We start from the raw sequence: 45,170 nt of genomic DNA, 5'->3' as shown, positions 1-45,170 counted from the left end.
AGAGGCAAAGAGAGAGGAGCAACTCCGAAGCCGAAACTCCGTCCTGTTTCTCCAATGAAAGGCGAGATAATAGGTGACCGATGCCAAACTTGCCAAAAAGATGAAATAAATCATCACTCATTCGGGTTTTAACACTCAAAAGTTTGGATAACTCACTTATTTTCTCTATTTTTGCTTCCATAACAGTTTTGTTGTCTTGTCTTTAAAATCAGTTCTTTAGCGATTACTAATTTACAAAGAAAATTCGACAAACTGTTATTTTTCTATCTATTTATTTGGGTGGGAAACTTTAGTTAGTTATTATTATTGAGTTGTTCTTTTTCTGATTGTTGAAAGCTATAGGTTGAACAGCTTTTCCTTATTTAGAAGTAAGTCGATTGTTAGATCTTTGTTGGTTTTTGAGATAAGAATTAATAAATAACAATGGTGTTATTCTTTGTTCTGTATCTTATTTTACCAGTGCTTTTCAATACGTCGAGCACTTCGTTGATGTGCTGATTTTTAAGCGATAAGCTACCTCCAAAACGCAATTTACGCATCGAATCGTTACTAATAACAATGTTTACATGATAGCGTTGCGATAAGATATAAGTGATATCTGTAAGTGGTTTCCCGTTTAAAGCAAGTTCTTCAGACGTCCATAACAATTCTTTTGTGTTGTGGATATCTTCGATCTGCATTTCACCTGTATGTTTATCGAGCGTGATTTGTTGATTAGGACGAAGCTCATAGCTATTTGTTTCGTCTTTAATGTTGCTTGCTGTCACTTTACCTTCGAGCAAAGCTACACACGAACGACTGCTGTTGGGATAATCTCTAACGTTGAACTTGGTGCCCAATACTTGTACTTTCATGGCATCTGAAAACACAATAAAAGGCTGTTTCTCGTTCTTTTTTACCTCAAAATAACATTCTCCGCTCATCTTTATCTCTCTGTTTTTTATGCCAAAGAGATGCGAATAGGTTAAATGAGAATTCTCATTGAGGTGCGCAATACTACCATCTGGAAGCACAATGCGACTTGTTGAACCCATAGGAACTTCCATCCAAACACCTTTTGGGGCAGTGTTTGCCAGGCGAGGAGAAATAAATAGGCAGGTGATGAGTGCCACACTTAGAACAACTCCAAGTGCAACTGTGCTACAAACAATGCTCCATTTAAGCTTTTTGTTCTGCTTTTCTTTCTCTTCTTGAGTAGCTATACGCTCTTTAAACAGCTGAAATGCTTGCTCAGGTGTAAAGCGAAAACCATCTTCTTTCGGTTGAGTATTCTTGTCAAAAGACATGTCTTTTTAGGTAATTATTAAATGATTGTCAATTATTGTTTAAGTCGTAGTGGCTCAAATCTGATAGAATATTGAGGCCTTTAGCTATATCTTTGACGGAAAAGCATAGCAAGTAGGGTAGTGAGGTTTGTTATTTTCTTTAATAAATTATTTTTATTGAAAGTGAAGTAGCGTGAAAACAATCTCATTCAAGTTGATATAGAATTGTCGGAAAAATGAAAACTAAAAGCAGTTGATAAGTCTTAAAAGGATAATTATTGGTTTACACCTATTCTAATATATAGAGAGTGGGAAATAAAAAGGACCTTAAAACATAAATTATTAACGTTTTTTAGTCTAAAAATAAAATGAACGATAAATAAAATAGCATAACTTTGTAAAGTCGAGAAAAAATAAAGAGACATGTGGTTTGTAGCGAACTAAAATCTAAATATTTTAGAACTCAAATCATATTCGCCTTTGATACAATTTAATTTCTAACCATAAACATTTAGAAAATGACACTAAAGAAATCTAACCTTATCCTGGGATTACTTCTATTTTTTGCCTTAAGTGGTTTTGCCCAGCGAAAAACAACACTCAGTGCAGAGGTAAATGGCTACAAACGTGAGATGGTTTATTTCGATTGTTTGCAGTCGCCTTTCTTTAATGCAGAGTTCCATAACAACCCAGGTGAAGAGCATTTATATTCGTTCAACACCAAGAGTTTAGTTTGCATGCTTTTAAATGGGCAAGTAAATGCATTGCTATTGCCTGGTGATAGCATTCATATTACAGTGCAATATGATAACAATTTGCCTCCAAAAGCAATGTTTTCAGGAGACAAGAAAGCAGTGGCCGCAAATAACATGTTACAGAGCATTTCTGATTTAAAGCGTCAGATGCGATACAAGTCTCAATTATTGGCTTGTGTTGTGGTAGATATTAAACCCCAAAAACGTATTGAAGATTCTCGAATCTTGCTTACAAAGGTTCAAGAGATGGTGAAGAAAGCAGGAAAACAACTTGCTCCTCTTGCTGCAGAATATATATTGTCGACAACCGAAGCGGCTGCATATACATCTTTTATGGAATACCCTCAGATGTATGCAGAAACCAGAAAGCTTGCTATTAGCGACCAAGGTATTGGCGATTATTGGAAAATTATGGACGGAGTAAAGCTTCGTTCTACCGAAGGCGCATTGGCTTCGCCTGATTATGTGAGCTTCTTAATGCGTTATTGTTTCTACGAAAACGAGAAAAAAGCTACTCAAGCTCAACGAGCATACACTGCCCCACGTCAGTTAGAAGATATGTTTAAAGCTCTATCTACATTCTATTCAGGCACACAGAGAGATGCTGTGCTTTATCAACTTCTTGTGAACTACACTCGCAATGGAAAAGAGTTAGAACGTGTACGCCCTCTTTATCTCGAATACAAAAACAACTACAACATCAATAAAGATTATCTACAGATTCTTGACAAGCTGTTAGAATAAGTTGATCTCTTATTCCTTTAACAACTTCAACCTAAACAAATCAATCTGAATTTATAATCTACAACCAAATGTTTTAGCAGTAGTCTTGATTATTTATAGTATAAATATAATACCGCTTACCGATGAAAAAAACAGTAAATAACCATCCAACAGCTTTTGTATGGCTGCTAATGCTATGCATTATGCAATTGTTTGTCGTCAAAGTGCAGGCACAAAATGCAGCCATTGACGATTGGAAAAATACCAAGGTGACGCTACGTGTAAGTAATGAGCCTTTGGGAAAGGTTCTTGAAAAAGTGGCAAAACAAGCCGAAGCCACTATTGAATTTCAAGAAGTTGCCCTTGTTGGTATTGCAAGCCCTACTACACTCAATGTGAAGGACATGCCTCTTGACAAGGTATTAGGACGTCTTATTGGTGACCAAAACGTCTTAATACGTTATGAAGTCGGTCGACATATTATTGTTTCATCGTATACAAGAGATGAAGATGCCAAGAAAATGTTGCATATCGAAGGCGTTGTGATCGATGCAAAGACCAAAGAAACGTTGGTAGGAGCAACTGTTATGGTGACAGACGGCACACAAAAAGATGGTGTTCGAGGCAGTATTACAGACGTAAACGGTAAGTTCTCACTACAAGTTCCACGCAAAGCTTCAATCAAAGTGTCGTACATGGGATACGAAGCAGTGTCGCTACAAGTGACCAAAGAAAGCACAACTATGAAGATTGCGCTTAAACCTGACGGTCAAATGGTAGACGAAGTAGTGGTAACAGGTATTAGTCGTAGAAGTAAATCAAGCTTTACTGGTAACTATGTATCAGTGAAAGGAGATGAGTTGCGCAAGCTTAATCCAACCAATATCTTAAAGAGTTTGCAATTCTATGACCCCAGTTTTAAAGTGTTAGAGAGCAATACTAGAGGCTCAGACCCTAACGCTCAGCCCGAATTCCTTATTCGTGGAGACCAAAACCTCGGTACAACAGCATCTCTAAATAGTATGGATTTGCTTCTAGACAACGTCTCTAGTCGCCCCAATACACCTCTATTCGTGCTCGATGGACTTATCGTTTCTATGAGTCGCATCTTGCAATTAGACCCCGAACGTATCGAAAATGTAACCATATTAAAAGACGCTGCAGCTACAGCAATCTATGGTTCACGTGCTTCTAATGGTGTTGTTGTAATCGAAACAAAGGTTGCTCCTGATGGAGTTCTATCGGTTAGCTATAATGGTGGACTAACAATTCAAAGCCCAGACCTAACCGATTATAAGTTGATGAACGCAAAAGAGAAACTTCAAATGGAGTGGGATGCAGGCGTTTACGATCCAACTAACGATAAAAGTATGAATCGTTACAATTCTTTGTTGCGCAATGTTCTTGCTGGAGTAGATACCTATTGGCTCAGTAAACCATTGAGAACAGCTTTCCAACATCGTCATTCTCTATCTGCTTCGGGTGGTACTGATGTCTTTAGATATAGCTTAGACCTTAATACTACATTCACTCCTGGTGTAATGAAGGGTTCAAGTCAAAATATAAAGAGTATCAACTTCAACATGACTTATCGTAAAGAGAATATCACTATTGGTGCTGCTTTGAACCTTTCAGAAAGTGGTGGCCATAATTCTCCATACGGTTCGTTCGCCGAATACACTCGAGTAAATCCTTATTATCGTCCAACTAATGAGTTTGGAGAATATCTAAGACAACTCGATAACCATACAGGTGCGGGCAGTGTGCCTATCGCTAACCCTCTATTTAATGCCAATGTAGGTATTAAAGACCTTACCAGTAGCACCAATATTGCTGCTACTTTGAACCTCGAATGTCGTTTATTGAAAAATCTTCGACTAACAGAAAACCTCTCTTATCAACGTGGTATGGCTCGTTCTGAGCGTTTCTTACCTGCTGAACACACCTCTTTCTTAACTGAATTGGATAAGACTTTGAGAGGAAGCTACACCAAAAACACTGGTGAAATGACTTCATGGTCGAGCAACTTAGGTTTGAACTGGAACATGTCTTTACGCAAACACCTATTCAGTGTCTTTGGAAACTGGACCTTAAGTGAAGACAGAAGCAATTATGTTAACCTATCTGCGGTGGGCTATCCAGACCCTCATATGGACGATTTTATATTCGGAAACAAGATGACAACCAATCCAAGTGGATCTGAAGCGATATCTAGAACGATGGGATTCATCACACAGTTGTCTTACAGTTACGATAATCGTTATTCGTTAGACTGGAACATTAGCAGTGAAGTAACATCACGTTATGCCGACCATAGCTTAACTCCTTTCTGGAGTATTGGTGCAAGATGGAACGCATATAGAGAGAAATGGCTCAGCGGTTACGTTTCAAACTTAGTGTTTAGAGCAACTTATGGTGTGACAGGTTCACAGAATTCAAGTCCTGCCGACGCTATAGAATACTACACATTCAGCCGTACTATGCGCCCATATACATCGTTCTCAACTCTTGGTTCGGTGCTTTCTCGATTGAATAATACCGACATTAAGTGGACCAAAACCGATAATATGAGCCTTGGAGTAGATGTCGGTGTGTGGAAAAACAGAATCAACTTGTCGTTCAACTACTATAATAATATTAGCCGACAACTGCTAACTAACTACGATTTAGCGCCTTCTACAGGTTTCGAATCGCAAATGATTAATGCAGGAGAGCTACAAAATGCAGGTTTCGATGCAACGCTTAATATCATTGCTTTGCAAAATCTTCGCAAGCAATTCTATTGGACTGTGGCTGTAGGTATGAACCATAACAGAAACAAAATACGCAAGATTTCAGATTATTTGCGTAAGATGAACGAGGAACAACTTAAGTCTAAGTCTGCACCTTTACCTGTTTATCAAGAAGGAAAGTCAACAACTACTTACTACACCGTGCGTTCTTTGGGTATAGATCCAATGACAGGACAAGAGGTTTTCTTAACTCGTGATGGAGAAAGAACCTTCAAGTGGGACGCAGTTGATAAAGTTCCAGTAGGTGACACCACACCAAAAGTAAGTGGAACAATAAGTTCTTCAGTCAATTGGAAAGACTTTTCATGTACTTTAGGCTTCACTTATAAGTGGGGAGGAATTGTATATAACCAAACATTAGTAGACAAAATAGAAAACAGTAACATTGCTTACAACCTTGATAAGCGTGCTGCTCAAGACCGTTGGCGTAAACCTGGCGATGTAGCTAAATACAAAATGATCGACCTTAACGGTTCTCAAACACCAGCATCAGACCGTTTTATCATGAAAGATAATGAGTTACGTATGGCAAGTATCAACTTAGGTTATCGCTTCAAACAAAGCGAGTACAAGCTATTGAAACGCCTAAACGTTGATGTTTTGTCGCTAAACTTCACCACAAACGACCTCTTCCGATTATCAACAGTTAAGATGGAGCGAGGCTTGGGTTATCCTTTCTCACGCACTTACACACTTTCATTCTCTGTAATCTTTAAGTAAATCAATATTATGAAGCATTCAAGTATATCATTATCTATATATAAGAGTTGTACGATAGCACTCTCTTGTTTTGCTCTATTCATAACAACTGCTTGCTCAGATTGGTTCGATGTCAGTCCAAAAACAGACGTGAAAGCAGAAGAACTCTTTTCAACAGAAGCTGGATTCGAGAGCTCTTTAACAGGTATCTATTTGCTTATGACCGACAGAGGCGCCTATGGTGGCGACATGTCGTTTGGCTTACTCGACCAATTGGCACAGCAATACGATTACATTCCCGATGGAGCTAACGACCGAACAGCGATTTATAACTATGAAACAGCAACTTCTGATGGTTTCAGAACCAAGCAAAGACTTGCAGAATCATGGATAAAACTCTATAATGTTATTGCCAATTGTAATAACTTTATCAAGTGGCTCGACCGCAAAGGAGATGAAGTTGTGCGCAATGTTAACACACGAAATATTTACAGAGCCGAAGCTCTTGCCATTCGTGCCTATTGCCATTTCGACCTACTTAGAGCGTGGGGACCATGGAAATACAGCTTAGAATCATCTTCAACAAGCAAGTTAGCCATTCCTTATCGCACCGTTGCAGACAACACAAAGCAACCACTTCTACCCGCAAAAGACGTTATTGCACTGATAGTGAAAGACCTTTCAGAGGCAAAAACATTATTGGCTCATGAGCAAAACGAAAGCTTAAAGACCAGTGATAGACGTTATCGATTCAACTATCACGCAGTGAATGCCCTACTTGCACGTGTTTATAGCTATGCAGGTGATAGTACAAATGCTATTGCTTCGGCAGAAGAAGTGATCAATAAGAGCGGTTTAGAGTTGAGTTCTAACAATCAAGACGATCCTATTTTATTCTCAGAATGTATCTGTGCGTTGTATAAACACCATCTAACAGAAGCCCTTTCACAATTCTGGGCAGATGGAGATAAGTACACAACACAATACTTTATTCGTTCAGAACGCTTCAATAAGTATTTTGAAGTATCAGGAAATTTGAAAGAAGACATGCGTACAAAGACTGCAGCTTTCTATGAACATTCATCAGCAAAGACAGCTCTTTCACGCAAATATAGCATCAACTCACAAGAAGCGATACCATTAATACGTCTTCCAGAGATGTATTACATTCTTGCAGAGAACACTTCTGACTTAACAAAGGCAGCTAAATATCTCAATGCAGTACGCAACAAACGAGGCTACTCACGTTCAGTTAATGTGCAATTTACTAACGCTACAACACAACAAGCAGCCTTAGATAAAGAGTTCCGCAAAGAGTTTTATGCAGAAGGACAATATTGGTACTTCTTGAAACGCCATGGAATCACCGCTTTATCTTATGATAATACCGTTACTTTAACGCAAGAACGCTTTGAATTCCCATTGCCAGATGCCGAAAAAGAATATGGTTGGACAGCGTCACACGATGCTACTCGCTAATCACTTTGTATAATCCTTTAAATAAATAGCAAAGATGAAAATCAAGTTTCAATATATATTTTTAGCACTATTCGCAGGCTTCCTCGCTACATCTTGTAAAGAAGAAACCGTTGAACTCTATAATTCTTCCGACGGCGTATATTTCAATTACGGAACAAAAGAAGGCCTTCGAGCAACTGTGAACTTTGCCGATTCTATATTAACAGCCCCTACAGAGATTTCAGTTCCTTTGAAGTTGAAACTCATGGGACGTGCTTCAGATAAGCAACGCACCGTTGTTTTAAAATCAAGAGCAGTGCAAGGAGTGGCAGAAGCAGTGGTAACATGTCCCGAAATAGTGTTCGAACCCAACGAATTCCTAAAAGATGTGATGGTGAAAGTGGCACGTCCTTCTATGTTAGACTCAACTTTCCAAGCGGAAGTATATATCAGTGATGTAGAAGGTAATAACCAAATAGGACCAGGACTCAAGAATTTTACCAGCTTTACTATCTATGCAAAAGAAGCATATTCAAAGCCTAGACAGTGGGACGGCATGGCAAGTTCATACTTAGGAGAGTGGAGTATGGCAAAACAAATATTGCTTGTGCGCATCACAAAGCAAAATAATTTCTATACAACAAACGATTATAGCAAATTTGTTCAATGGAACTTACAAGCGATAGACAGCTTGCGTACTCAACAAAAGAAGAACCCACAAACTCCAATAACAATTGATATTCCATTTACAAACGATAACTCTTACAGCAAACCATGGTATTGGGGCAACTTGCAAGAAACCTATCTTGGAACTTATAACAGTGGGTCTTTCGTTGGACTTTGCAACGGCTTAGACGTTACAACTGCCAATGAGTACACCACTTTGAATGGCAATGAAGCAGCAATGCAAAACCTCAACAAACAAGCTGTGGGTCAAATGCTTTTAAAGTATAACACTTATTATCAAGATGGATGGCGTCAAGGAAGTTCATATAAAGACTTCTTCTATGTTCCAATGCTTCAAAATGTAACCTATGAGTTGATTGAACCACAAGCATGGAAAGACGAACAAGGTGGTAAAGAGCTTATCGAAAAGTATTATGGAACCTACTCTTTAGAGAAATATCGATTCATGGTGAAAGTGTGGTTACAACATAAAGGCAGCGATTTCGTTCTCAATCAACTCTTCCCTGTTATGAACGAGTGGGGCAATGTGCATTGGGACGACTCACTAGGAGGCGAAGATGCTATCAAAGCTTGTAACAAATTGTTCCGTGAAAAAGTAGCTCAAGGAACCTATCCATTCACCTTCCCAGAGGTGCAATGAAACCTATTGAAAAATAACAACTTACAAATTCTTCCATAAAAGCATAGCTATTGTAACGCAAAAACATTGTTTTTAATATGTAAAAACAGTGAGATTAAGAGCAAAAAGCAATACTTTTGTAGAACATAGAAAATGTGGTTGTTAGCCTAAAGCAAATATAAGTTTAGACAAACAGAAAAAACAACAGTTGTATGAACATAAAAAATATAATTCTAGTGATGAGCATTGCTGCCTTATCTTCGTGCTATGGAGATAAAGGAAACTATGTGTATAACTTCGATGAGATGAACTCTATCGATTCATTAGAGTTCACTCCAGCTACGGTTGAAACCCTAAATGGTAAAACAATCGAATTCACTCAGCCTTTAACAGCCGACGACACACAAAAAAGAGTAGAAGTAAAAGTGCGTCAGTCACACCATAAAAATACCGATCTACTCGATTTTAAATGGATATTGTCTTATCAAAAAGATAAGAAAACTGTGAAAGATACCATTAAAACAAAGGGCTATCTTGATGTAACTCTACCCGTGAAGCAAGATACACGCATTTCTGTTCGCTTAGAAGTGAAAGACCAAAGCACAGGACTTGCATCTTATCGTAACTTCACTATCGCAACTCGTCCTATCTATAAAAACAGTTTGTTCTTCCTACATGGGAAGCCAGGCAATATGCGTTTGGGTAATATCGAAACCATTGGAGCAACAACTCAAGTACGAAGCGATGCCTATAAACTTATTTATAAAGATGCAACCAATGTATTTGCAGATGCTTATAAGTTGATGTATCATTATGGATTGGTGGCTGAAGGACGAGAGTTCTTGAAGAAATATAACCTCGTAGTCTTCTCAACCAATGGAGAAACAAAGGTTTATAATCCTTTCGGAATGGTACCAAGATTTACTGAATACAAAGATTTTGTTATTCCTCAGACACCTCAAGGTGCCTTCCTTCCAAGCAATATCATTATGACTGGCGACCCATCTAACCAATCAGACTTCTATTGTATGTTAGGAAAAGATGGTCGTTTCCTCACTGCTCGCACCATTCCTTCATTCAAAACCCCTGCAACCGATGGCTCAGTTTCAGACTATAATGTAACTGCTGCTGCTATTACAGCAAATGAATTCGTGTTCTGGGACGCACGTCACAAACGTTTCTTGCGTGTAAATAAAGACGATGGTTATGGCATTTGGGCAGAACAACAAGCTTATCAAACACAGCTTAACAACCCTGTTCTCGATGCAAATGTAGATTTTAAAGCGTTAGGCACAGCACTTTCTCCTAAGGATAAGACTGCAGTTTTAGGCTTTATTCAATATCGTGAGAACTACGAAAAAGCCAATCCTCATTTCATTTTCAAAGATAATAACTCATCTAACTATTATCTTTATCAGCTAACATCAACCCGTGCAGAAGGCGATGGCGATAATAATGAAGATGCAACAGCACCTGCATATACCATCAAGGGACAACAATTAGAGAACTTTACACCTTCTTCTCCTTCTACAGTTCTATACAACACATGGTTTAGTACAGCCTTTGTGTTCTATGCAGAGGGTGCTGATGTGGTGCGACACAATTTGAATAATGGTGATAAAACAGTGCTTTACACTGCTCCCGACGGCTATTCTATCTCTTGTATGAAGTTCCGTTCGGATGATACCTTTATCTATTCAGGCGACCTCGGACGCTATCTTACAATTGGAATGAATAAAGGTGACGAAGGAGCAATTACCGAAGTTCGTTTGAATACCGCATCAGACGTAGACGAAACCTACCCAATTGTGGTTTATAACACCGACAATGAAGGAAATAAATTGGGCAATATCAAAGATTTTCAGTTTGTTCGTGAATACTCATACACACTCCCAACGAGATAAGATAGAGAGCAAAAACAGCTGAAAAGCTATTGTCGACAAATGATTTAACATAACAACTCATCAATAGAAACAATCAACATGCAAACGTTTGTATCAACTTATGTGAAGGAAAAAGGAAAGAGCTTGTTTTTAACTGCTGCACTTTTGTGCTTTCCTTTCCTCTCTTTTGCGCAGAAAACAAGTAGTGTAACTGGTGAAATAAAGGGTTTGACAGAAGGTAAACTGCAAATTCTTGTACGAACATCAGAAACAAAATGGGATACTATTAGTACCACTCCGTTTTCTAATGGCATGTTTTCTTTCTCGCAAATAAAGGTTGCTCGCCCCATGTTTGCACGCATATCGGTAGTTGGTTATCAAGGAGGTTTCAACTTTTTCTTAGAACCTAATGCTACCTATAAAGCCTTATTGCGTGATGGAGACGGCTGGTTTATCACTGGAGGAGAGTTGCAAAACGCACAAACGGAATATCAAAAAGGCTGTGGCGTGTTGCAAAATCAACTCGTAGCGTTGCAAGCAAAGAGCGATAGTTTGCGCAAAGCATTAAAATATGGTAGTGCAAGTAAAGTCAATGATTCTATTACTATGGTTAAAAAAGAATTAGACATGCTTCGTACTTCTTATTTAGGTGCAAATAATAACATTCTTTCTGCTGCTTTAGTACTTCAAGAATTAGAGCAGATGGACGCTACTTTAAATGCTTGTAAGGAGCTTTATGCACAGTTAGGAGAAGGCGCAAAAGCAAGTAGCTGTGGTGAGATTGTGAATCAACGCATACAACGTTTAGAGAAAGTTAGCCGAGGAAGTAAGGCTCCCGACTTTACTCTTCCTACCTTAGATGGAAAGAGTTTTACCCTAAGTGCAATGCAAGGAAAGGTGAAGATTGTAGACTTTTGGGCTTCGTGGTGCGGTCCTTGCCGACTCAATAACCCTGTTTTACGTCAGTTATATGCTGATTTCCATAGCAAAGGACTCGAGATTGTGAACGTTTCTCTTGACGAAAAGCGTGATCGTTGGGTAGAGGCTGTGAAACAAGATAAATTGGTTTGGACTCAGGTTTCATCTCTAAAAGGTTGGAAAGATCCTGTAACTCAGCTTTATAGTATCACTGCTATTCCTGCAATATTTGTGCTCGATGCCGACAATAACATTATTGCAAGCGGTTTACATGGCGAAGAATTGAAGAATTTTGTAAGTGGTTTATTTGCCGAAAAAGGCGCAAAATAATGATCGATCAATAAAACAGAGTTCTATAAAAGTGCATCTCTACAGGGCAAAACGCCTTGTAGAGGACTTAGAACTCTATGCGAAGATGATAGTAAAGTAAAAATTAAGAATCTATATCAATATGAAAAAAGAACTTTTATGTCTTTTTATGTTCTGCGGTAGTTATGCCGTTGCTCAGCAGAACAATCATTATGTCATCTCAGGCTCAATGCGTATCGACTCTTTACGCTACACACCTGAACGTATTAAAAAAGTGTATTTGGCTCGTGAAGTAGACGGACAAAACGTTGTTGTCGACTCTGCTGTGGTAGAGAAGGGTAGCTTTAGATTTGAAGGAGTTGCGCCTGCGGCAGTAGAACCCTATCACATTACAGGCTTTGACAATGGAAGTGTGCAGTTCTTTTTAGAGCCTGGCACTATCGAAATCGTTCCTTTTGATGCCCGTTTCCCTGTTGGTGCGCATGTAAAAGGTACACCAGCCAATGAAGTTCTTTATGCATATAAAAAGCAAGAGGGTGAGAATGGAGATTTAGCAAAGAAGCGTATGGACAAGGCTTTGGCTGCTTTGCCAGAGGCACAACGCAATGACGATAAGGCATTTTACCCTTATCAACGAGCTGTTTACTATGTAAATAGTCTTTCTCACCGCACTTCTGCAATGCGTTTCGTTACCCAACATCTCGATTCACCTGTTGCACTTTACATCATTAAATACGACCTTTTGCGCTTCTTTACACCTCAAGTGCTCGAAGAGGTCTATCTAAAATCGGTGCCATCAGAATTGAGAAAGCACCCAATGTATCGTGAACTCACCAACTTAGTGCGTGCTGCCAACTTGGAAGTTGGCAAACCTGCGCCCGATATTTCAGGTAAAACACCTGACGATAAAAGTCTTAGTTTGTCTGATTTAAAAGGAAAGTATGTGCTAATTGATTTCTGGGCATCATGGTGTGGACCATGTAGAAGAGAGTTTCCAGTGATCAAACAAGCCTTAGAAGAATTCAATGGAAAGATTCCTTTCACTGTGTTGAGCTATTCAATCGATAGTAAAAAGAAAGATTGGGTAGACTGCATACAACGCAATAGTTTAACTCATGCCAACTGGTATCACATCTCTACACTTCAAGGTTGGGGTTCTTCAGATGCTAAACTCTATAATGTAGAAGCCGTTCCACGCACAGTTCTTATCAGTCCTGAAGGCGATATTATGGCTTTCGACCTACGTGGTGAACAGCTAATTGCTGCTTTAAGAAAGATAAGTAGCGGTGAATGGAAACCTATTTCAAAGCCAACTATTGTGGCAGACAATGGCTTATTGACCGAAGATGTGAAACCAGATGCAGCTGATCAACAAACTTATCAAGATTATTTAGCCTTTGATAAGGTGAAAGAACAACAGATTGCGCAAGGTATTGAGAAGCTACGCAATACAAAGGGAGAGGCTTATCTCAATACAAAAGATGGTGAAATAGATCGCACAAGTGTTGAAAAGATAGCTGAAATCAACTATATGGCTAATCGTTTGCACTTCCTTTTAGAGCACAACGATACTCCTTTGATGCCTCTTTTGATGCAACGTGATATCTTAAAGCTATTTAATAAGGAATATGGAAGACAGTTTGTAGCTGCTGTTGCGCCTTCTGTTTTGCAACATCCAAATACTCGTTCTTTAGAAAATAGCGTGCGTTCGCTCAACTTAATGCAAGGAAATGATGCTCCAGATATCAACCTTCAATTAGCAGATGGAACCGAAAAGCGTTTGAGTAGCTGCTTAGGTAAGTATGTATTGCTTTCTTTCTGGGAGTCAGGTAATGCTTCTTGCAAAGAAGAAATGGCACGACTAAAGAAGCTATATGGTGAAACTAAGGCTCAAAAAGATAAATTCACAATGGTAAGTTGCTCTTTAGATAGCGACTTAACCAAGTGGAAGAACGCAATGAAGTCACTCGGTATCAATCGTGAAGGTTGGTTACAAGCATGCGATGGAAAGGGTGTTCAATCTATATCTGCTCGTCTATTCCATGTAAAAGATGTCCCACAACACGTGTTGATTGACCCAGAAGGAAAAGTAATTTCTTTAACATTGCGTGGCGATGAACTATTAATGCGAGTTAAACAAATACTTTCTGGCGACCTATATTATCAAAATGAAGGTGGAAAGAAATAAAATATAAAAGGAGAAATCTCTCTTAAACAGGTTAAACGATATGTGATATATGGACTTTGTTTGAGGGAGATTTCTTTTTTTATGATGAAAATAAGAGGGACATACTTATCCTGTTGATAGGTTAAAACGATTTAGAAATAAGGTCTACTATTACTAACTTTTATTGAATGACTATCCTTTTAGTGAAAAGAATGGTTGTAATGGTGTTTTCTTAGCGTAGAAAATAGAGCACGTTTGTGCTATGAATAGGATAGTAAATCATTATAAAATGAAGTGAGAACCTTTATTTAAAAGGGTATTTATAATATTATTTTACCGCCTTATGGCCTTATATTCTTCTATATAAAGATGCTCATTTGGTTTGAAAACGTTTTGTAAACGATTGAGATAAGATGCTTAACTACATATAAATCATAATAGGTAGGTATCATATTTTTTAGAAATTGTGCGAAAATACCTAAAAGTAGGTATTGCAAGACAAGGCAAATGACTCTAACTTTGCCGAAAATTTTTAAAACCTTCACATTTCTTTTAAAAATGACTTTACTGCTCATGGTATGCAAACTCTTTCATACCATGATTGAGAAGCTTTGCTCTCAATTTATAAAAGCACGATAAGTCGTGATAAATTTGTTATGCATTATACAAAAAAGACGCTGCCTTTGCTTCTCGCACTAACGCCATTTACAATGTATAGCCAGGCACAATCAGGCGCACAAACGGAGCAAAAGAACGCAATGACCGACTCGGTTTATAAGATAAAAGAGGTGGTTGTGCGCTCCAATCAAATGTTAGGAAGTAAGTTTGAGGCACGTAATCGCACTGGTTCTGCTTATTATATTTCTCCCGAAGAACTTGGAAAATTTGGTTACACCGATATCAACCGTATGCTAAAAAGCGTGCCAGGTGTGAACGTTTACGAAGAAGATGGATTCGGATTGCGCCCTAACATCAGTTTAAGAGGTACCAAAGCAGAGCGAAGTGAGCGTATTTCGCTAATGGAAGATGGCGTTTTAGCAGCCCCAGCACCATACTCTGCGCCTGCAGCTTACTACTTTCCAAATGCTGGACGCATGTATGCTATCGAGGTTTTGAAAGGAAGTAGTCAGGTACAATATGGTCCTTTCACAACTGGTGGTGCAATAAATATGGTGTCAACTCCTATTCCTACGAAGTTTAGTGCAAAGCTAAACACTTCTTATGGTAGCTATAACACACTTAAAACCTATGCAAGTGTGGGCAAAAGCTTTAAATATACGGGCTTTTTAGTGGAGTATTTACGCTACCAATCAGATGGATTTAAGAAAGATGAGCCTAACGAACGTACAGGATTTCATCGCAATGACTTGATAATTAAGTTCTCGGCACAAACCAATAAGGAGCAAGGGCTTAACCATTTGTTAGAGTTAAAGTTTGGTTTTGCTAATGAAACATCAGACGAAACCTATTTAGGCCTAAGCGAAAGTGATTTTGCTTCACGTCCTTATTACCGCTATGCGGGTGCCCAAAAGGATAATCTTAAGACCCGACATACACAATGGGTGGCTACTTATCTTATTAAATTAGATAACAAATTAAAGATAACCACCAATTTATATTATAACTATTTCTTCCGCAATTGGTATAAGTTGAATGAGGTGAGAGCAGGTATTACTAAGGCAGAGCGTCGCTCTATTGATGCAGTACTTGCCGATCCCGAAACCAATGAGGATTATTTTAACATTGTAACAGGTAAGACTAACTATATAGGAGAGGCTTTAATGTTACGTGCCAATCATCGTATTTACCACTCAAGAGGTATTCAATCGAAGGGAGAATACCGCACAATGCTAGGCGGAGGCTATCTTACTGCAGAACTAGGACTACGCTATCATGCCGATAGTGAAGACCGATTTCAACAAGACGACGGCTATTCTATGCAAGATGGACGTATGAGTTTGTTCTTAACAGGATTGCCTGGAAGTAATGCTAACCGCATAACTACAGCCCATGCGTGGTCGGGTTATTGGCTAGGAAAATGGTCAAAGGGTATTATTACCCTTACAGCTGGTATGCGTTATGAAGATGTTGAGTTGCTTAATCGCAACTATACCAAGGCAGATCCACGTCGAACCGGAAAGATACGTATTGAAACTCCAAACCATGCTCGTGCTTTATTGCCTGGATTGGGATTCAATGTGAAGGCTCTACCCATTCTATCTGTATTCGGAGGAGTGCACAAAGGCTTTGCACCTCCTAGTGCTTCGCTTTATCAAAAGGCAGAAAGTAGCGTGAATGTAGAAGTGGGTATGCGTCTAACAACCAATAAAATGAAGTTAGAAGCAATCGCATTTAACAACAATTATTCCAATATGCTTGGCAGTGACTTAGCTGCTCAGGGCGGACAAGGTACACTTGAGCAGTTTAATGTGGGTAAAGCAATGGTCAATGGTTTAGAGTTGATGTTCCAATATCTGCCTCTTCCAAAGCATTTTGCATTCCAACTCCCCATTCAACTCTCTTATACTTACACCAATACGCAGATGAAGAACGACTTTGAAAGCTCGGCTTGGGGACACGTTCACTATGGAGATGAGATCCCATACATCTATAAACACGCCTTTAATGCACAGATAAGTCTTGAACATAAGCGTGTAGAAGCCAACTTCGGAGCACGCTTTAATGGCGATATGCGTACGACTCCAGGACAAGGAAAGATTGCAGAACGTGAGAAAATTCCTGCTCATGTTATCTTAGATGCATCGCTAAAGGTACACATAAACAAAAACATCACCATCAGCTTAAATGGCATTAACTTAGCAAATAAAAAGTATTTGGTGTCTCGTCACCCATCAGGTTTGCGTGCAGGACACCCCTTAGGCGTTTATGGTGGATTGCGTTTACAATTATAAAAGAGAAAAATTAGAAGAATAATCATTATCAAAAAGTAATGTATAGATTTACAAAAGCAAATAGATTATTTGCCATTGCCATACTCTTGTTTTGCGTTCTTTCGGTATCAGCACAGATACAAGGAACCATTTCGGGTACAGTTAAGAACGAACAGGGTGAAACTCTGATGGGAGCATTGGTGCAAGTGTTAGAAACTAAAGAGAAAGTTGTTACCAATATCGATGGACATTTCACCATAAAGGCTACTACTGGTCAGACATTGCAAGCGAGTTATCTTGGAATGTTAACCCAAAAGGTGAAGATTGCTAATCATTCTTTGACCATTGTTTTAAAGAATGACAGTCGACAAATAGACGAAGTAGTTGTAACAGGCTATCAGAATATCCGCAATAGAGTGTACACTGGTGCCGCAACATCAGTGAAGATGGATGATATCAAGCTTGAAGGTATTGCCGATGTGTCACGCATGTTAGAAGGACGTGTACCAGGATTGTCTATCCAAAACATATCAGGTACCTTCGGATCAGCCCCTCGTATCAACATTAGAGGTGGCGCTTCGATCATAGGTAACGTGCAACCGCTATGGGTTATCGATGGAGCTATATACGAAGACCTCGTTCATTTGAGTCTCGATCAATTGGCTTCGGGCGATGCAGTGACACTTATTAGCTCTGCAATATCAGGACTTAACCCCACAGATATACAGGACATACAGGTTTTGAAAGATGCTTCTGCCACCTCAGTGTATGGTGCAAGAGCATTGAATGGTGTGATTGTTATTACAACCAAGAGTGGAATGAGAGACACACCACTTCGTGTTAGCTATTCAACAGAGAATACCATACGTTTGAAACCACGTTATAATGATTTCGATTTGCTCAACTCACAAGAGACAATGTCGCTTTATCAAGAGATGAATGATAAGGGCTATTTTGGTATAACCAATTCATTATATGGCAGACGAAGCGGTATTTACTATCAATTATATAAAGATTTGAGTACCATCAATCCTGCAACTGGCGAATATTATCTACCCAATACGCCAGAAGCACGAATGAATTTCTTGCGCCAACGTGAGTATGCCAACACCAATTGGTTTGATCATCTATTCACATTGAAGCCCATTACCAATCATGCTATAACCATTTCGGGTGGCGGAAAGAACTCTGCTACCTACGCATCAATAGGCTTTTACAATGATGCAGGTTGGACTATTGCCGACAAGGTGAGCCGCTTTACAGCCAATGTAAAGAACACTTTTTATATAAGTGATAAGTTCACAGCAACGCTTACCACACAAGCTAACGTGCGTTCGCAGAAAGCTCCAGGTACAATGCCACAGCGAAAGAACAACACCTTGGGAGTTTTCGAGCGTGACTTCGATATCAACCCCTTCTCTTATGCATTGGGAACAAGTCGCACTTTGCGTCCTTATAATGAAGATGGAAGCCTTGAATACTATCGAAATAACTGGGCTCCGTTCAATATTCTCAATGAATACGACAACAATAAGATGAATATCTCTGTGCTCGACTTTAAAGTTCAGGGAGAAGGTACATATAGATTGAATCAAGACATGGCCATTAAAGCATTGCTTTCTATGCGCCAAGCCTACACAAGTACTACACATGAGGTACACGAAGGTTCCAATATTGTACAAGCATTTAGAGCCAATGAAAATCCATTTGTAGCTCAACAAAATATCTATTTGGTGCGAGATAACGACAATCCACAGCTCCAACCAAAGATAGGATTAACGCATGGAGGAATCTTAAACAAAACAGAAGCATCGCTAAAGAGCTTCTTAGCTCGTATAGCTTTCGACTTTGATAAGCGCATTAACAATCATGATTTGAAAGCATTTGTATTTACAGAGTTGCGTTCTGCAGAGCGTACGGTGAACCCTTTCCAAGGTTATGGCATCCAATATGACAGAGGAAATCAGATTTACACCAATCCTTTGATATTCAATAAGCTGATAAACGAAGGCAATAGCTATTTTAATTTGCAGAATAGATATGATAGAGGAATCACCTTTTCGTTTAATGGTACCTATGGATATGCAGGTAAGTACATTTTTAATATGGTGCTCAACTGCGAAGGTTCTAACACTTCTGGAAAAGGAGCACGTGCTTTATGGTTGCCAACTTGGAATGTTGGAGCCAAATGGAACATTGACCAAGAAGAGTTTATGAAAGACTATAAAACGATTTCTCGTTTGGCTTTGCGTGCAAGTTATGGCTTAACTGCAAAGATGAACGAAGAGGCAATCAGTGCAAACTCTATTTATAAGAGTGGCATTGTTAATCGTTATAATTTCGATAATCGAGAAAACAAGCTCAATATTATTCACTTAGAGAACCGAGATCTCACATGGGAAAAGATGTATGAGTTAAACATTGGTTTGGAACTTGGATTGTTCGACAATCGCATTAGCACAACATTAGATGTTTATCAACGTAACACCTTTGATTTGATAGACCTCGTTCGCACCTCTGGAGTGGGTGGACAATATTATAAATATGCCAACTTTGGCGACATGCGTACACAAGGTGTTGAACTTGGCTTGCACACTAAAAACATTGTAACAGATAACTTTAGCTGGAGCACAAGTTTAACATTAAGTGCCATGAATCAAAAGATTACCCGCTTATTAAACACTCCTAACGCCTTTGATATGGTGGTTGGAAGAGGCAGAGGCAACATTGTTGGTTATCCAAAGGGCTCGCTCTTCTCGTTTAACTATCAGGGATTGAATAACAATGGCTTACCTACTTTCGACTTTGGACTTTATCCTTCTAACAAAGGAGAATACTCAAACATAGCAGGTGCCGACTTCCTCGACACCCAATACACCAAAACCTATTTGTTATATCATGGTCCAATAGAGCCACAGGTGATAGGAGGTTTGTCGAATACCTTTAAATATAAGGATTGGACACTATCGTTCTTCCTCACCATGCAGGCAGGAAACAAAATTCGATTGAATCCTACCTTTGACCCAGAGTTTGGTGATTTGAATGTCTTTTCTAAGTCATATTACAATCGTTGGCTCAACCCTGGCGATGAATTCCATACCGATGTGCCAGTGTTACCATCACAAGAATTGATTGCAAAGGTGGGAAAAGAGAATATAGAACGAACCTATAACACCTATAACTATTCACAAAATATGGTGGCAGATGGTAGCTTTGTGCGAATGAAAAATATTTCATTAGAATATAATGTGCCTAACACATTCTTAGAGAAGTTGAAACTTCGCTCAGTAAGCTTGCGTTTAAATGTAACCAATCCTTTCCTTATTTATTCTGATAAGAAACTAAAAGGACAAGACCCAGAATACTATAAGTCTGGTGGTGTATCACTTCCAACACCAAAGCAATATACATTAACGTTGAACATTGGTTTCTAATTACGACGAAATATGAAAAAATATATATCATTGTTGCTATTTTTTGCACTCTGCTTCTTTTCGAGTTGCAACGATTTTTTAGACAAAAGTCCCGATTCGGATTTAGATGTTGACATCAATTCAGAAGAGAAAATAGCCGATTTACTTACAGGAGCTTATCCCGAAGCCAGTTATATTCCCTTCTTAGAGCCCCGCACCGACAATGTAGAAGAGCGTGTAAATGGAGTTCATTCGCAGTTAAACGAATCGATGTTTTATTGGGAAGACTACGATCAAGAAGACCTTGACACCCCTCTAAACTATTGGAATAGCTGCTATAAAGGTATTGCACAGGTGAATAAGGCGTTGGAACTATTAAGCACCCGTCAAAAAACTGAACGTGTAAAGGCTTTGTATGGCGAAGCATTTCTATTGAGAGCCTACCTGCATTTCATGTTGGTTAATATTTGGGCAGAACCTTATGGGGGGAGTTCTACAAACCCTGGAATACCTTATATCACCAAACCTGAGAAGAATGCGTTGGTAGATTACGACCGAGGAACAGTGAACGAGGTGTATGACAAGATAGAAAAAGATTTGAAACTAGGTATCACCTTGGTTTCAGATAACCACTATAAGCAACCCAAATTCCATTTCAATAAAAAGGCAGCTTATGCCTTTGCGTCTCGTTTCTACTTGATGAAAGGCCAGTGGAAAGAGGTGATTGAGTATGCAGATTATGTGCTTGGAGGTGATCCTAAGACACAACTTCGCTCGTGGAGACAATATGCTGATGAGTTAGAATTTAACCATAAGAGTCTTTATCGCAAGTATATTTCAGTTGACGAGCCTGCCAACTTGTTGCTCACCACAACAGAATCACGTCTTGCACGCAACACTCCTAACGAAAAGTTTGGCTCTACTTTCAACACTGTAGATAAGATCTTTGCGCAAAAAGGAATTGAAGGCGGAGGTGATTATTCAAAGATGAACTTCATAGGAACCTATATTTTCACCTCATCTTTGGCACCTGTAACCACAGGCCGCTATTTAGCTAAGTTCGACGAACTATCTACTACAGAAAGTACAGGAACTAAACCACGTGGACTTTATGTAACAAACGTGCTCTTTAGTGTCGACGAAGTGCTTCTAAATCGTATGGAAGCCTATGCAATGCTAAAGAATTATAGTCGTGCTATCGATGATTTCCTACAATATACTCAAGGAAAGTTCGGCTTTATGCCATCGGTTGATCGTGCTGTTTACCTATCAACCAATAGCGATAATTATAATGTTTACACACCATTCTATGGTTTAACGCTCAAACAATTGGCAATGGTTAAACTCATTCTCGACTTCCGTCAGAAAGAATTTTACCAAGAAGGCTTGCGATGGTTTGACATAAGACGTTTTCATTTAGCTGTAAAACGTACCTCAAAGAGTTCTTATTATTTCCCATTAGAGAAAGAAGACCCTCGAAAAGTTTTGCAAATTCCAGTAGAAGCAATTCAACGAGGTCTCGCTCCTAACCCCCGTGAGCGTCAAGAACTTATCCGTTAACTTTTAAAAGCATTCATATTGATAGCAAATAACAATGAAAATGAAGATAAATAAGATAGCTTTTCTCCTCCTTTTTGTGCTTAATTGCATTGCATGTAGTGAGGATAAATTAAACGAGGTGAGTGTAATCGATGAAGGAAAGGCACAAATCGAGTCTACAGAGCTAGATAATTGGATTTTAAATAACATCACCAAACCCTATGGAATCGAGGTGGTTTATCGCTGGGAGAAGAACAATAATTCTGCAGGAGTATTCATCTATCCTCCTAAAATCGAAAAGGTTCGTGCCGTGTTAGAGGCAGTTAAAGAGCTAGGATTAGAGACTTATCGATTGAATGAGGTAGGAGGTAAAGACTTTTTGTTGGGTCGTGTGCCCATCAAACTATATCTTTATGGTGGTGGAAACCCTGATGAAAATGGGGTAGAGCGACTCTATAATCCACAACTTACAGCGGCAGAGATGTGCTTATACAATGTAAACGACTTCGAAGCAGGTAATGCCGACAAGGTGTTTGTATTGATGCGAAGTGTTCATCATCAGTTAGCTAAACGTCTTATGCAGCTTATGAACTACGATTATGATAAGTTCTTTGCCATTAGCGGACATCGTTATACAGGCACAACAGAGCCAATTGCAGCTCCACTTGGTTATGCTCAAACAGGCAAAGAGAAGTTTGGACTCGACAGTTATGCCAACAAACGTGGCTTTTACACCATGCTTTCGTTCCTTTCTGCCGAAGATGATTTCGCCGAAATCATTAGCTCTACACTCACAAGTACACCGAAAGAAGTGTTCGATGCTGGCGTTGCTGCCCAAACACCTGATACAGATATCGATCCAGAAGTAAACGCTCGCTATGCTAAAGAGGCAGAACAAGCCTATAAAGAGTTTATCGAAAAGCAAGCTTTTGTAAATGAATATGTACAGAAAAACTGGCATATCAACCTCAAACAGATGCAAGTAATTAGCGTTCGTAGAATAAATGCTTATTTAAAACAGCACTAAAACGATGAAGAAAATAAATATAACATACTGCCTTTTGTTGGTAGTTTTATTGGCAATTGGTTGTTCTTCAGACGACAATGTCTTCGACAAATCGCCCTCACAACGCAACAAAGAGAGTATAACTGCCTTGCAAGACGAATTGGTGAATGCGCCTTATGGTTGGCGAGTTCTTTACTTTCCCAAAACCGATTCATTGCTTTTCTCTAATCCTTCTGAACTAATTTCACAGCATGGGTTTAGAGGTCGCTACGGATATGGTGGCGATTGCTTCGTAATGAAGTTCTCAAAAGATAACAAAGTGAGTATGAGAGCCGACTTTACTGAGCAAACTGTGAATGAAGTTGCAAAGAGTGAGTATCTCATCAATCGCAATAGTTTCACACAATTAACCTTCTCAACCTATAATTATATACATCAATTGGTGAACGACCGCTTTGCAGGTAGCTCCGATTTTCTTTATATGGGTAAGAATGAAGATGGTGATTTGGTGTTCCGCACCGCTACTTATCTACAGCCAGCACGTGAATATATTGTGTTCACTAAATTGAAAAATGCAGATGATACACTAGCAGTTGTACAGAAATCTTACGAAAACCGCACTCTATTCGAGAAGATGGTGAACCCTCAACTCCTTATACATAGAGGTGGAAGAACCTATTTTAGAAGTGATATCTATGTGAAACGTGATGTTGAAACCAATCAAGCTCTATTGAAAGAGATTAAAGAAAAGAAATATTATCTCTTCCTTTTCACTCAGAAAAAGAACCCTATTCCAGGCTATCCAGCAAAAGAAATGACTGGTTTAGGATCGGGATATTCGGGCACAGAATATGGTATTACCTTTAGAGCAGGGCTCCGTTACGATAGTAAAACAATGTTCTTTGATTTCCAACGTGAAGGAAATCGCTTCGTTGCAGAGCTTGTTTCGGTATATGATCCATTGCTTCGTACAACAAGATTGGTAAGTAAACACTTGCATCCAGAAGGCGAATTCACAGGATTAAAAGCCGAAATTTGGGACGAACCCGTAGATAATAAGTAAAAGTAAACACGTCATAGAATTAAATATAATGAATATGAACTTGATAAAATATGCTTTATTTGGTCTAACTCTGCTCACTCTTGGTTGCTCAAAGGGTGGGGAAGATTATCCAGAAGAAGACTATGAGGCACTCTTTCCCTTTAAAGGTATAGACAAACCAAAGATATCTTACGAAGATCAAACAATACAATTGGGTGATCCCGATGCATCTGTTGCCGACTATGTGTACCCTGGTGTGGAGATAAAAGAGAATGTACGAGAGTATAAAGTGACACTTGTTTGCTCGTTTAATGAGGTAGATATCCTTGGAGAACGTGTGAAAGAAGATGACATTTCTTCTCGTTATTTCGTGCGATACATCACTCCTGACAAGCAATTGCGTGTTATTTCTGCAAACAAACGTGACGAAACAGCGAGCGTATTCCTAAGCAATGGCAAAGAACAAACCATCACTTTTACAGCAAAATCGGGCTATCCCATGTACCTTTGCGTTAATGGTGTGGGGCCAAGAGGCTCTTCTATCAAGGCAACTATATCGGCTGTGTCTGAAGATGGCTTTACTATTGTGAAACCTTTAACAGTGAATGAACATCAGAATGAAGAGGGAATTGATAAAATCAAAGGTCCTTTCTGTGGCTATATCATTCTTCCTTAGAAAATAAAAGATACGTATGAAAAAAAATATTGTATTTTATCTTGCATTAATTCTTTTCTCTTTCGCATTCCAATCGTGTGAACATTGGGAAGGAGAAACTGTGGAATCGGCTTATCGTATGCCTACAATTCCCGACCCAAGCTATCAATTTAAACGCAATGGAAGTAGCAGTGTAGACTATCTTGAATGTAGTTTGTTGCGTGAACCCATTGACTATATCTACAATAGTTATCTTAAAATTGCGACAATTATGTATCAAGCCAATATGGATAAGGTGCAAGACTACTACACTAACGGTGAGTTTGGATTGAAGCCAAAGGAAGAATTGGCTGCTTCTTCATTGCACCAAGCAGACAGAACACGCATTTTACAAGATGTAGAAGATATCTTTACAACTACAGGAACATTGAGTGGATTAGGTAAAACCAGTCCTGGAACCTACCGAAACCGCAGAGCTACAACAGGAGTTGGGGGCTATGTGGGAACCAATATCGGTGATGTAAATATTGCTTTTGCCAATGAAAAGGGATTAGTTGTTGCCGAAATGTTCAACGGAATCATGTGGGGTGGTATCTACTTAGATAAGATTCTCAACGTACATCTTAACGATAGTCTTTATAATGATGCACGTTTGCGTCGTGAACACGAGAATACTAGCTTGCTTCCAGGCCGAAATTACACCGAATTAGAGCACCATTGGGACTTAGCTTATGGCTATTATCAATATTGGTTGCCCTTTATTCAAACCAGTGGACTAGCTGTTTTGCGTGAAAGTCGCATCAAAATATACAACGCTTTCGCCCTTGGACGACTCGCTCTCACTGAGTTTAGATACGAAGAGGTGCAAGAACACTTGCGATTTATTAGAGCAGAGCTATCTAAAGTGGCTGCAGTGAGAACCATGAGTCTATTAGTTGGCGATATAACTCTTGTAAACTTAGATGAAGATATCAACAACTCTCTGGTGTTTTTATCGAAGGGATGCGGCTCAATTTATGGCTTACAATTCACATTACAGCCCTCAGGTAAACCCTATTTCACTTATGATGAGGTGAAATCTTATATCAACTTACTTACATCGGGTAATGGATTGTGGGACAAAGAGCGCCTACTTGCCCCTGAAACAACCGAAGGATCGCTTAAAAATGTAGCAGCTTCCATAGGTAAACGCTATGGACTCACACTCGATGATATTAAACATTCCAACTAAAAAACATTATATATCAATGATACATAGAATTTATTTCGTTTTATTATTGTTGTTTTTCCCTTTCATTGCCAATGCGCAAATAGGGAAAGAGCTTATTCTTAATGGTAGTTTTGAGGACTATCCAGCAGTAACAACGCCTGTTTATGACGACGATGATGAGGACGATGAGCCAGTAGATCCAAACTACTTCGATCCTTATCTCAAGCCTGTTTATTGGTATTTCAACTCTTCTTTATCTTATTCAAGAGTGAAAGACGCTCACAGTGGCACCTTTGCTATCAAGGTTTATCCTAATGGTGGCTCGTTCTTTTCACGTGATAAAGAATTCAATCCCTATCATATTGCGGTGGAAGCAGGTGCAGAATATCGTTTAGAATATTGGTATAAGGGTCAAGCAAAGAACCCAAATATCGTCGTAACCGTTGATTGGTACAAGGATTTAAAGTCGATTAAGAAAGAAACTCGTGATAAAGAGAAAGCCAAGAAGTTTAAAAGCGAATGGCAAAAGATGACCTTTACGTTTAAAGCACCAGCAGGAGTGAATCGTGCAGGCGTTGGTCTTTACATCGAAAATGATTTCGCTTCGGCAGAATCAGATGGCTATATCCTTATAGATGACATCTCATTTGTTCAAACAAAAGAAGGAGTTGTAAGCCAAACGCTCGAAACTCCATCGAATGTAGTGGCTCGTCCGCAACAAAGAGAAATGGAAATGTCGTGGAATGGCATTGCAGAAGAAGGCGTTAGCTATGAGATTATCAAAGATGGAGAGGCAATTGCCACCACAAAAGAAACCTCTTATATTGTTGAAGGATTAGAACCTGGCAAGTCATATCAATTTAGTGTGCGCACAATTAAAGGAACAGAAACATCTAAACCCTCTGCCGTTGTTACGCAACAAACCCAAAGAATGAATATGGGAGTAGAGGAAGAAGGACGTATTCCTTATTTATATACAGTGCGAGAGGTAGGTACTTGCCCTCGAACTCTTCGTTTGTTCTATCACGATTTGGCCAATCCTAATGCTCAAATCACCTATAAAGTAGACGGAGTAGCGGTGACTCCCGTTAATGGTAGCATCACCTTCGCAAGTAAAGGACAACACTTCTTGCAAATAGAAATAATAGAAACCCCCGAACGTAGCTGGGAAATTGAGTACAAACTGAATGTAGATTAAGAAGAAAATGAAGAAACAAATAGTTTATTTTGCACTGCTTTTATTTTGCAGTTTCATGCTTTTTGCCTGTGACAAGGATAACAATCAAGAGGTAAAAGATATTCGTTTGGGAGTGGAAGACGTGAATGAAGTGTCGTTAAACAAGCTTTCTACCCGAATGATACTGCTCACTGGCGGTACAGGAAAGTACACAGTGAATGTTGCAGACTCAAAGATTGCCAGCGCAAGTATTAGCAAAGACACCCTACGTATTAGCGGAATACTCGAAGGAAACACCTATGCTACGATCCTTTCAGGCGATATTAAGAAGCGAGTAGCTATCAATGTGGTAGTACCTGAATTGAGTATTAGTCAAAATGAGATACGACTTTTCCCCCGAGATGAAAGCAAATTCGTTAGTTTGAATGGTGGTGGAGACGTTGCAGACTTGAAAATTGATGACCCCGACAAAGTGATTAATGCCAAATGGAATGCTAAAACGAATATTCTTGAGATACAAGCGTTCTATGAAGGAGAAGCAAATATTCGCATCATATCGCAAGATAAGAAAGAGAAAAACCTGAAAGTGGTGGTGCGTTGTGATGGAACTGCCGACCGAGTAGGCATTTATGGCACCACATCGCATAACCTTTACGAGCAAATGAATACGGTTATGGCTGTTAAACGCCCTGGAGTTGGTGTGTGGTTGTGCAATGGTGCACGCCCATCTTTCTCTAAAAAGGTACTAAAAATAACGCCTGCCGTTGTCAATCCCGTTGTAGGTACACAAGTAAATGTTTCTTTCTCAATGGTTTATCCTGATGAATTTGCCAATAGCGGACTAAAAGAAGGACAACAAAAGCTATGGGTAGAGGAAGTAAGAGAGAAGACTGCGGTGTTGCGTGGACGTGGTTTTAAAATCGTAATTCCATACGAAAAGAAATAAATACAAGCCCTCTCCAGGCTCAATGGAGAATATATTTTACTAATAATAACTTTTAAATAGACTTTATGAGAATTTTTACAAGCAAGAAAACGATGGTAGCAGTGCTTCTATTTTGCCTATGCAACACTGTCTATTCACAAACAACTTTAACGGTAAATACTGATGCAGGACAGATATCTACAAAGATTTCGGAAACGCAAAAGAATACCATTACAGATTTAAAGGTGTCTGGAAAGATCAATGGAACAGACATTGCGTTCATCAGAGAGATGGCAGGAAGAGCATTAAACAATAATGCTAAGACCGAAGGAAAGCTCGTTTCTCTTGATATTTCCGATGCTCAAATCGTGAGTGGAGGCGGAAATTACTACACAGTTAAGCGTGGATTATCTTCGTTTTCTTATCAAACACAGGAAGATAACGTTGTAAGTCCTTACATGTTTTCAGGTCTTACCAACCTAACTACATTGAAATTGCCAAAAGGCACTACAAAGATTGAAAAGAATGCAGTGTCAGATTGTTCTAATCTAAAAGAATGTTCTATTCCAAGTGCGGTGACTTCTATTGGAGATTACGCATTTGCTAAATGCAGTAAGCTTACTTCTGTAGTGATACCAAGAGAAGTTTCAAGCCTTGGTGTGGGTGCTTTTAAGAACTGTGACGAGCTTAGTTCTGTTACTTTTGCAGCGGGAAATGGTCTTAAACTCATTGCAAAGGAAGCGTTTGCATATAACAGTAGTCTAAAAAGTATCACTCTTCCTGCTTTAGTAAAGGAGATAAGTGAATCTGCTTTTAAGGAATGTACCGCTCTTAAAACTGTGAACTTCTCTGAAAAATTAGAAAAGATTGGTGCAGGAGCATTCGAAAATTGCATTGCACTTGCAACCCTTTCTGAGTTCCCTGCGACCCTTTCTGAGATAGGAGATAAAGCGTTTTTGAATACTGCTGTTACTGCTTATAGCGTAGCAGAAGATAACGAAGAGTATACAGCAGTTGATGGAGTGCTTTACGATGCAGACCAAATTTCACTCGAACTTTATCCTGCTGGCCGTGCAGATGCAACTTTTAAATTCCCTAAAACTGTTTCAAGTATTGAGGAATCTGCTTTTGCTTATGCTAAAAACCTACAACACTTAGAGCTTCCAAACCATCTTACCAATATAGGAGAATCGGCTTTTACCTTCTCTAAAATAACAAAACTAACAGCCTTAGCTGATGGACTTTCTATCGGAAAGAAAGCTTTTAGCAACTGTGCTGAATTGGAAACTGTTGAGTTTAAGGGTGCAGTATCAGGTATAGAAGAAGGAGCTTTCCAAAATGATAAAAAGCTTTCAGCTGTAACTTTTGCAGGAATTTCTGCTCCAGACTTTGGTAAATATGCATTTTATCCTCGAGCATTAGTTCTTAAAATCTATGTTCCAGAAGGATATGTAGAAAGATATCAAGATAAAATCACCAATACTTCTGCAGTTCTTGGTTCTAAGTATGAGGTGTTAGCAAACCCTGCAACTGGCATTCATGATGCGTCTTTAGATAACAATGTTGTTGAAACTGCTCGCTACAATGTAGACGGAACAAAGGCAACAACACGCACAAAGGGAATTAATATCGTAAAACTTTCTAACGGAAAAGTAATTAAAACAATCGAAAAATAATTTCGAATACTAACAATTCGGTGCAATTGCGTAAGGCAAAGAACTTCATTTTAGCCACGTAGTTGCACCGATTTTTTGTTTATAAACCTCAACTTCAATCGAAGTAGAACCAATATCTAACCTATTTCAGCACTAACTCCTATCTTCATCTACACTCCTTATATTTAAAGCATTATGGAGTTGCAAAACAAAAGCATTGACTTTGCGTTACAATTACTATGCTTTTGCCATGTAATAACAATGCTTTTACCTCATAATCTCAATGCTATTGGAAAGCGAATGAGTTGATTTTTGATGTGAGTATTTAACATTTTTAATAATCATATCCCCATAAATGAGGATGCGTTTAATTGAATAAATGCCTAAAAGTCGCTATTTCTGCATTTTTTAGTTTTACAAAATCACTATAAAAAGGTATTGTATATATCGTGAAATACCCATACTTTTGTCTCGTAATTAATTCAAGAAACAGATGAAAACTAAAAAATTAGTAATGCCTTTGGTGGTATTTTGCGTGTTAGGACTCAGCTCTTGTGGCGAAAATGATAGTCCTGCATTTAGTTCTAATGTACTGAAAAATACCGAATTGAGAAATATTCTTACCTCAAAGGGTTTCTCTTTCGATAAAGAAGGAAAGTTAGAACTGAACGAACTTGCTACTTCTACCGTTTCACTTGACCTTAGTAGTACGAAACTTACAGACCTTTCGGGTTTGGATATTCTGCCAAATTTGAAAGAAGTAAAACTCTCTAATAATGGATATGGACCAACTTTCGACTTTTCTGCGTTGCCTTCGCAAATAACAAGCGTAGACTTAACGGGCAATAACATCTATGACTTTGAAGGATTAGTAGACGTTAAGATCGAAAATGAGGAACCTAAAACAACCATTCTTCATGATTTTAAAAAGCTATATCTACCTGCAACTGCTAAATATAATGTAGAAGATTTGATGCCTTACTATCTTCTTAAAGGACAAGAAGCAGACATGCAAATGGCAGATGCAACGGGTAAGATGCAGAAATACAATACCATTAGAGAAATTCCCGATGCTACATTCAACTCTTATGTAAAGACCTTGTATCCAAGTATGTATGTAGATGGCAACCACATCGACATGGCTAAGGTGCCAACACTTGCCGATCAAGGTCATAGTTTCTTGTATCAACCAGACGAAGAAGAGGCTCCTGAGTCGCTTGAAGGTATTGAATATTTTGTAAATAACCCTTATTTAAAAGATTTCTATGTAGCTTTAATCTTGGAAAAACCTTATACTGTGGGTCGTTTAATGCCTCGTTCTAACATAACAGGATTGGTAATTGGCAAAACAGAGATAGTAGGTGGAGTGGATTTGTCGAAAGCTACGAGCTTAGGATTCTTGGTTTTGTCGAATTGTTCAAGTATAACAGCACTCGATTTGTCGAATACTAAGATCTGTAATCAAGAGATTAAAGACTTTAATCCATTTGTTTCAAGTAGATTACAAATATCACATTGTCCTAATTTAGAGTCTATCACCTTCCCAAAACCAGCTACCAATTGTCTACCTTCATTGCTATTAGGCGACTTACCCAAGCTAAAAAAAGTGGATTTAAGTATGATTGAGGCTGCAGAAGAAATACATTTGTTCTTGGATAATACCGCAGTGGTGTATCCAAAGCTAAAGAAGCATTATAACACTTCAAGTAAAATGCTAACCGATTTAGCTACAAGTGAAGAGCAAGTGGCGTTTTCTGTATCTGAAAAAATGCTTGAAACACCAGCCTTAAAAGCCTTTGTTAAGGCCTATGGTCAATATTGTCGTGATGATTCTGAAATGTTTAATGAAGAATTTGGAGCTGCTGCTTGGAAAGAAAATAAAGAAGGTGAATGAGGAATAGCCCCCTCTTTCAACCATAGTTCATTTGAAAATCAGTAAAAGAGCATCTCTTTTTATCTCTAAAATAGGCATAGAGAAATTATAATAACACAAATAATAAACCTCACATGAGTGCAGTTGAATCAACAGCTACGTTGATATCGTGGCTCATGTACAAACAAATTAAAATTATGAACACATGTATTTTGAGAAACATTAAGTATTTACTTGTCTTCAGTTTCTTCTTGTTAATGGCTTCATGTTCGTCAGATGACAACATAGAAAAGAAAGAATCACCAACAGAAGCAATAGACTTGGCTCGTAATTTCTTAACAGGCGATATCGTTTTAAGTACTCATGCAACACTGAATGGAGTGAATAAGACCTTGCTTCCCACTGGTTGTCCAACTCGATTCAACTTTACTTGGAGTACAACTGAAAAGCAAGCTTTTACCATAAAGCTTGAAGATTTCACCATAGGAGAGATGCCTTTCTCTATAACTTACGTTTGCGATGCTAAGTTTATGCCACTTAATTCTTGGGAAAAGAAGGAATATAAGGGCGATGGTTGGTTGAAATTCAATGGTACTGACGGCTATATTGTGTTAGAAAAAGATGGTAAACCAAGTACAATGAAAGGTAGTTTCGTGAAAGGTTACTACAATGTGAATACCCATGAAATTAACTTTATTGTCGATTATAATATGATGAACGTGCGTTCAGAATGCTTCTTGCAAACCATAGACAAGTCTCGTACAAGTAAGTTTGATGCAGAATTCAAGAAATATGAGGCGGATCTTGCAGCTTACAAGAAAGAACACGGATTGTAAGAGAGTGTAGAACGGAAAGTAAAAGAGAAGTAGGGAGAGCGTATTTTCCCGCTCCTCTTTTATTATAAAGATCAATATGCGAAAGAAATATCTATTAGTCATTCTGTCATTTCTATCTCTTTCAATCAGCACTTTTGCGCAACGTAGGGTGAAAATAACAATTCGAGAGGCAGGAACTCAGCAACCATTATTGGGGGCTCACATCACTATTGCCCCTTATAAAGAACACCAAGACACTTTAATAGTTATTACCGATAAAGACGGAAAGGCGTTTATCAACTTAGAAAAGGAAAACGCTTCCTATTTTTATAAGGTGAATATGATGGACTATATGCCTGTTAGTGGCACGATTTTAGCTACTGAAAAAGAAGTGAATGTAGTGCTGAAAGAAGATGTTATGCATCTTAATGGAGTGGTAGTGACGGGTTCTCGCACCGAAAGACCAGTTAAGTTGTCGCCCATAACAACGCAAGTGTTGGGCGGAAAGGCACTTGTAGATGCTGGATATAGCGACTTACAACACGCATTACAACAAGAAACGCCAGGAATGAACATTCAAAAGGTGGGCTTTGGCAATGAAATATCGATGCAAGGGTTAGACGCTCGCCATGTATTATTTCTGCAAGATGGGGAAAGAATGACTGGAGATATGGCGGGAAACCTTGATTATGAACGCTTTAATCTGCATGCAATAGATCGAATAGAAATCGTAAAGGGAGCCAGTAGCACCCTTTATGGCAGCAGAGCGTCGGGTGCTGTCATCAATCTTATATCGAAAAAGACTCAAAAACCATTGGACATACAAGCGGGAGTGAGGTTTGCTCAAATGAATCAACGTAACTATAAGCAGCCAAACCCTAAGGATTTCCTCTATATGTTCGAGAAAAATAGCGACCGACCAAACCTCCAATCGTGGATATCCGCAGGCATAAAACAAGGTAAATTCACATCGCAAACAGATGTATGGTATAGCTCAAGCGATGCTTTTTACATGTATCAGTCGGATAAAGACAAAAAAGTTTATACCAAAGAGGCCAACCCTTTCTTACCTCACGACATCACTTTAACATCCATTGCGCCTCGTTCTCCGATGGGAATAGAGGGCACTGAGCACCTATCTGTGGCTCAAAAGCTTTATTATGAACCATCTAAAAGCCTCTCATTGCAGGCTTATGGCTCGATGTTCTTCATGAATTCGTATGATTTAATACAAGATATGACCTTCTCACAAAGCCGTGATTTTATGGCAGGTATAAAGCTAAAATATGACGTTAAGGATTGGTTTACAGTGAATTTGAGTCTACATGGTGACTTTTATGACCGCTTTAAGCGACACGAACGCATTGATGAAAGGAAGAATGTGTATAAAAGTAAGATCTTTGAACCACGTCTAACGCTCACCAGTAGCTATTTCACTGGACACAATATCATATTCGGTGTAGAGCATACTACAGATGAATTAACGAGCGATCGCTTTGTAAATAGGCGAATGACAACACGCTCTTTGCACGAAACAGAATACTTCTTGCAAGATGAATGGATTGTGAATAGCCATTGGATGCTCTCTTCTGGGGTGCGAACAAACTTCTCTAAGGCCTTTGGATTTATGTGGATGCCGAAGATTGCCATTAAATATGCGCCCGATAATCATTGGGCTTTGCGTGCAAACTACTCGATGGGATATCGTGCTCCCAGCATAAAAGAACTCTTCTTTAATTGGGATCACTTGGGAATGTTTCAGATTAAAGGAAGCGAAAACCTTCAATCTGAGAAGAATAACTATTTCTCTTTGGGCGCAGAATATAGCAAAGACCGATTCTTTATCAATGTGAATGCTTACGCAAACATATTTAATAAGAAGATAGAAGGCGTGTGGCGCATTTATGATATGCAGTATAACTTCGAGTATATCAATCTAAAAAGCCAGCGAATGTTAGGTGTTGAGGCGATAATGAAATGGAGATTAACAGACAATTTCATGCTTAATGCCACTTATAGCTATGTAAATGTGAGCAAACAGAATGGCATTCAGGTCAATACAACATCGCCTCACGCTGCAACAGGCAGTCTTGATTATACCTTAAATCGCCCTAATTACAGACTAAAAACCATCTTTAGCACCTCAATTATGGGCGAAAAGAAGTTTGATGTGCAAGATAGAGTGTGGGTAAAAGAGCATAATAAGAGCTATGATGCCTATTTTCGCTGCATACTTCCAACCTATGTGCTTTGCAATCTTGCTGTGGTTCAAACCTTTTATAATAAAGTTAAGCTCACAGTTGGTGTCGATAACATCTTCAATTATGTGCCACATACCTTAGGATCGGGCGTAACTATGTTCAATGTGCCTGCCACTTGTGGTGCAAGAGGATATGTACAAGTAGAATTTTTAGTAGAAGATATTCTTAAATCACTAAAGCATAAGAAATGAAAACCAATCTCTTTATATTCCTTTTTGCGCTTTTAAGCTCTTGTACAGACTATGATGCAGAGCCATTTACAGGCAAAGTGCTACCCCGAGTCACTGGTTATTCAACAGGCGTAACCAACGATTGGCTGTATATTAATTTGCGAACGGGAGAGATGTTCAATCGAAATAGGGTGAATGAAGATATTGTTGAAGGGGCACAAAAAGACCGATTAGATTGGGATATCGCCTTTTGTGGATATCGAATTCGCACCAATAGCGGTACATCGGGTAAAGGAAAGGGAGCAGCAATCGACCTTGGTTATGGCGAATACGATAAATGGAAGACTGTTTCTCAATTGCCATCTAATCCCAATTGGATAGTAGACGATAGCACAGTAACCATCACTATGTCTCGAAATGATTGGAATAAACACTTAATTACCAATCATCTAGACTTTCAACAAAACCCTTGGTTCGATCCAAATAGAGGTCCTGCTACAACCAAAACCAATGCGAATCCAGTCTTAGCCAATGCAATGAGCTTCACTGGACCGCCTCCTGTGTATGCACCTTCATTGCATACTTATGTCGTGCGCACAGCAAATGGAACGCAATACTTTAAAATTCAGATTATAAGTTGGTATAAAGCCGATGTCGAAATAGGCGATACAGGCGGACAGATAAGTTATTATTGTGACGAATTAAAATAACAATTATGGATACAAAAGAAAGTAAAAATTATTGGGGAAGAACCTTTGCGTCTTTCTTTTTAGTGTTGTTTGCCATGCCATTGGGGCACGCTTTAATGAAAATAATGGAGAAATACATGAGCGAAGGTACCATGCACGTGGCTGGATTTATGCTCGGTTTGGTGGGCTTAATAATGGTTATAGCTGGCGTTTTTGTTAAAGGTGACACCCGACAAACGCTTTGGGGACTCTTTGGTGGATTGCTTTTTTGGACAGGTTGGGTAGAGTTTCTTTTCCTCTATTATGCTCGTCGTTATGGTGTTCCACCCGAAATAGAAAACAATGTCGTCGTAACTAAACCCGAATACCTTATTATGCCTGCCTCATTTGGTATGTGGATGATGACAATGGTGATGTATGTGTTTAGTACAAAGAATGGATGTGACTTCATAACGTGGATTCAAAAGGTGTGTTTTAGAGACAAACGCAAGATAATTGTTACGCAACCCATGACCCGCCACACAAGTATTGTTACCTTTATGGAAATCAATATGATGCTTTGGGCGTTCTATTTGCTTTTGATGTTCTGCTATGATAAGCGTTTTTTAGGCGATCATCACCCTGTAACTTTCCTCGTTGGACTATCTTGTTTCATTGGTTCTGTGTTCATGTTTAAGCGAGAATTGAAACTAGCAGCATGGGGAAGTAACATTCGTATGGCTATTGCTACGGTGATAATCTTTTGGACTCCGGTTGAAATATTAGGCAGAATAAACTTCTTTCGTGAGTTTTGGGTGGAGCCAGAGAAATATAGTTTGCAGATGATTGCCATTTTAGTGGTGTTCTTAGGCTTAGGAGTTTATCTCTGGAAGAAAGGTGCTTCGAAGCGAAAGAAACCACAAGAAGGAGAAAATTAGTACTTTTATCCGTTCTTTACTCCTTTCATAAAGGAGCGTAAAGCGATGCTTATTTGTTTTTTACACCTTGTTCTTTCTTCTCTTTTTTATTCTATGAAGAGGGCAGATAGACGCTTGTGTGTAAGAGTTGCATCGTGATGGATAAGATAAAAGAACTTTCTTTTTATTCTTGTGCTTTGCCTTTGTTTTTCGGCATAGTAGCACTTGTGTTGCAAAAGCATTGACTTTGCGTTGCAAAAGGATTGATATTACACCCTAAAAGCATTGAGATTGGTTGGCAATTTCAATGCTTTTATTTTGATATAGCACGAGAGTGGAAAAGAAGATAGTGTGAGAAAGGATTGTAAGTGGAATATACTTGGAGGGTTGATGCTTAAAAAATGGAAAAATCTTTCTTCTCTTTTGTTTATCAATAGTCACTTCTTAAAGTTCTTTATAGGCGAGAATAATGTTGATAAAAGATGTGGGCAATTCGATTCTTATTTGTAACTTTGTCATTCCTGCATACATTTTACTCAGGTGTTTCGATGCGCTTGCAATGCAACTCACCTGTAAGTATGGCAGAACAAGAATAGATAGAATTCTCTGTTATTACGAAAATCAACCCAAACAATTCAAATAACTTCAATAGAAATGACCTCTTTAAAGAATTTATTGCAGACTTTACTGCCACTGAAACCCTATTCTAAGGGTTTTGCTAAGCCTGCTTTGGTGGCTTGTGCGCTATCTTTTTTTAGTGCATCTGGCTATGCACAAGACTTTAGAACCTTGCGAGATATAAAGGTAAACGATACTGCTCTCGACCTTTCTACAACCAATTGCAAGGTCATTCCACGCAATGCTATGCACTCACGTTATCGACTTCAGTCGCTCATCTTACCGCTACAACTCGACTCAGTGGGCACTCAAGCATTCTTTGCGTGCAAAAATATCGAAGGAACATTGCGCTTTCCTGCCACAACAAGGGTTGTAAGTGCAGCTGCATTCAATGGTTGTAGCAAGCTAACCGAGCTTTCGTTCGATGGCTCAACACGCTTAGGAGCCTTTGCTTTTGCCAATTGCCGTGGGCTACGTGTTGTACGTTTATCGGCAACTGTTCCACCTGTTTGCGCTGATAATGCTTTTGATGGAATCGATTTAAGTCGTGTTCAGCTTATAGTTCCTGCTCAATCACGCAAGGAATATCGCAAAGCTCAGGGCTGGAGACATTTCTTTGGAAAACAAGAAGTGGCGAATGTGTGTCGTCCAGAACAAATACTTGTACCTCGACCACTCACACTTGAGGTTTATTCTACCGATAAAGTAGATAAAAACTCAGATAAGAAAGCTAAGACAAACGCCCTTATTCCACTTCAATGGGCTAAGGTTGTGGGAGTAGAAGCACCTCAAGAATTGGCAAATGAGAAGATGCAAGCAGAACGAATACTTGGCGAACGCACTGTATTTGCTAAAGGACGTCGTGGTGTTGGACCTGTAGTTCGCCTTCAACTCGATGCTTCTCTCACCAATGATGAGGCTTATACCTTAGATATTTCAAATAAAGGAGTGGTGATTAAGGGTAAAACCGCAGCAGGAGTGTTCTGCGGTTTGATGACACTCGAGCAGCTTTGTATTGGTAATGGCGTTGCTGCTCGCTCGGTAGAGATACCTGCTTTGCACATAAAAGACCAGCCTCGCACTGCAATTCGTGAGCTAATGGTAGACCCAGTGCGCCATTTTATTCCCTTTGAAGACCTTAAAAGCTATGTAGTTGAAATGGCTCGCTACAAGTATAACGCCCTTCATTTGCACTTAGTAGACGACCAAGCATGGCGAATTGAAATCAAAAAATATCCCGAACTCATCGAAAAGGCTTCCGATCGCATTGGAATGGATGACATGCCAGCACGCATTAGCGGTTATTATACGCAAGAACAAATGCGTGAATTGGTGCAATTTGCTGCTAAATACCATGTAATGGTGATCCCAGAGGTTGAACTTCCAGGCCATGAAGTGGCTGCAATACATTGTTTTCCACAGCTTTCGTGTGCTAAAAAGCCTGTTCCTATTCGCCTAACTTGCGGAGTTAGCAACGATTTGCTTTGTCCTGCAGAGCCATTTGTGTACGAATTCTTTAATAATGTGTTGAAAGAATTGGCCGATATCTTCCCTGCTCCCTATGTACATCTAGGTGGTGACGAGGCAGGTCAGCCCCCATTGGGTGCTTGGAGCAATTGTTCTGCATGCACAGAGTTGAAGAAAAAGGAGGGATTTAAAGAGAATTGGCAGCTACAACAATATCTTTTCGACCGCATTATTCATCAACTTAAGTTGTTAGGAAAGAAGCCAATGTATTGGTATGAGCAAGAATTTAAGACCATTCAGCCTGGTTGTGTGGTGTATGCGTGGCGACATGGGTTGACAAAAACAGCCATAGATGCTGCTGTTCGCAATAATGTTCAGATTATGCTTTGCCCTGGTGAGCATTGTTATCTCGACTATCCCGAGCAAAAAGGCGACATGCCCGAAGTGAATTGGGGTATGCCTGTGACCTCATTGGAACAGACTTACAAGCTAGATCCTGCTTGGGGACAAGACGATAACTTTGTTCGTAACACCTTATTGGGCGTTAGTGGAACGCTATGGGGTGAGAGTATTAACTCTACTGAGCGTCTTTTCTATCAAACATTCCCACGTGCTGCGGCTCTTGCAGAAGCGGGTTGGAGTATGCCCGAGCGTCGAAATTACACCGATTTCCTTCGCCGTATGAAGCCATTAACCGACGATATGTTGCGTAGAGGCATTGCAGTAAATGCTAAATAAAGGAGGATAAGGGTAGAGATGCTTATCATAAAGTTTCTAATAACTTTTGTAAAAGGACGGAATAAGGGTGAATTGAGAAGATAAAAACATTGTTCGAGGTATCAACAGCATCATTCAAAAATGCAATAGGGTTCTCGTTTCAAGTATTCTTCATCGCCTTTCTATTTCAACTTAAAAGCATCTGTAATGTGATAATTATATTATGATGAAATAAAAGGATTGAATTTGCATTGCATTTTCAATCCTTTTACGTTGTAATAGCACTGCTTTTACACCCCAATCTCACTGCTTTTATAACGAAGGTGCTACTCTATCGAAGAATAAAGAGATTGAGAGTGGAGGATAAGGGGAGAATAACTTCGTTCTGAAGGGGGTGAAAATAGCTTTTAATTCATGATTATTATCTCCTTATTTCATCTTTAAAAGTCATCTTATAATTCTCCTTTTCATTAAATAAATGCTCGCTTTGTCACTTGGCGGTGAAGTGTTTGTATTCTAAGGCGAATACTTTTGTTTTATGATAGCAATTTATATGAAAACATTTGTGTATCTTGTTTTTTTTTACGAATATTGCAAAAGCATATTATAAGACTATTGAAAGTCGGATTAACTAAAAACAAATCTATGAAGAAAATATTACTGAGCCTGCTTTTTATGGCTGTAAGTTGCATGACTTATGCACAACATTTTATTACAGATGCTAACTTTAGACAGAAAGTAGAAAAGGCTTTTCAGACTAAAATGAACGTTATTGGCAAGAAGTTCTATAACACAAAGGGACTAAAAGTGTCTCCTGAAGAGGAAGAAGCATTGCATTTCTTATACGCTTACATGCCAGTAGCCGACGCAACAGATTATCCTACGTCTTATCATCTTAACAATATACGAACAGCTTTGCGCACAAAGCAAACCATGTCGTGGGGAAAAACAGTGCCAGAGTTGCTCTTTAGGCACTTTGTTCTGCCCATGCGTGTGAACAATGAGCCTCTTGATAGCTCTCGTGTAATATTCTATCGTGAGCTAAGCGAAAGGGTAAAAGGTCTTTCTATGAAAGATGCTATACTCGAAGTGAACCACTGGTGTCACGAAAGAGTTACCTATGAGCCTTCGGATGCACGCACCTCTTCGCCTCTACAATCAATAAAAACAGGACGTGGACGCTGTGGAGAAGAAAGCACATTTACCGTTGCTGCGCTTCGTTCTATTGGCATTCCAGCTCGCCAAGTCTATACTCCTCGATGGGCACATACCGACGATAACCATGCATGGGTTGAGGCTTGGGCAGACGGAAAGTGGTATTTTTTAGGCGCATGTGAGCCCGAACCAGTTCTCAATCTCGCTTGGTTTAACGAGCCAGCATCACGTGCAATGTTGATGCATACACGTGCTTTTGGAGATTATGAGGGTCCTGAAGAAGTGATGTTGCGCACTAATAACTTCACAGAAATCAATCTAATTGATAATTATGGCAGTACATCACGAATCGATTTCAAGGTTATCGACAAGGCAGGAAAGCCCGTTGATTATGCCAGAGTGGATTTTAAAATTTATAATTATGCCGAGTTCTTTACTGCAGTATCAAAGTACACCGAACCCGATGGCTCTACTTTCCTTTCTGCAGGAAAGGGAGATTTGATTGTATGGGCATCGAAAGACAATCAGTTTGGTTATGCTAAAGCATCTTTTGGAAAGGATAAATTCATCACAATAAAACTCGATTATAACGAAAATAATGTACCTAAAGAGGCTAATCTTGACATTGTTCCACCTCGTCAAATTGCCTCTTTACCAGCTGTAACAAAGGCTCAAAGAGAGGAAAATAATCGTCGTTTTGCATACGAAGACTCTATTCGTCACGCTTATATTGCAACCTTTCCAACCGAAGAGTCGATGAAAAATTATCGATATAGTGCTGCAATACCTTATATAATAAAGGCAAGAGGCAATTGGAAAGTAATTCAAGCGTTTGTTGAAAAATATGCCGATAAGCAAGAAAGAGCAATTAATTTACTCCAAACATTGAGCGATAAAGACCTCCGTGACATGCCTATGGAGATCTTAGAAGATCACATGAATGCAAAGAGTAATCAGCTTTCACCACGTATTGAGAGTGAAATGATACTCAAACCATTTAAAAAGTTCTTTGAAAAGGCATTTGCAAAGGAGGCTGTAAGTTTTAGAAAGAATCCTGCTTTGTTGGTAGATTGGATTAGAAAGAATATTCGAATGAATCCTGATACTCGTGCTATGCGTATTCCACAGACCCCAATAAGTGTGTGGGAGAGTAGGGTTACAGACAGCAGAAGTCGTAATATTTTCTTCGTAGATGTAGCTCGTAGCTTAGATATAGAGGCTCGAATGGATCCTGTTACAGGTAAAATTCAATATCGACAAAATGGAAATTGGGTGGATGTTGACTTTGAAACAGTGGAGCAACATACCGCAAAAACAGGTAAATTGGTGTTGACTTTTACTCCTGATGGATTCCTTGATGATCCTAAATATTATAGCCATTTCACTATAAGTAAAATTGTTTATGGCCAGACCTGGATGATGAATTTCGACGAAGGACAGGTAGATATGGGCGGAGGATCAACATGGTCGAATACCTTTAAAAATGGTGCTACCCTTGATGAGGGTACCTATATCCTTGTAACAGGTCAGCGTATGGCTGATGGTAGCGTTCTTGCTCATACCACGTTCTTCAAGATTGAGCCTGGAAAAACAACCACACTTCCGCTCGAAGTACGCCAAGAAAGCGAAGGAGTGAAGGTTATTGGTAGCTTTAATAGTGAGGACTTATTCGATAAAGACGGTCAAAGTGTGTCGATATTAAGCCAAACAGGAAGAGGATATTATGTGTTAGGAGTATTAGGAATTGGTCAAGAACCAACCAATCACGCCCTACATGATATTGAAAAGATGAAAGAAAAGCTCGATAAATGGGGTCGTCCTTTTGTCTTACTCTTTAAGAATGAGGCAGAAGCAAAGAAGTTCCAAGCACAAAAAGGCGAGTTCCCTAATCTCCCAAACAATACTATTTTTGGTATAGATAAGGACGGATTGATTCAACAAGAGATTGTAAGAGAAATGAAATTGCACAACACTGAGCAGTTACCCATATTCATTATTGCCGATACCTTCAATCGTATTGTGTTCTTATCTCAAGGTTATACCATTGGATTGGGCGAGCAATTGGTTAAAACAAGCAGTAAACTATAAAGCATGAATCGTAGAGATTTTGAGATAGAAATATGTGCTAACAGTGTTGAAAGCTGTTTAGAAGCACAGAAAGGTGGGGCAGATCGTGTTGAACTTTGTATGGGAATACCCGAAGGTGGCACCACTCCTTCGTACGGAGAGATAAAGATGTCGAGGCAAGTTTTGAACGAAACACGTCTACATGTCATCATTCGTAATCGTGGAGGCGACTTTCTTTACACCCAACAAGAGCTTCAACGTATGGCAATGGATATCGACCTTTGTCGTGAATTAGGCGTAGATGGGGTTGTGTTTGGTTGTTTAACGGCTGAAGGAGACATCGATGTGGAAGCCAATCAATATCTAATGTCGCATGCAAAAGGTATGAGTACAACCTTTCATCGTGCCTTTGATCGTTGTAAAGAGCCTGAGAAAGCATTGGAACAGCTTATCTCTCTAGGCTTTGATAGAGTTCTTACATCTGGTCAACAGCCCACTGCTGAGCTCGGAATACCCTTACTTCGTCGTCTAGAAGAATTGTCAAAAGGGCGCATAAGGATTATGGCTGGCTGTGGAGTGAATGAAAAGAACATCGCACATATTCATCAAGAAGCGTCTGTTCGTGCCTTCCATTTCTCTGCTCGTGAGCCCTATTCAAGTCTAATGACATATTCCAACCCCTCCGTTTACATGGGAGCTGAGGGCGCAGACGAAGATACTATCATGCTAACAACAGAGCGCAGAGTGAGCAACACGATAGCGGCTTTGATGGAGAAGGAGTGATTGGATGATAGATATCTTTATAGGATAATCTCTATAAGGATAAAAAATACAAATTATTAGCAAAGACAATTTATTTCTTTGTGCTTGAATTTGCAACCTGAAAAGCTTCTAATAGCTGAGTTTTTGTTAGCTGATAAATGAAAAAGACCTATTATTTAGAACTAGAAGAGGGTGTCTAAATAACAGGTCTTTATTTTATTCTTCCACTATTTATGATGTAATATAATCTCATTCGTCACAAAGTTAAATAAAAGAAACGTGTTTTGTGCCATTGATATGAAAAACTTTCGTTTCAAAACACTTTTATATTGCTTTTGTTTAGCAGCCTATTAAAATATTTAGAAGGAAGAGATGTTGGATAGAAAAGATATTAATGATGAGGAAAAAATAAATAAGAGAGATGTATGAGGAAACAAACAAAAATCTCAGAGCTATAGAACTCCTTTGCAATATCGCTGCTTTTACATTGTAAAAGGAATGCTATTGAAAGGTAAAGTCACTGCTTTTAGGGTATAAAAACAGTGACTTTATAAGGCGTTGATAGTAAGATAGTTGTGTGATAAAATGGGAAGTGCGTTATGATGGTGTGTTTTATCTCCTATTCTTTCCCTCTTTTAACTCTCCTATTGCTTGTTCAATATAGAGAATAAGCGGAGGAGGGGAGGGCTTTTTCTACACATATTGTTTGCAGTTGCAGTGGTTTATACTAGTTATTCTTCTTATAACTCAACACAGCCCAGCCACTCATAACTAGCGATATGCCAACTAATGCAAATACTTGGTGGGCAATATTACTGAAATTACCACCTCGAATAAATACCGTACGCATGGCTTCGATAAAGTAACTCACGGGATTTATGTAGGTAGTGAGATAGGCAAACGGCGGCATAGAACGTGTGGGAGTGAATAAGCCAGATAGCAAAAGCAATATAACAACGAAGAACCACATCACAAATATGGCTTGTTGCATGTTGTCGGAGTAGTTCGAAATGATGAGTCCGAACGACGAAAAGAACAGCGCAAGCAGCATTGCAAGCAAGTAGATGAGTGCAACATTGCCCACAGGGGTTATGCCATACACACCCCAAGCCAATGCAAGACAAATGGTTATGATGAAGAATGCGATGATCCAATAGGGTATAAGCTTCGAAAGTATGAATGTTCCTTTACCTACTGGCGTTACATTTATCTGCTCAATCGTTCCCTTTTCTTTTTCACTAACAATGTTAAGTGTTGGTAAAAAGCCCGTTACCATCATTATCAACATAGCAAAAAGAGCAGGAATCATAAAGAGTTTGAAGTTGAGATGCTTGTTATAGAGATATAACGTGGATATTTTTGATTGAATTGCAGATGCTGTTGGAATGGCATTCGCAGACACTATTTGAGAAAGATAGCCTGCTCCCATTGCTCCTTTTATGCCATTTATGGCGTTAGCTGCAATGAGTACTTGTGGCATTTTGCCTTGTGTTAGATTTCGGCTATAATGCTGTGGTATAACGATAGCAATGTCTGCTTTAGAACGTTCGATGTTATCGAGAGCTTTAGAGTAGGTTGGTTGCTGACCATGAAAGATAAAATATTTACTTGCTTCTATTTCATGTACCAGCTGTTGCGACTGAGTTGAGCGGTCGTTATCAACAACATCTACCACAATATTCTTTACTTCCATGTTCATAATCCATGGCATTACGCACATAAGCATGATGGGATAGAAAAAGATAAGCCGTGGAAGAAACGGGTCTCTACGTATTTGTGTGAACTCTTTTCGTAAAAGATACTTTATAGTCATGGCTTTTATTCTAATCGTTTGTTAAACTTAGCGAGTGAAAGAATTAGCAATGTTGCGAACATTCCTATAAGCACTATCA

Annotated in this window: 28 protein-coding genes and 1 pseudogene (1 of these 29 cut by a window edge); 25 read left to right on the top strand and 4 right to left on the bottom strand. The window is 39.1% G+C overall.

Going from position 1 to position 45,170, the window contains the following annotated elements; translation table 11 throughout:
- Both A3GM_RS11470 and A3GM_RS0109765 read right to left on the bottom strand, forming a co-directional pair.
- A pseudogene (locus A3GM_RS11470) lies at nucleotides 1-181 on the bottom strand (IS4 family transposase); the annotation flags it as partial.
- Nucleotides 182-410: 229 nt separating this feature from the next.
- Complete coding sequence (locus A3GM_RS0109765; protein ID WP_018363187.1) at nucleotides 411-1,286, bottom strand: FecR family protein; 876 nt, start codon at nucleotides 1,284-1,286, stop codon at nucleotides 411-413.
- Between the two features lie 497 nt (nucleotides 1,287-1,783).
- On the opposite strand from A3GM_RS0109765, the gene A3GM_RS0109760 reads away from it, so the two are divergent.
- The 25 genes from A3GM_RS0109760 to A3GM_RS0109635 all read left to right on the top strand — a co-directional run bounded on the left by A3GM_RS0109760 (nucleotide 1,784) and on the right by A3GM_RS0109635 (nucleotide 43,299).
- Nucleotides 1,784-2,764, top strand: coding sequence for a hypothetical protein (locus A3GM_RS0109760; RefSeq protein WP_018363186.1), 981 nt, complete (start codon nucleotides 1,784-1,786; stop codon nucleotides 2,762-2,764).
- Between the two features lie 122 nt (nucleotides 2,765-2,886).
- Nucleotides 2,887-6,255, top strand: a complete 3,369-nt coding sequence (locus A3GM_RS0109755; protein ID WP_018363185.1) for a SusC/RagA family TonB-linked outer membrane protein — start codon at nucleotides 2,887-2,889, stop codon at nucleotides 6,253-6,255.
- A 9-nt stretch (nucleotides 6,256-6,264) separates the two neighbouring features.
- Nucleotides 6,265-7,713: a RagB/SusD family nutrient uptake outer membrane protein gene (locus tag A3GM_RS0109750; protein ID WP_025830185.1), complete on the top strand. Its 1,449-nt coding sequence runs from the start codon at nucleotides 6,265-6,267 to the stop codon at nucleotides 7,711-7,713.
- A gap of 34 nt (nucleotides 7,714-7,747) precedes the next feature.
- Nucleotides 7,748-9,019, top strand: coding sequence for a DUF4843 domain-containing protein (locus A3GM_RS0109745; protein ID WP_018363183.1), 1,272 nt, complete (start codon nucleotides 7,748-7,750; stop codon nucleotides 9,017-9,019).
- Between the two features lie 191 nt (nucleotides 9,020-9,210).
- A complete protein-coding gene (locus A3GM_RS0109740; protein WP_018363182.1) occupies nucleotides 9,211-10,902 on the top strand; it encodes a PKD-like family lipoprotein in 1,692 nt (563 codons plus the stop codon).
- 78 nt (nucleotides 10,903-10,980) lie between these two features.
- A complete protein-coding gene (locus A3GM_RS0109735; RefSeq protein WP_018363181.1) occupies nucleotides 10,981-12,129 on the top strand; it encodes a TlpA disulfide reductase family protein in 1,149 nt (382 codons plus the stop codon).
- A gap of 121 nt (nucleotides 12,130-12,250) precedes the next feature.
- Complete coding sequence (locus A3GM_RS0109730) at nucleotides 12,251-14,296, top strand: TlpA disulfide reductase family protein (protein WP_025830183.1); 2,046 nt, start codon at nucleotides 12,251-12,253, stop codon at nucleotides 14,294-14,296.
- A gap of 635 nt (nucleotides 14,297-14,931) precedes the next feature.
- On the top strand, nucleotides 14,932-17,187 hold the full coding sequence (locus A3GM_RS0109720) for a TonB-dependent receptor family protein (RefSeq protein WP_025830181.1): 2,256 nt from the start codon (nucleotides 14,932-14,934) through the stop codon (nucleotides 17,185-17,187).
- Between the two features lie 38 nt (nucleotides 17,188-17,225).
- Nucleotides 17,226-20,600, top strand: coding sequence for a SusC/RagA family TonB-linked outer membrane protein (locus A3GM_RS0109715; RefSeq protein ID WP_018363177.1), 3,375 nt, complete (start codon nucleotides 17,226-17,228; stop codon nucleotides 20,598-20,600).
- Nucleotides 20,601-20,612: 12 nt separating this feature from the next.
- Nucleotides 20,613-22,139, top strand: coding sequence for a RagB/SusD family nutrient uptake outer membrane protein (locus A3GM_RS11655; protein WP_018363176.1), 1,527 nt, complete (start codon nucleotides 20,613-20,615; stop codon nucleotides 22,137-22,139).
- Between the two features lie 34 nt (nucleotides 22,140-22,173).
- Nucleotides 22,174-23,145 carry a putative zinc-binding metallopeptidase gene (locus A3GM_RS0109705; protein ID WP_025830180.1) on the top strand — a complete coding sequence of 324 codons (972 nt, stop codon included), beginning with the start codon at nucleotides 22,174-22,176 and terminating at the stop codon, nucleotides 23,143-23,145.
- 4 nt (nucleotides 23,146-23,149) lie between these two features.
- Nucleotides 23,150-24,187, top strand: coding sequence for a DUF4302 domain-containing protein (locus tag A3GM_RS0109700; RefSeq protein WP_018363174.1), 1,038 nt, complete (start codon nucleotides 23,150-23,152; stop codon nucleotides 24,185-24,187).
- A gap of 28 nt (nucleotides 24,188-24,215) precedes the next feature.
- Complete coding sequence (locus A3GM_RS0109695) at nucleotides 24,216-24,842, top strand: hypothetical protein (RefSeq protein WP_018363173.1); 627 nt, start codon at nucleotides 24,216-24,218, stop codon at nucleotides 24,840-24,842.
- 16 nt (nucleotides 24,843-24,858) lie between these two features.
- Nucleotides 24,859-26,052: a DUF4856 domain-containing protein gene (locus A3GM_RS0109690; RefSeq protein ID WP_018363172.1), complete on the top strand. Its 1,194-nt coding sequence runs from the start codon at nucleotides 24,859-24,861 to the stop codon at nucleotides 26,050-26,052.
- A 16-nt stretch (nucleotides 26,053-26,068) separates the two neighbouring features.
- Nucleotides 26,069-27,229: a fibronectin type III domain-containing protein gene (locus A3GM_RS0109685; protein ID WP_018363171.1), complete on the top strand. Its 1,161-nt coding sequence runs from the start codon at nucleotides 26,069-26,071 to the stop codon at nucleotides 27,227-27,229.
- Between the two features lie 7 nt (nucleotides 27,230-27,236).
- Complete coding sequence (locus A3GM_RS0109680) at nucleotides 27,237-28,154, top strand: hypothetical protein (protein WP_018363170.1); 918 nt, start codon at nucleotides 27,237-27,239, stop codon at nucleotides 28,152-28,154.
- Nucleotides 28,155-28,219: 65 nt separating this feature from the next.
- Nucleotides 28,220-29,809, top strand: coding sequence for a leucine-rich repeat domain-containing protein (locus tag A3GM_RS0109675; protein WP_018363169.1), 1,590 nt, complete (start codon nucleotides 28,220-28,222; stop codon nucleotides 29,807-29,809).
- Nucleotides 29,810-30,281: 472 nt separating this feature from the next.
- Complete coding sequence (locus A3GM_RS0109670; RefSeq protein ID WP_018363168.1) at nucleotides 30,282-31,682, top strand: leucine-rich repeat domain-containing protein; 1,401 nt, start codon at nucleotides 30,282-30,284, stop codon at nucleotides 31,680-31,682.
- Between the two features lie 176 nt (nucleotides 31,683-31,858).
- Nucleotides 31,859-32,497, top strand: coding sequence for a DUF4903 family protein (locus A3GM_RS0109665; RefSeq protein ID WP_025830176.1), 639 nt, complete (start codon nucleotides 31,859-31,861; stop codon nucleotides 32,495-32,497).
- A gap of 76 nt (nucleotides 32,498-32,573) precedes the next feature.
- Entirely contained in the window at nucleotides 32,574-34,928 is a 2,355-nt protein-coding gene (locus A3GM_RS0109660) for a TonB-dependent receptor (protein ID WP_018363166.1), read from the top strand.
- Entirely contained in the window at nucleotides 34,925-35,617 is a 693-nt protein-coding gene (locus A3GM_RS0109655) for an HmuY family protein (protein ID WP_018363165.1), read from the top strand. The genes A3GM_RS0109660 and A3GM_RS0109655 overlap by 4 nt, the downstream gene beginning before the upstream one ends.
- A 5-nt stretch (nucleotides 35,618-35,622) precedes the next feature.
- Nucleotides 35,623-36,513, top strand: a complete 891-nt coding sequence (locus A3GM_RS0109650; RefSeq protein WP_018363164.1) for a hypothetical protein — start codon at nucleotides 35,623-35,625, stop codon at nucleotides 36,511-36,513.
- A gap of 633 nt (nucleotides 36,514-37,146) precedes the next feature.
- A complete protein-coding gene (locus tag A3GM_RS0109645; protein ID WP_018363163.1) occupies nucleotides 37,147-39,315 on the top strand; it encodes a family 20 glycosylhydrolase in 2,169 nt (722 codons plus the stop codon).
- Between the two features lie 624 nt (nucleotides 39,316-39,939).
- On the top strand, nucleotides 39,940-42,537 hold the full coding sequence (locus A3GM_RS0109640; RefSeq protein ID WP_025830174.1) for a transglutaminase family protein: 2,598 nt from the start codon (nucleotides 39,940-39,942) through the stop codon (nucleotides 42,535-42,537).
- A 3-nt stretch (nucleotides 42,538-42,540) separates the two neighbouring features.
- Entirely contained in the window at nucleotides 42,541-43,299 is a 759-nt protein-coding gene (locus A3GM_RS0109635) for a copper homeostasis protein CutC (RefSeq protein ID WP_018363161.1), read from the top strand.
- 706 nt (nucleotides 43,300-44,005) lie between these two features.
- Here the strand turns inward: A3GM_RS0109635 and A3GM_RS0109630 are convergent.
- Together A3GM_RS0109630 and A3GM_RS0109625 are read right to left on the bottom strand one after the other, a co-directional pair.
- On the bottom strand, nucleotides 44,006-45,091 hold the full coding sequence (locus tag A3GM_RS0109630; protein ID WP_018363160.1) for an ABC transporter permease: 1,086 nt from the start codon (nucleotides 45,089-45,091) through the stop codon (nucleotides 44,006-44,008).
- A 5-nt stretch (nucleotides 45,092-45,096) separates the two neighbouring features.
- Nucleotides 45,097-45,170, bottom strand: the final stretch of a protein-coding gene (locus tag A3GM_RS0109625) for an ABC transporter permease (RefSeq protein ID WP_018363159.1). The gene runs 985 nt beyond the window's last position; only the last 74 of its 1,059 coding nucleotides appear in the window; its start codon lies off the right edge, out of view; it ends in the stop codon at nucleotides 45,097-45,099.

Source organism: Hoylesella nanceiensis DSM 19126 = JCM 15639, assembly GCF_000379965.1.
GTDB lineage: Bacteria > Bacteroidota > Bacteroidia > Bacteroidales > Bacteroidaceae > Prevotella > Prevotella nanceiensis.
This window is presented reverse-complemented; position numbering and strand designations above follow the sequence as displayed.

Excerpts from the sequence above, each read along its gene's own strand:
- A3GM_RS0109635 (WP_018363161.1), top strand. The coding sequence starts at position 42,541 with ATGAATCGTAGAGATTTTGAGATAGAAATATGTGCTAACAGTGTTGAA.
- A3GM_RS0109650 (WP_018363164.1), top strand. The coding sequence starts at position 35,623 with ATGGATACAAAAGAAAGTAAAAATTATTGGGGAAGAACCTTTGCGTCT.
- A3GM_RS0109640 (WP_025830174.1), top strand. The coding sequence starts at position 39,940 with ATGAAGAAAATATTACTGAGCCTGCTTTTTATGGCTGTAAGTTGCATG.
- A3GM_RS0109735 (WP_018363181.1), top strand. The coding sequence starts at position 10,981 with ATGCAAACGTTTGTATCAACTTATGTGAAGGAAAAAGGAAAGAGCTTG.
- A3GM_RS0109720 (WP_025830181.1), top strand. The coding sequence starts at position 14,932 with ATGCATTATACAAAAAAGACGCTGCCTTTGCTTCTCGCACTAACGCCA.
- A3GM_RS0109660 (WP_018363166.1), top strand. The coding sequence starts at position 32,574 with ATGCGAAAGAAATATCTATTAGTCATTCTGTCATTTCTATCTCTTTCA.
- A3GM_RS0109760 (WP_018363186.1), top strand. The coding sequence starts at position 1,784 with ATGACACTAAAGAAATCTAACCTTATCCTGGGATTACTTCTATTTTTT.
- A3GM_RS0109715 (WP_018363177.1), top strand. The coding sequence starts at position 17,226 with ATGTATAGATTTACAAAAGCAAATAGATTATTTGCCATTGCCATACTC.
- A3GM_RS0109675 (WP_018363169.1), top strand. The coding sequence starts at position 28,220 with ATGAGAATTTTTACAAGCAAGAAAACGATGGTAGCAGTGCTTCTATTT.
- A3GM_RS0109750 (WP_025830185.1), top strand. The coding sequence starts at position 6,265 with ATGAAGCATTCAAGTATATCATTATCTATATATAAGAGTTGTACGATA.
- A3GM_RS0109680 (WP_018363170.1), top strand. The coding sequence starts at position 27,237 with ATGAAGAAACAAATAGTTTATTTTGCACTGCTTTTATTTTGCAGTTTC.
- A3GM_RS0109745 (WP_018363183.1), top strand. The coding sequence starts at position 7,748 with ATGAAAATCAAGTTTCAATATATATTTTTAGCACTATTCGCAGGCTTC.
- A3GM_RS0109705 (WP_025830180.1), top strand. The coding sequence starts at position 22,174 with ATGAAAATGAAGATAAATAAGATAGCTTTTCTCCTCCTTTTTGTGCTT.
- A3GM_RS0109740 (WP_018363182.1), top strand. The coding sequence starts at position 9,211 with ATGAACATAAAAAATATAATTCTAGTGATGAGCATTGCTGCCTTATCT.
- A3GM_RS0109690 (WP_018363172.1), top strand. The coding sequence starts at position 24,859 with ATGAAAAAAAATATTGTATTTTATCTTGCATTAATTCTTTTCTCTTTC.
- A3GM_RS0109665 (WP_025830176.1), top strand. The coding sequence starts at position 31,859 with ATGAACACATGTATTTTGAGAAACATTAAGTATTTACTTGTCTTCAGT.
- A3GM_RS0109700 (WP_018363174.1), top strand. The coding sequence starts at position 23,150 with ATGAAGAAAATAAATATAACATACTGCCTTTTGTTGGTAGTTTTATTG.
- A3GM_RS0109645 (WP_018363163.1), top strand. The coding sequence starts at position 37,147 with ATGACCTCTTTAAAGAATTTATTGCAGACTTTACTGCCACTGAAACCC.
- A3GM_RS0109670 (WP_018363168.1), top strand. The coding sequence starts at position 30,282 with ATGAAAACTAAAAAATTAGTAATGCCTTTGGTGGTATTTTGCGTGTTA.
- A3GM_RS0109655 (WP_018363165.1), top strand. The coding sequence starts at position 34,925 with ATGAAAACCAATCTCTTTATATTCCTTTTTGCGCTTTTAAGCTCTTGT.
- A3GM_RS0109685 (WP_018363171.1), top strand. The coding sequence starts at position 26,069 with ATGATACATAGAATTTATTTCGTTTTATTATTGTTGTTTTTCCCTTTC.
- A3GM_RS0109755 (WP_018363185.1), top strand. The coding sequence starts at position 2,887 with ATGAAAAAAACAGTAAATAACCATCCAACAGCTTTTGTATGGCTGCTA.
- A3GM_RS0109730 (WP_025830183.1), top strand. The coding sequence starts at position 12,251 with ATGAAAAAAGAACTTTTATGTCTTTTTATGTTCTGCGGTAGTTATGCC.
- A3GM_RS0109695 (WP_018363173.1), top strand. The coding sequence starts at position 24,216 with ATGAATATGAACTTGATAAAATATGCTTTATTTGGTCTAACTCTGCTC.
- A3GM_RS11655 (WP_018363176.1), top strand. The coding sequence starts at position 20,613 with ATGAAAAAATATATATCATTGTTGCTATTTTTTGCACTCTGCTTCTTT.
- A3GM_RS0109630 (WP_018363160.1), bottom strand. The coding sequence starts at position 45,091 with ATGACTATAAAGTATCTTTTACGAAAAGAGTTCACACAAATACGTAGA.
- A3GM_RS0109765 (WP_018363187.1), bottom strand. The coding sequence starts at position 1,286 with ATGTCTTTTGACAAGAATACTCAACCGAAAGAAGATGGTTTTCGCTTT.